Source organism: Rhodopseudomonas rhenobacensis, from assembly GCF_014203125.1.
In the GTDB taxonomy this organism is placed as follows: domain Bacteria; phylum Pseudomonadota; class Alphaproteobacteria; order Rhizobiales; family Xanthobacteraceae; genus Rhodopseudomonas_A; species Rhodopseudomonas_A rhenobacensis.
In genome coordinates this window covers 1-57,671 of sequence record NZ_JACHIH010000022.1, presented here as the reverse complement: position 1 = coordinate 57,671, position 57,671 = coordinate 1, and the positions used below count along the sequence as shown (strand labels likewise).

The 57,671-nt window shown below is 61.7% G+C and carries 45 protein-coding genes, 1 tRNA gene and 2 pseudogenes (1 of these 48 running past the window's edge); 14 read left to right on the top strand and 34 right to left on the bottom strand.

Annotated features, from left to right (window positions below):
• A protein-coding gene (locus HNR60_RS16370; RefSeq protein WP_184259366.1) for a hypothetical protein crosses the window boundary here: on the top strand, positions 1-164 show its final stretch. It extends 655 nt beyond the left edge of the window; 164 of the gene's 819 nt are visible here — the last part of the coding sequence; its start codon lies beyond the left edge, outside the window; it ends in the stop codon at positions 162-164.
• 11 nt (positions 165-175) lie between these two features.
• On the opposite strand, the gene HNR60_RS16365 is transcribed toward HNR60_RS16370, so the two are convergent.
• From HNR60_RS16365 to HNR60_RS16355, 3 genes are all read right to left on the bottom strand, one after another.
• On the bottom strand, positions 176-451 hold the full coding sequence (locus tag HNR60_RS16365) for a hypothetical protein (RefSeq protein ID WP_184259365.1): 276 nt from the start codon (positions 449-451) through the stop codon (positions 176-178).
• Positions 448-840, bottom strand: coding sequence for a hypothetical protein (locus HNR60_RS16360; protein WP_184259363.1), 393 nt, complete (start codon positions 838-840; stop codon positions 448-450). Before HNR60_RS16360 ends, HNR60_RS16365 begins: the two co-directional genes overlap by 4 nt.
• A gap of 73 nt (positions 841-913) precedes the next feature.
• Positions 914-2,812 carry a ParB/RepB/Spo0J family partition protein gene (locus tag HNR60_RS16355; RefSeq protein ID WP_184259361.1) on the bottom strand — a complete coding sequence of 633 codons (1,899 nt, stop codon included), beginning with the start codon at positions 2,810-2,812 and terminating at the stop codon, positions 914-916.
• 507 nt (positions 2,813-3,319) lie between these two features.
• On the opposite strand from HNR60_RS16355, the gene HNR60_RS16350 reads away from it, so the two are divergent.
• Complete coding sequence (locus tag HNR60_RS16350) at positions 3,320-4,600, top strand: hypothetical protein (RefSeq protein WP_184259359.1); 1,281 nt, start codon at positions 3,320-3,322, stop codon at positions 4,598-4,600.
• 121 nt (positions 4,601-4,721) lie between these two features.
• Here the strand turns inward: HNR60_RS16350 and HNR60_RS16345 are convergent, their stop codons facing one another.
• The 6 genes from HNR60_RS16345 to HNR60_RS16320 all read right to left on the bottom strand — a co-directional run bounded on the left by HNR60_RS16345 (position 4,722) and on the right by HNR60_RS16320 (position 11,954).
• Positions 4,722-6,506 carry a UvrD-helicase domain-containing protein gene (locus HNR60_RS16345; protein WP_184259357.1) on the bottom strand — a complete coding sequence of 595 codons (1,785 nt, stop codon included), beginning with the start codon at positions 6,504-6,506 and terminating at the stop codon, positions 4,722-4,724.
• The gene (locus HNR60_RS16340; RefSeq protein ID WP_184259355.1) at positions 6,503-8,251 is read right to left on the bottom strand and encodes an ATP-dependent nuclease; all 1,749 of its coding nucleotides are present in this window, start codon (positions 8,249-8,251) and stop codon (positions 6,503-6,505) included. Before HNR60_RS16340 ends, HNR60_RS16345 begins: the two co-directional genes overlap by 4 nt.
• 203 nt (positions 8,252-8,454) lie before the next feature.
• Positions 8,455-10,059 (bottom strand): DUF4407 domain-containing protein, encoded by a 1,605-nt coding sequence (locus tag HNR60_RS16335; RefSeq protein WP_184259353.1) that lies wholly within the window; start codon positions 10,057-10,059, stop codon positions 8,455-8,457.
• Positions 10,060-10,228: 169 nt separating this feature from the next.
• Positions 10,229-10,519, bottom strand: coding sequence for a hypothetical protein (locus HNR60_RS16330; protein WP_210313616.1), 291 nt, complete (start codon positions 10,517-10,519; stop codon positions 10,229-10,231).
• Positions 10,516-11,184 (bottom strand): hypothetical protein, encoded by a 669-nt coding sequence (locus HNR60_RS16325; RefSeq protein WP_184259349.1) that lies wholly within the window; start codon positions 11,182-11,184, stop codon positions 10,516-10,518. Before HNR60_RS16325 ends, HNR60_RS16330 begins: the two co-directional genes overlap by 4 nt.
• Before the next feature lie 155 nt (positions 11,185-11,339).
• A complete protein-coding gene (locus tag HNR60_RS16320; protein ID WP_184259347.1) occupies positions 11,340-11,954 on the bottom strand; it encodes a hypothetical protein in 615 nt (204 codons plus the stop codon).
• Between the two features lie 166 nt (positions 11,955-12,120).
• Here HNR60_RS16320 and HNR60_RS16315 point away from each other — a divergent pair, with 166 nt between their 5' ends.
• Entirely contained in the window at positions 12,121-16,956 is a 4,836-nt protein-coding gene (locus HNR60_RS16315) for a hypothetical protein (protein WP_184259345.1), read from the top strand.
• Between the two features lie 258 nt (positions 16,957-17,214).
• On the opposite strand, the gene HNR60_RS16310 is transcribed toward HNR60_RS16315, so the two are convergent.
• A complete protein-coding gene (locus HNR60_RS16310) occupies positions 17,215-17,700 on the bottom strand; it encodes a hypothetical protein (protein WP_184259343.1) in 486 nt (161 codons plus the stop codon).
• Positions 17,701-18,036: 336 nt separating this feature from the next.
• Between HNR60_RS16310 and HNR60_RS16305 the strand changes: the two genes are divergently transcribed.
• Positions 18,037-18,876: a hypothetical protein gene (locus HNR60_RS16305; RefSeq protein ID WP_184259341.1), complete on the top strand. Its 840-nt coding sequence runs from the start codon at positions 18,037-18,039 to the stop codon at positions 18,874-18,876.
• 211 nt (positions 18,877-19,087) lie between these two features.
• Here HNR60_RS16305 and HNR60_RS16300 read toward each other — a convergent pair whose 3' ends face one another.
• The 4 genes from HNR60_RS16300 to HNR60_RS16285 form a co-directional block, all read right to left on the bottom strand.
• The gene (locus tag HNR60_RS16300) at positions 19,088-20,026 is read right to left on the bottom strand and encodes a tetratricopeptide repeat protein (RefSeq protein WP_184259339.1); all 939 of its coding nucleotides are present in this window, start codon (positions 20,024-20,026) and stop codon (positions 19,088-19,090) included.
• A gap of 5 nt (positions 20,027-20,031) precedes the next feature.
• Positions 20,032-25,056 carry an AAA domain-containing protein gene (locus HNR60_RS16295; protein ID WP_184259337.1) on the bottom strand — a complete coding sequence of 1,675 codons (5,025 nt, stop codon included), beginning with the start codon at positions 25,054-25,056 and terminating at the stop codon, positions 20,032-20,034.
• Between the two features lie 199 nt (positions 25,057-25,255).
• Positions 25,256-25,519, bottom strand: coding sequence for a helix-turn-helix domain-containing protein (locus HNR60_RS16290; RefSeq protein ID WP_184259335.1), 264 nt, complete (start codon positions 25,517-25,519; stop codon positions 25,256-25,258).
• Positions 25,510-26,247, bottom strand: coding sequence for a tyrosine-type recombinase/integrase (locus tag HNR60_RS16285; protein WP_184259333.1), 738 nt, complete (start codon positions 26,245-26,247; stop codon positions 25,510-25,512). The genes HNR60_RS16290 and HNR60_RS16285 overlap by 10 nt, the downstream gene beginning before the upstream one ends.
• A gap of 143 nt (positions 26,248-26,390) precedes the next feature.
• Between HNR60_RS16285 and HNR60_RS16280 the strand changes: the two genes are divergently transcribed.
• Entirely contained in the window at positions 26,391-26,903 is a 513-nt protein-coding gene (locus HNR60_RS16280; RefSeq protein WP_184259331.1) for a hypothetical protein, read from the top strand.
• A gap of 8 nt (positions 26,904-26,911) precedes the next feature.
• On the opposite strand, the gene HNR60_RS16275 is transcribed toward HNR60_RS16280, so the two are convergent.
• Both HNR60_RS16275 and HNR60_RS16270 read right to left on the bottom strand, forming a co-directional pair.
• Positions 26,912-28,054 (bottom strand): hypothetical protein, encoded by a 1,143-nt coding sequence (locus HNR60_RS16275; protein WP_184259329.1) that lies wholly within the window; start codon positions 28,052-28,054, stop codon positions 26,912-26,914.
• Positions 28,047-29,636, bottom strand: a complete 1,590-nt coding sequence (locus tag HNR60_RS16270; protein ID WP_184259327.1) for a hypothetical protein — start codon at positions 29,634-29,636, stop codon at positions 28,047-28,049. Before HNR60_RS16270 ends, HNR60_RS16275 begins: the two co-directional genes overlap by 8 nt.
• Before the next feature lie 525 nt (positions 29,637-30,161).
• Here HNR60_RS16270 and HNR60_RS16265 point away from each other — a divergent pair.
• On the top strand, positions 30,162-30,677 hold the full coding sequence (locus HNR60_RS16265; protein WP_184259325.1) for a hypothetical protein: 516 nt from the start codon (positions 30,162-30,164) through the stop codon (positions 30,675-30,677).
• 558 nt (positions 30,678-31,235) lie between these two features.
• Here HNR60_RS16265 and HNR60_RS16260 read toward each other — a convergent pair.
• Positions 31,236-31,457: a hypothetical protein gene (locus HNR60_RS16260; protein ID WP_184259323.1), complete on the bottom strand. Its 222-nt coding sequence runs from the start codon at positions 31,455-31,457 to the stop codon at positions 31,236-31,238.
• A 228-nt stretch (positions 31,458-31,685) separates the two neighbouring features.
• Here HNR60_RS16260 and HNR60_RS16255 point away from each other — a divergent pair, with 228 nt between their 5' ends.
• Positions 31,686-32,783: a hypothetical protein gene (locus HNR60_RS16255; protein WP_184259322.1), complete on the top strand. Its 1,098-nt coding sequence runs from the start codon at positions 31,686-31,688 to the stop codon at positions 32,781-32,783.
• A gap of 77 nt (positions 32,784-32,860) precedes the next feature.
• On the opposite strand, the gene HNR60_RS16250 is transcribed toward HNR60_RS16255, so the two are convergent.
• The gene (locus HNR60_RS16250) at positions 32,861-33,106 is read right to left on the bottom strand and encodes a hypothetical protein (protein ID WP_184259320.1); all 246 of its coding nucleotides are present in this window, start codon (positions 33,104-33,106) and stop codon (positions 32,861-32,863) included.
• Positions 33,107-33,108: 2 nt separating this feature from the next.
• Positions 33,109-33,762: a hypothetical protein gene (locus tag HNR60_RS16245; protein WP_184259318.1), complete on the bottom strand. Its 654-nt coding sequence runs from the start codon at positions 33,760-33,762 to the stop codon at positions 33,109-33,111.
• Positions 33,763-34,178: 416 nt separating this feature from the next.
• Between HNR60_RS16245 and HNR60_RS24490 the strand changes: the two are divergent.
• A pseudogene (locus HNR60_RS24490) lies at positions 34,179-35,267 on the top strand (recombinase family protein); the annotation flags it as partial.
• Between the two features lie 537 nt (positions 35,268-35,804).
• On the opposite strand, the gene HNR60_RS16230 reads toward HNR60_RS24490, so the two are convergent.
• Positions 35,805-35,880: transfer RNA gene (locus HNR60_RS16230), tRNA-Ile, on the bottom strand.
• A gap of 209 nt (positions 35,881-36,089) precedes the next feature.
• Positions 36,090-37,325: an MFS transporter gene (locus HNR60_RS16225; RefSeq protein WP_184259316.1), complete on the bottom strand. Its 1,236-nt coding sequence runs from the start codon at positions 37,323-37,325 to the stop codon at positions 36,090-36,092.
• A gap of 281 nt (positions 37,326-37,606) precedes the next feature.
• Here HNR60_RS16225 and flhA point away from each other — a divergent pair, with 281 nt between their 5' ends.
• Both flhA and HNR60_RS16215 read left to right on the top strand, forming a co-directional pair.
• Complete coding sequence (gene flhA / locus HNR60_RS16220) at positions 37,607-39,742, top strand: flagellar biosynthesis protein FlhA (RefSeq protein ID WP_210313614.1); 2,136 nt, start codon at positions 37,607-37,609, stop codon at positions 39,740-39,742.
• A 301-nt stretch (positions 39,743-40,043) separates the two neighbouring features.
• On the top strand, positions 40,044-40,244 hold the full coding sequence (locus HNR60_RS16215; RefSeq protein ID WP_184259312.1) for a hypothetical protein: 201 nt from the start codon (positions 40,044-40,046) through the stop codon (positions 40,242-40,244).
• 189 nt (positions 40,245-40,433) lie between these two features.
• On the opposite strand, the gene HNR60_RS16210 is transcribed toward HNR60_RS16215, so the two are convergent.
• The 6 genes from HNR60_RS16210 to fliI all read right to left on the bottom strand — a co-directional run bounded on the left by HNR60_RS16210 (position 40,434) and on the right by fliI (position 47,718).
• Complete coding sequence (locus HNR60_RS16210; protein WP_184259420.1) at positions 40,434-41,336, bottom strand: anti-sigma factor; 903 nt, start codon at positions 41,334-41,336, stop codon at positions 40,434-40,436.
• On the bottom strand, positions 41,336-41,884 hold the full coding sequence (locus tag HNR60_RS16205; RefSeq protein WP_184259310.1) for a sigma-70 family RNA polymerase sigma factor: 549 nt from the start codon (positions 41,882-41,884) through the stop codon (positions 41,336-41,338). Before HNR60_RS16205 ends, HNR60_RS16210 begins: the two co-directional genes overlap by 1 nt.
• A gap of 261 nt (positions 41,885-42,145) precedes the next feature.
• Positions 42,146-44,452, bottom strand: a complete 2,307-nt coding sequence (locus HNR60_RS24350) for a YecA family protein (protein WP_283810650.1) — start codon at positions 44,450-44,452, stop codon at positions 42,146-42,148.
• A 189-nt stretch (positions 44,453-44,641) separates the two neighbouring features.
• Positions 44,642-45,673 (bottom strand): adenosine deaminase, encoded by a 1,032-nt coding sequence (locus HNR60_RS16195; RefSeq protein ID WP_184259308.1) that lies wholly within the window; start codon positions 45,671-45,673, stop codon positions 44,642-44,644.
• A gap of 190 nt (positions 45,674-45,863) precedes the next feature.
• Positions 45,864-46,283, bottom strand: coding sequence for a flagellar export protein FliJ (fliJ, locus tag HNR60_RS16190; protein ID WP_184259306.1), 420 nt, complete (start codon positions 46,281-46,283; stop codon positions 45,864-45,866).
• Positions 46,284-46,392: 109 nt separating this feature from the next.
• On the bottom strand, positions 46,393-47,718 hold the full coding sequence (gene fliI / locus HNR60_RS16185) for a flagellar protein export ATPase FliI (RefSeq protein ID WP_184259304.1): 1,326 nt from the start codon (positions 47,716-47,718) through the stop codon (positions 46,393-46,395).
• 369 nt (positions 47,719-48,087) lie between these two features.
• Between fliI and ctrA the strand changes: the two genes are divergently transcribed.
• Complete coding sequence (gene ctrA, locus HNR60_RS16180) at positions 48,088-48,789, top strand: response regulator transcription factor CtrA (RefSeq protein ID WP_011474638.1); 702 nt, start codon at positions 48,088-48,090, stop codon at positions 48,787-48,789.
• A gap of 172 nt (positions 48,790-48,961) precedes the next feature.
• Here ctrA and HNR60_RS16175 read toward each other — a convergent pair whose 3' ends face one another.
• From HNR60_RS16175 to HNR60_RS16165, 3 genes are all read right to left on the bottom strand, one after another.
• Complete coding sequence (locus HNR60_RS16175) at positions 48,962-50,374, bottom strand: mannose-1-phosphate guanylyltransferase/mannose-6-phosphate isomerase (protein ID WP_184259302.1); 1,413 nt, start codon at positions 50,372-50,374, stop codon at positions 48,962-48,964.
• Positions 50,375-50,522: 148 nt separating this feature from the next.
• Positions 50,523-50,969 carry a GtrA family protein gene (locus tag HNR60_RS16170; RefSeq protein ID WP_184259300.1) on the bottom strand — a complete coding sequence of 149 codons (447 nt, stop codon included), beginning with the start codon at positions 50,967-50,969 and terminating at the stop codon, positions 50,523-50,525.
• Between the two features lie 127 nt (positions 50,970-51,096).
• The gene (locus HNR60_RS16165) at positions 51,097-52,596 is read right to left on the bottom strand and encodes a phosphomannomutase/phosphoglucomutase (protein ID WP_184259298.1); all 1,500 of its coding nucleotides are present in this window, start codon (positions 52,594-52,596) and stop codon (positions 51,097-51,099) included.
• Between the two features lie 141 nt (positions 52,597-52,737).
• Here HNR60_RS16165 and HNR60_RS16160 point away from each other — a divergent pair, with 141 nt between their 5' ends.
• The 3 genes from HNR60_RS16160 (at position 52,738) to HNR60_RS16150 (ending at position 54,788) form a co-directional block, all read left to right on the top strand.
• Positions 52,738-53,889, top strand: coding sequence for an AGE family epimerase/isomerase (locus tag HNR60_RS16160; RefSeq protein WP_184259296.1), 1,152 nt, complete (start codon positions 52,738-52,740; stop codon positions 53,887-53,889).
• Between the two features lie 205 nt (positions 53,890-54,094).
• Positions 54,095-54,397, top strand: a complete 303-nt coding sequence (locus HNR60_RS16155; RefSeq protein WP_184259294.1) for a type II toxin-antitoxin system HigB family toxin — start codon at positions 54,095-54,097, stop codon at positions 54,395-54,397.
• Positions 54,398-54,410: 13 nt separating this feature from the next.
• On the top strand, positions 54,411-54,788 hold the full coding sequence (locus HNR60_RS16150; protein ID WP_184259292.1) for a helix-turn-helix domain-containing protein: 378 nt from the start codon (positions 54,411-54,413) through the stop codon (positions 54,786-54,788).
• Between the two features lie 220 nt (positions 54,789-55,008).
• On the opposite strand, the gene HNR60_RS16145 is transcribed toward HNR60_RS16150, so the two are convergent.
• From HNR60_RS16145 to HNR60_RS24205, 4 genes and pseudogenes are all read right to left on the bottom strand, one after another.
• On the bottom strand, positions 55,009-55,881 hold the full coding sequence (locus HNR60_RS16145; protein ID WP_184259290.1) for a CheR family methyltransferase: 873 nt from the start codon (positions 55,879-55,881) through the stop codon (positions 55,009-55,011).
• Positions 55,878-57,047: a protein-glutamate methylesterase/protein-glutamine glutaminase gene (locus HNR60_RS16140; RefSeq protein WP_184259289.1), complete on the bottom strand. Its 1,170-nt coding sequence runs from the start codon at positions 57,045-57,047 to the stop codon at positions 55,878-55,880. The genes HNR60_RS16145 and HNR60_RS16140 overlap by 4 nt, the downstream gene beginning before the upstream one ends.
• Before the next feature lie 73 nt (positions 57,048-57,120).
• Positions 57,121-57,486 (bottom strand): response regulator, encoded by a 366-nt coding sequence (locus tag HNR60_RS16135; RefSeq protein WP_011474650.1) that lies wholly within the window; start codon positions 57,484-57,486, stop codon positions 57,121-57,123.
• Positions 57,487-57,555: 69 nt separating this feature from the next.
• Positions 57,556-57,671, bottom strand: a pseudogene (locus tag HNR60_RS24205) (chemotaxis protein CheW); the annotation flags it as partial.

Sequence of the window (57,671 nt, the reverse complement as noted above, 5' to 3'; positions counted from 1 at the left end):
AGTGGACTCAAGACGGGAAGAATTATATCAACGGGCTATTCAAGATGCTCCATACAGATGGATCGCATCCCGGCCTGTCCGATGAGGATCACAGCACATTCCGCCTGCACATCATCCTCGTGACCGCGCGGGCCTTCTTGCGCCGTCTGCGGTATCAACAATAGGGACGACGGGGCTAGGCGTCGTCCCCGGCTTCGGCTCGCGGTGAAAAACCGTGCAAGCCTCCGCGCCGCCACAACTCGACCAGTTCCACGTTCTGCGAGAGCAGCGTTCTGGGAGCGCCCCATTGCTGCCAGCTCTCGTAGCAGGTTGCGGCGAATATCTTCACGCGCTGCCGGTCGTGAAGGCGGACGAACACGATCTCCGCGCCGTCGCGCGCCTCGCGCAGCGATGGACGGCGGATGGCGATGAGGGCGCTGCCCCCATCGCCTGAGTTTCTGCCCGCCGTCATGCTGCATCCCCCTGTGATTGCGCTTCCGCTGCGGCCCCATCGGGAAGCGGCTCTGCTTCCGCGATGGCCGCCGCCAGATTGCGCACGGCCTCCGCAAGATGGCCGCCTTCCCATGAGGCCACCACTTCGCGCGCGGCAATCAATAGGTCGGATGCCGCAAGGCGCAGGCGTAGAGCATCGCTCTGCCACGTACATTCGGGGTCTCCGTTGTCGTCCATGACGATGATCTCATCGATGTCCTGCCTTGTGTATGGCTCGAAATACAATTCGTCCGGGTCGGTCGCGGCGCGCTTTCGTGCCGCGGTGAGCGCGTGGGCGGGCGTGTCTCCGGCTACTTCATGAATGGCCGATCCCGCATCAGTGATGAATTTAACAAGGTAGTTGGTCATGGGATTTCTCCTTCTTGTTGTTGTGAATTGAAGGCGAGGCCGGAGCCGCCACCATGGCGGCTCCGGCACCCCGCTATTCGGCGGCCATGGCCATGGGCTCCGATGTTTCCGGCTCGGGCATGCGCAGGATCGGCGGCAACCAGCCCCGGCCTTGCAGGCGCTTCTCGGCCTGCTCGGCCATCGCCTGCTTTTTCATGCTGGCGAGGTTGTCGGCGGCTTCCTTGGAAACGCCTTCGCGCACGGCTTCAAGGATGCGTTCCTTGCTCACCCGCCCGAAATAGCTCTCTGCCGTGGGTGTCCATTGCGTCCGCATGTCGAGATGGACAGCCCTCGCCAGTTGGTCGGCATGGTCGAGCTTGGCGTCCTCGCTGCTGCGCGGCGTGCGGACCGCATCGACCGTAGCCGACACGCAATGTGCGAGCAGTTCAAGGAGCTGGCCGGATTCCAATTCGAGCACGAAGTCCCACAAAGTACCGGGTTCGTCCGGCAGATGCTTGGCCCATCTCTCGTGGCGCTGTTCGATGTCCTGCGCGGCGGCGGTCTCGTCGACGCCGGGCGCGTGCGAACCGAGATGGGCGCTGATCGCCCTGATCTCCAAGCAGGAGGCACGATCCGCATGGGAATAGAAGGTCACGCCCGCAAAGGCATGCACCACGGCCACCAGCGCGACGCCGGGGTTCTGCCCCAGCGCGTTGCGGATTGCCATCGTCCGGTGCGCGGTCAATTCCGCGATGAGCTTATCGGACAATGGCGCGGGGCCGTCCGTCGGCTGCCTCGGCCCCTTCTCCCTCGTTGCCTTGCGGTCTTCATCTTCACGGCGGACATAGCCGCGCGCGATATGGGCCTCGCCCTCGCGCGAGATCGACACGATCACGCCCGCGCGGCTGACCTCGGCAGGATCGAATACGTCCTCGCCCTCAAGATCGGCGATTTCTTGTTCAAGGCGGTTTAGCTCGGCCTCGGTTTCCTCGGACTCGCCGCGTTCGTCGCAAAGCGCGTCGTATTGCGACTGAAGCGCATCGATCTGGGCTTGCGCTTCTGCGGATGGTGTCGGCGCTCCGGCATAGATACGCCGCATGCCGGAAGTCATGCTGTGATCGAGGCGAGGCATGATTTCGACCCATTTCCAGCCCTCGGCCTTCACCGCATCGGCAATGCCCTGCAGCTTGGCTTCCGCAAGGCGGTGCAGCAACACGGGATCGGTAAGGAAGCCTTCGATCTCATCGTCGAACAGGTCGCGGAGGATTGCGCCGCCTGCCGCCTGATAGGCATCGAGGCCGACGAACACCGCGCGCGGGTCGGTGGCGGGAAGGTGCTCCTCGTTCAAGGCGGAGAGAATATCCTCGCGGTCGGCATCTTCGCCGAGCGCCTCGAACACCTGCTCCTGCTTGGCGTGATCGTCGGTGAAGGCGAAGGCTGTCAACTGGTCGAGGTTCAACTCCTCGTCGCGGTACGCCTTCATCAACACCGGGCTGATGACGGCAAGCTTGAGACGCTGCTTGACGACGGCAGGCGTAACGCCGAACCGCGCGGCGATGTCTTCGGCGTTCAATCCGTGGTCGCGGTGCAGTTCAAGGAACGCATCGAACTGGTCGGCGGGATGCATCTCGGAGCGAATAGCGTTTTCCGCAAGCGAGATTTCGAGGGCGTTATGCTCGGTATCGACGAGGCAACGGATCGGTTCGGACTTGGCGATCTCCTTGCGCTTGGCGCGAAGCAACTGCGCCTGACGGCGGCCTTCGCCGATGGTCACGAGGTAGAAGCCGGATGCCTTGCCCTCCGTCACTTCCGGCTCAACCACGGGCGCTTGCAGCATGCCGTTGCTGGCGATGCTGGCGGCGAGTCCTTCGATATCCGCCTTGGGATGCGGCGTCTTGCGGGCGTTGCGCGGGGATTTTTTGAGCTTGTTGAGCGGGATGAAAAGGACGCTGCCGTTTTCGGGGAAGGCTTGTTCGTTTTTTCTCTTGGTCATTTTAGTTCTCCGTTGTGTCAGGGGTTGTTGCGAAGCGAAGCGCCCCGCATAACCCCTGACCCTCTGGCGAAGAGCGGAGGTAGCAAGCGCAAGGAGGCTCCGAACGCGACACGCCGAGGCTCCGCCCGAGGGCTCCCGCGTGCGGGAGACGGGTGGATGCGGCGGGTCGTGTTGGGATGCCTTGCGCGCGCGAGAGGCAGAGCCTCTTAGCCCTTACCTAAAAGAAAATGGCCGTATGGTCCGGAGCGTAGCGCAGGCCATTCGGCAGCCGTGAGACCGGACTAAAAGGGCAGCCGCAGGAGCATCAGCATAGCGCCGGCGCCGCGCAGCGGCGGCGGGATGCGGGACCGACTGCCCCCGGCGAGCGGCACCTTATATCTGTCCTTGCGCGAGTGGGATCGAAGCCGAAGGCCGAGACGCGGCACGCGGCTCGGTTCACGAGAGCCCCGGTCCGTTTTAGCGGACGCGCCCTATGCAGGCGGGCTTGAATCATCAAGAATAGCGGTCATGAGTGAGCCGCAAACGAAATTGCCCGTCGACCCGGTCTGCCGTGAAGCGATTGAGCGCCTGCTTGCGTCGATGTCGAAAGCGAGGGGCGAAGACGGCCTCCGCGCTGCCTTCCTGTTCGGAAAGCCGGGCGCCCCGCTTTTCGCCCGGAACCTCGGCATCGAGATATTCTATAGCCGCAAGAAGATCCTTGCCGCCGTGCTCTACGTGCGCGCCAACGGGCCATCGCATCTGCGGCAGATGGCGGTGCAAGATATCCAGAGTATGCTGACGACGTTCGTCTCGGAGAACTTCGGGTATTTGGCCGACGAGACGATGTTCACTCAGGTCGAGGGGGCGTTTTCCGGCTGTGTTTCGCCGCAAACCAAGGACGTGCTGGCGGCGGCTCTTGCGGAATCCCTCATATTCAAGCCGCCGACGGAACTGACACTCTACCCGCTGGTGGCGGTACGGGTCGATCAGGATTTTGAATCCGGCACCTTCTGTTTCATACAACCTTCCGCGCTCACGCCTGCACGCCTTGGCATTCATCCGCGCAACACTCTTTTTCCGGACAAGTTCCCGCCATTCAACGAACGCGGCCGCAAGGAGGACGTCCTGTCCTGGCTCGGTGTCAGCGCGCCGACCTTTGCGATCGCTGAAAAGCGAAAAGCGGCGGTCCTGGGCGCGCTGGCACTTACCCTGCCGCGCCACGAACGTAAGATGTTCAGCGGCAGACACACCTATGGTGGCCGCTGCACGGTCTCGGCGCGCGGCGCCACGGAATCTTTCGGCGAAACCAATGTGCCGCCGCTGATGCACGATGCTGTGGTGGAAGCGCAGGATCATCCGTGGATGGCCGTGCTGGCCGCGAAGCTCCTGTCTGGCGACAACACCGACAAACGGCACTGCCGCGCGCTTGAATACTTTTACAGGGCATGGCCGCTCGACCCTAATGAGAGCTTCTCGCACCTATTCATGGGGATGGATTCGATCTTCGGAGATTCGAGCCAGGCCACCCAGGCGGTGATCGAGGCCGTCACCAAGCACGGGGGATTTGCGTTTCCCTATGAGCGGCTCAAACTGCTGCTCGGCCTGCGCGCCACGGTCATCCATGGTGGCGCCCCTGATGTGCATGACTCCGATAAGTATCACCGCTATTACGAGACCTATGGTGACGATCCGATCATTGACATCGAGTTGATCGCGGCGCGCTGCTTCCGCGCAGTTATCTTCGACGATCTGCTACCCGAACGGCCCGACCGCCGCGAGGAGATGCGCAGGTCCAAGAGCCGCGCCTAAGCCAACTGGTTCGTTCTCACGAAGAGAAACCGATCGACGGCTGCCGGACGTCTGGTCCAAGTCGATCGAAATCGACGACCAAGGAAGGCTGGATCTCGTCGGCTCTCAGTCGCAACGGACATCATAGAACACCGGCGCCCGCGGCAACGGAAAGATCATGAACCTCGAACGGGACCTCGCCGGCGCGCAGAATAGCTGCGATGCGCTCCAAGAATGGCGCGGGCACGGCGATTGCAAGGAGTTTCTCGGCGCGGGTTACGCCAACATAGATCACGCGCTTGGGCTCGAAATCCGTGCGGGTCTCCCACGCGGCGATCAGCTCTTCGGTATAGTCGCCGTTGGGGATGACGACACAAACACCGTTGTGTTCGCTGCCCTTGGCTTCGTGGATCGTCGCCCATGCAACGGCGGCTAGATCGGCGCGGGGCTGCAGAAACTGGCTCCATTCACCATTCGGCGGCCTACGGAAGTAATTTGTCACGGTGATGCCTTGGCCATAGGCAAGACCAAGGGCCGTGACAGCGGTTTGTAGCGCGAGCACCCAGCCGCTGCGGGCTTCATCGGAGTTTACGCAGGTTGGCGGAAGCTGGCTTATCAGGCGCAACGCCATTCGGCGTAGCCAGCGGCGATCAATCCCGTGCTGTTCGGCGAGACGCACGACGCTGCTTTGCTCCTCGAATTTTCCCATCAGGTCGAGCAACGCCTGCTCGGCGACGACGAGGCACGCCTCACGGGCGCGCCCGGACGTTGCCTTGGCATGATAGGTGCCGGTGGCTCGTGCCAACCGGGCCACTTTGGAATCGCCGCCTTCCGTATCCGCCCGAAGGCCGCAGGCGTTGCGTGCCGAGGTGCGGGCATGCGCAAGCACCATCCGTGCCGGTACAGCAATCTCAGCCTGTTGGCACAGGTTATTGAACTGTAGATGGATGGATGCCGGCGGCGCGTTGCCTTCGTATTTGAGGATATAGACCGGCAGCAGGATGTTGGCATTTTCACCAAGCGCCTCGTCGGGTTCGGCACGGCTGCGCAGCGTGGCCGCGCAGCGGCAGATCGCAGGGCTGCTGCGGAAGTTTCCGGAGAAGCCGAGATTATTGTCGGCACCGTAGGCTTGCGCGAACGTGGCCAAGGCGGTGGGATCGCCTTGACGGAATCCGTAGATGGCCTGGTCGGCATCGGAGACGGTGGTAACGCGTAGCCCGTGCCCACGCAGCCAGGTCAGGAGCTGGAGGTCGAGCGGGTTGCAGTCCTGCGCTTCGTCTACGATCACCTCGTGGAAGCGCGCCGCGATGGCGCGGCCAAGGCTTGCGGACCATTGGGGATTTTGCAGCCGGGCCAGGGCTTCGACCCGCGCATCGGCCGCGCTCAGGTATCCCTTTCGCCGGAACGCAGCCCGCGCCTGCTGGGCAATCTGCTGGTAAGCGGCACGGTTTGCCACAACATGCGCACGCAAGCCGTTATGTCCGATGAGCGCGGGATTGATCGTGTTGGTCGTCGGATCGAAGCGATCGAGGGACACGCCGGGCCCGCGAAAGGCGGCCCGCCCGCGCAGCCGGACTTCAACGCCGAGCGTGTTCCAGCTATCCACGACGGTGGGCCGGACGGCAACGCCTGCAAGGCCATAGGGCGATATGAAAAACTGGCGCAGGAACGCGTCGAAGGTGCCAACGAAATTCGGATGGCGCGCGATCGCATCAAGGCCAAGTGTCCGGCACTTGGCGAGAAATTCATCGATAGCCGAATTGGTGAACGACAGGACGGCGATGCCCTTTCGCGGCGGCAGGCCGGGGGCCAGCTTCTGCACGCGCTGAACGATGGTGCGTGTTTTTCCCCCGCCGGGACAGGCCTGCACGAACGCCTCGCATGGGTGTTCGGCGAAGGCGCGTTGTTCCGGAGTAGGCTCGCTCATCCTGCCACCGCAAGGATGGCATCGCGCAAATACGCCGGCACCGTGAAAGCCGAACCGGCGACGATGCGTTCGGCAAGCTGTTGGGCAAAGTCGCCCTTCCGCGTGGTGGTCCCTTTGAGAAGCTGCACGAATGCCGCGGGTCGCGCCTCAGCCGCAACGCCATCCACCTCCGCAACCCAGCGGGCTTCCGACAAGGGGTGCAGAGCGAGGAACACCTCGCGCAGTAAGGCGCCGTTGCCCGCGCTAAACAGCTCGTGTTCGAGCGTGACGGCATTGGTAAGAACGTTCAGCCGTTCGGCCACCCCCCATTCCGCCGCACGCGCATCGAGATCGGCCTTGCGGTTTCCCGGTGAGTGCGGATCGGTGTCGGTGACGACGACAACGCGGTCGGCAATCGTCGCGCCCTCGCAAGGATGAAGGAGGATATGGACATAAGGCGCGAAATCCACGCCGTCGATCGCCACTACCACCGCGCCGCGAAATCGCTGCAACGCGTGGGGATTGGTGTTGAGAACGCAATGCCGGGCGATGACCGGCATCAGAAGCGCTTCGGCGATCCCCTCGACGAGCAAGGCGCGGTTGCCGAACAGTAGCGCCGAGCGCGTGACATCGAGATAGCGGCTCACCTTCTGAACCATCCGGGGATCGAGACCCAAGCCGCTGATCGGGATGGAAACAGTCTGCATGACCGGCGGCGTCACGCCGGTCTCCTGAGCCGAACGTATGACCACGAGGTGCTCGGGCGAGACCCACGCTGTGAGATTGGGAGAGTGCGTAGTGACGATGACCTGGATGCGGCCTTCCGGTTGGCCGGGCGTGATCTCTTGCGTAAGCGATTTTTTTGCCTGATCGAGCAAGAAATCCAGCACCAGCATCTGCAATTGCGGATGAAGGTGCGCCTCTGGCTCCTCGACGAGGAAGAGCGTTAAGTCCGCCTCCCGTGCCTTGGCGAGTTCGACCACAACAGTCGCCATATAAAGGAGATTCGCATATCCCAAGCCCGACGATTTTATGTCCTCTGGAGGTAGGCCGAGGTCGGCGAGCCGGAAGCGAAGATCGCGCGCTACGTCCGTGAGCGCCTCGGCGGTGAAGGCAAGCGAGGCGGTCTGCGGCCGCGCGCCGCGTGTTAGATCACCGAGCGCGGTCTCGATATCCGTATTGATCGCCGTCAACACGCGATGCGGGGCGCCGGTGCGCTGGACGTGCGTAAGGAATTGCTGCTCCTCGCCGGTCTGCAAAAAGTGCTGCAGCAGCGCCGCAATGCGCGTCGCGCTGCCAGTGCCCAGCGCCTGCTTGGCATCGCGCAGGGGCGGCAAATAGACATGGCGAATAAGGTCGGTAGAACCGCTTTCGGGCTCGGCCGTCTCGAATTTCCCTGCCCAAGACGACGCGCGCCCCCGGAGCGTGCCGGCGATCCGCGTCTGGTAGCGCATTCCGAATACCGCCACGTCGGCGGTTGGGTCCGGCACGGCAGAGATAAGCAATCCCTTCATGGTGTCGCCCAGCCCGGCGAACCGGCCTTCGAGTGCATAGTGCGTATCGGCGCTGCCGCGCCGCAAATCATCGTCCTCCGGATAACGGTCCCGGCGGCCGCTGAGCGGCAGGATCAGGAGCCGCAGCGCGTCGACGATGTTTGATTTGCCGCCATTGTTCTCGCCGACAAGGACCGTCAGTTCGCGGTGAAAACGCACCGTGACATCCGCGCATGAGCGGAACCGTTGCAGGCGAAGGCAATCGATGTACATGGCCGCCTCGTGTCGCGACACCTTCCATTTCCGTGCCGACGGTGAGCGCCGGCATGCAGCAATGGATGCATAATAAAGGGGGGGGCAAAAGGAGTGAACGGACAATAATAGGAGAAGTTCGGGTGATTCGCAGTCCTATTGACAGCCGGAAAGGCCGCTTCACCCGGGCACTGCAGGCCTACGCCAAAGGCGTGAAGCCTGCCTCACGGCGGCGTTTTCTCGCCCTCGGCCGTTTCGGATGGAAGGTCTGCGGCGCGAGGGCGATTGGGAGAGCCCGGAGGCCGCCCCCGGCCACGCTTGGGCAGATCGGCTTCAGGCGGTTTGGTGCCGCCGTGCGCCGGACCGACACCGAGATCGGCTTCTTCCGCCGGTTTCGTCTCACCATTTTCGAGGGGGACGGGATTTTCCTTCCGATCCTCCTGGATGGCCGGCGATGGAGGCTCCTCTTTCTCGGGGGCCGCTTCGACATCGTTCAACGTCCTGGCGATCTCCTGCACGATTTTATGAGCGCCGACGACATGCGCATAGGCCAGCAACGTGGCATAGGTTGTCGGCGCTGCTAATGACTTCGAGAGAAGCACGGCGACCTCGATGAAGAACAATACAACATCGAACAGCAGCACGATCACGAACGCCGCACTGTCGGACTCCACGATGTTGCGCACGGCGTGGACGCGCGCCAGGATGCCGTCTTCCTTTTTCACATGGCCCGGATCGGCTTCAACTGCCTCGCGGATCAGGCGCTCGCGGTCGCCAATAAGCGTGCGCACGCGTTCGTCCAGTACCGCCGCCCGCTCGTCCAACGCATCCCGCTCGCGCGTGACTTCGGCGAGGCGCGTTTCCGCACCGCTGGATTTGCCCTGCGCGGACGCCGCCAGTCTCTCGCGCAGCGGCGCAAGGCGCGCTTCGGCTTCGCGCAAATCACTGGCCGCCGCTTCGACTTTTCGCCTGGCGTTCGCCACCGCTTCGTCGGCGGCGCGGCGGACCGGCCCGTAGCCCATTCGCCCACTATTGCCGGGCGCAGATTGCTTTCCCATTAACTCGTCGTTGGCAAACTGCTCCGCTGCGGCAAGCTCCTGATCCGCCGCGCCCTTGACGGACCGCAACTGCTCGACGCGCGCCAGCAGCGCCACGAGTTCTGGATCGCTGGTGGTCGGATCGATACTGGCCCGGCGCCAGCGCTCTTCCTCGGTCTTGAGGTCCGACAGTTGCGCATGAAGCTGGTCGAGTTCTTCGTTGTTTCGCCGTAACGTCTCGGTGTGCCGCGCATCCGCTTGCTCAAACAAGATGGCATTGCTCTGCCGATAGGCCTGGTCGAGGGCCGCGGTCGTGTCCTTTCCCAGCAGCGGCAGCGTGATTGCGATCGAACCTAACTGCGCGCAGGCGAGCGCAAAGGTGAGACGCAACGTGATCGCCATCGCCTTCTTCGCGCGGCGGCCCCATGGATTGGGCATCTCCAGCCCTGCTTGGGACAGCGTATGAATGCCGCTGCTCAAATACGATGGCGCGATAACAAGCGCAGCCTCAAGCACGCCGACGAGAATCGCAGGTAGGGCGGCAAGCAGGAAGAATTCCGGATGCAGCTTTCCAGGTTCGGCGAGAAGAACGTGGGCGAGACTGGCAAACACAACACATTGATATGCCGCGACCAGAATCAAAAGCCAGAAGCAACGCGAGCCCTCGTGCACGTCCCGCTCGGGCGAGCGCTCCAGCAGATCGGTATCCATACCGACCATTTTCGCCTGGAAGCGTTGCCATGCGGTGAGACGGTGCGTCGGGCGATCCAGCAATCCATCGAGCATGGACATGGCGGCTACCTCTTCAATTTGGCTGACTTTGCTGCGGCCACACGCGCGCTGAAGTAGCGCATGACACGCAACGCTCCACCCATGCGGAACGGTGCCGTCAGTTCCAGCCATTCCGCGCGCGACGGCGTCCGGCCTGTTCGACTTTTCACTCGTGATTTTCCCGAGCGCTTCATGACGGCGACTCTGGCAAGCGTTTGGCGCGCAACGCGAGGATCAACACCGTTCCGTTCAACGCCGCTGAGACGGCGCACATGATGGTGAGACTGGGCAAACCCTGCGCCGAACCGACGACGATCCACAGGAGGTTGGCCGCGACCAGCATCGCGTTACGCGTGGTATTCTCTCCGCGCGCGACCGCACTGCTCGCCATCGCCTCCCTGAGACGCGGCAGGCCTGAGAGCGCAGCCAGCGACCCCGCGAGAAAGCCAATGGCCTCGATGAGGAATGATGGGGTGATCATGGCAGCCATCCAGATTTCAGCACGACGGCGCGAACCCGCTCCCGCCAGCCGGAGGTGGTGCGCATGAGGCACGCACGGTAATGGCCTGGGTCGGCCTCTCCATCGTTAATGTCCGGATCATCGGCCGAGGACTTAAAGCGGTTGGTGTCACAATTGTCGAAGAGCAGCGAAAGGAAGGTCATATAGGCGCTTTGGTTCACACCATGGACCCCAACCCGCACATAGGCATCGAACACGACATCCGGTTCTTGCTCGCCCATAAGGTGCATTTCGAAGGCGAGAAAGGTACGCATGAGTCCGCGGTGACGAAACGCTGGATCGACCCCCATGCCGCGGATCATGATGTGTCCGCTGGCCTCGCGGGTCGTATAGAAGCCGGCGCGCGCGACAGCAAAACCACGGGATTCATCGCTGAGAATGCGGTCGACGCCCTGCAAAGCAACGATATTCTCGATGGTGCAGCGAAAGATATTCTTCCCGTCGTCCGTTTGCTTGATCCGGCCGATGAGATCAACATGGGCCGATTCGACGCTAAGGTGTCTCGTCGCCGCGCGTTCCACCGGGCCGCTGCGGCGCAGAGTGAGGCCGGCAAGTGAGAGATGCTGGAGGCGCGGGTTGTGCGGTGTCGCTGCGACTGGTAAAATTGGCTGTGTAGGGACATCCATCGTTACGCTCCATCGCGTCCGGAAGTGGACGATGGAGCGGTTATCCGAGCTGATCCTGTAACAGTAAAAGTGTCACAACACGCGGGGGAAGTGTAACAGCCGTTTCACCGGCATAATTTGGAAAATGTCCGAAGCCGGACCGCGTGACGCAGGCTTTAGCGCTTTGGATCGCTACTGGGGCCTGGATCGCGGCGACCCTTGGCGGGCCGAGCAGGAGCGGTAACAATCTCCCCTTCGACCCTGTATTCCTCCACAGTGACTTCGCCGGTGACATCGTCCCATTTCGTCACTGCAGGACCTTCCGCCGGATCTCTGTGCAGCTTGCCGTTGACGTAGTAACTGGCATTCGTGATGCGGCCTGTCAGGTCATTCCGATAGATTTCAGCGGGGCCGTCTGTCGGATCGCGGTGCAGGGCATTCTTGACATAATAGGCCTCGTCGACAACGGTGCCCGTTGCACCGTTTCGCTCGATCACCGCAGGGCCTTCGGCGGGATCGCGATGAAGCCTCCCCGACACATAATACTCTTCTCGTATAGCCTGCGTCCCACTCCGAAATCTGCCGACATACAATATAAAAGCGGGAGCGCCCACGCGGTGGAGCCGCCCATGCCAGCGATATTCCAGGAATATGACTGAACCATCGTATTCGTCACGCAACACAAACGCGGGCCCCTCGCTGGGGTCACGGTGAAGCCGCCCGTTCAAGCGGTAGGCGTCACGGACGGCAATGCCGTTGTCGAGATTGGTTTCGGTAGTACGGACGCGCACATAAACTCATCGGGGATGATCCAGTATCTAGATACCGTTAGCCGAAAACTACATTTTGACTTCGCGGCTCTGCAAGCCCGAAATTACTTTCATCGGAGTGGCGGCGTGGGACGGCGATCCAAAGTCGGAACCCATTAGCTGCGTTAAGCTGAAGGATGTAAAGGCAGTGAAGGGCGACCCCGAGCTGGCCGATCTAACGAAAAGCCTCATCGCCGCCCTTGTCGAGCGGGCAAGCGACAATGTTCCCGCAGCAGTGGATACCCTTAAGAGGCTGATTTCTCGGACAAGTCAGCCCGTGCCGCAAAGGATTGACCCTACCAAAAGCGCCGCTTGGCATCTGGCTCTAAACCTTGGGGGCGCGCGCCAACTCCTCGGTGTGCGCGGAAGAGTCACGCCGGACTGGCTCGAAGGCATGCTTCCTGCTCTTGTGCAGCTTGGCATCTGCTCCAAGGACGATTGGCCTAAGGACGCGAATACTTCGACGTGGAAGGCGTTTCTTGAACAGACGATTGTGCAAGCTTCCCTTCCGATAGACGAGACGGGGGGAGCTTTTCCGAAGAGTGAGGCTTTGCTCTCTGATCCAGAGTGGCGGATTGTTCGCCGCGATTCAGAAGTTGATGAGGTAATCGCACGGCTCAATCAAGTTAGTGCGGTAAGCATTTGCGGAATGTCAGGCAGCGGAAAGAGCCTGCTGCTCCGACAGGTCCTGGCGCAACTGCGAGATAGCGAACGGCGTGTGTTGGAAATCGACGCACGCCCGTTTCTTGAAGCAGCCGTGAGCCGAAACAGGTCGCTACAAACTAGCGACTATGTGGGATTATGCTCAACACTGATTTTTACACTTGCATCGCTTGCTATAGGAAACGGTCTCGGCGACAGCAAAAAACAGGCCGCGAGCGATCTTATCAAAGCGCATTTTGGACGCCGGAAATCTGAATACGCCGACGGAGTTGATCGTAATCGAGAGAGCTTCCTCAACAACTTCGCAGAAGACGTTAGCTGGGACTATTTCCTGTCGGTAGTGCAGAATTGCGGGCATTCGATTCCCGATATGCCCACCTTGTCGAGGGTCGCATCGATCCTTCGCTTTGGACTCTCCAACATCGTTATCGCCATCGACGACGTGCTGGACTTCCATCTTGCATTCGCCGTCATTGAACCGCTCTTCAAGCTGCTTCCGAACGAAATTCCTGCTGCGCGATCCAAGTTCATTATCACGTCGTCGCAAACGAATTCGCTGTCTTTTCTCGGCAAAGAACTCGACTATGAACTCGGCGGCAATGATCGGCCTTACAGCCCCTCATTGTGTCTCGACATTGTCGCTGCGTGGTCGGTTGACGCTTACGATGAGCTGACGTCTTCTGCGGCAGTTGAGGCGATCCAAAAATTTCGAGAGGACGAAATCGAAAAAGACGCCAAAGTAAAGTGCGCCATTGAGAAGGCCATTTCATTTCTCCAAGGTCATCCGCTTGCACTGGCTGCGGTTGCTTCGGCTTCTAGGCAGGACATCCGCAATCTCACGCGGTTCTGGGATCGCGCCACGGATACGATCGCCTCGCGTCCAACAGACATTCTATCTTTCGATCCTCAAGCCGACCTCACAACAGTCGTCCCGCATCGCCAACGCGATGTCCTGAACGCGCTCGCCTTTGCATGGTCCACGCTAACTTCCGAGCTACAGGAACGTTATCTAGACTTGGCGATTGCCCATCCTGGCGACTCTTTGGACGAGCAGGTCTTCGATGTCTTCTGGCAGTATGGCGAGCGGCCAAATTGCCCCCCACTACCAGCTGCGATGGCCGCTCATAAGCGGCCTTTTCACATTTTTGCGCGTAACTCCCTACTCAGGCCCACCAACGAGCCCGGCCGTTACACGCTTCACGATCTATATCGGATCCTGATCCGTGAACTTCTCGGTAAGAAGCTGGGCGGAGAGACGCTAGGCGATCGCCACCGCGAATTTCTGCGAGCAATGGGGCTGCTTACCGGATCGATTGATGGAGATTTGGACGGAAAAATTGAGTTTGTGGAAGAAGACGCCCGTCTTCGTTTGATTCCGAAATTGGAATGGTACGATAAAGATCCGGATGAACTGGGCCACCTCGGCGACTATTTGATCCGCCGCGCCACCTTCCATTTCGTTCGCATTTCAGATCAAGAGTTAGGAACGCGACTACTGTCACAATGGCTAAGTGATTTTAGGGTGCTTCGGGCTGCCCTCGACGTTCCGGACAAGCTCGAACGGCCAGAGCAAGGAAACGTTACTTTGTTCTGGAGCCAGCTTGTCGAGGCAGACGGACTGGTATCAGAGCCGTATCTAGGCCACCTCCGAAAAACGGTCGGTATTCTGTCGGTTGATCGCAGCCAGCTTGGTTTCCAGATTACAGCTCGCGCGCCGCCAGACAACGATGCAATGTGGGATCAACTCGTTTCATCGACGATCCGTCGTCAGGATCATGGCTACTTCTTCGCGCAATTTCCCTTCCTCCTGGAGAAATTCTCAAGCCTTCGTATTACATCCTTCCACCGGGCTTCGGTATCGGATGCAACACTCATCGCGTGCGAGAATGCGACACCCACTATTTTAAGCTGGGCGGAGGATGGCTCCGTGCAGCTTTGGGACGCATCGAGCGGATTGCCACTCATAGAGGCCATTACTCATCGCGGTTACGTCGGTGGGGCTGAGTGGATTGAACGCGCACCTCAAGGATCATCGATCTTAAGTTGGTCGCTTGATGGTACTGTTATGTTTTCAAGCGCGCAAACCGGCCACTTGCGCTTCGAGGCGCTGAAACACGCCGGTTCATTGCGCGGCGCGACGTTCATACACTCGCAAACCTCGGGCCCCGTTATCGTGAGTTGGAGCGCCGATTGGACGGTGCGTGTGTGGTCGGCGATCGACGGGAAACCCTTAGTCGAACCGCTGATCCACGATGGGCCAGTCCAGCATGCGGAGTGGATAGAAGGCGACACGGCTGAACCATTGATCCTCAGTTGGTCCGAAAGCCAACCCGAGTGGCGGAGACGCAGATCGAGGTCAATCAGTCAAGCCCACGGCCTCTTTGTCGACGAGGAATGGGCGGAACCACCCACGCCCCACCAGCCCGACGATGCGCGCAGTTCACTATTTCTCTGGCATGTAAAAGCAGGAGTGACGGCGTTCGATCCAGTCCACTACGAATGTGATGTCTCATTCGCCAAGTGGGTAAATGATCCAAAAGCCGGCCCGTCCATTTTTGCTCAATTTGGTGACTGCGTTACTGGAATCTGGCATCGCGACACGGGCAAGAGCCTTCGGATATTCTGCGTACCGGGCGGAATCACTCACGCGGAATGGGTTCACGATTATTGCGATCGGGCTGTAATCCTTGCTACAGCCAGCGCGGGTGAGCGGATCACCATTTTGGATGCGGAAACCGGCAAGTCCGTAAAGGCGTGGCAGCGATGCCAACCGCCGGTCTCGTATGCGTTGTGGATACGAGACACCCACGGAGAGCCACGACTCCTTGTGTGGTATCTGGATGGAACCATAACGCTCATCACCGTGAACACCGGTGAGGAGCTTACGATACATGATGAAGGTGGTGTCATATCCATCACACCAATCGAAAGTGCGGGGCATTGTTCTTCGTTCATTCTTTTTAATGTCGATGATGAAGTTTCGCTTCACGATGCAAAGGATGGCAAGATGCAATGGCATCTCGCCCCCCAGCATCACCATATCAGGAGGGCACGGTGGGCTCCTTTCGAACGCGGAACGCCCGCTATCATAACGAGCTCATCCGATGGTGGCGTTCGCGTCTTCGATGTAAAAGCCAAAGGCATTCAAGCGGTACCGCGGCATACGAAGCGCATAATCAAAGTCGATTGGGTAATCGGGCGCGATCACAGTGAGCCTTCAATTCTGATTCTATCGCGAGACTCAACGATGCGGCTTATGAATGCGAGCACTGGCGACCTGAGATTTTCCCCGATAGAGCATTCTGAAGGCTTGGTGGATGCAATTCCCACGACACACGGAATCCTGAGCTGGACCCATGGAGGATCGTGGTCCATCTGGGATGTTGGAACCGGCCGCGAAGTTATTCGACAAAACGCGCATGAGGGCGAGATTTGGTTCGCGTTGCCCGTTGAACTGATCGACGGGTCGTCTGGGGTCTTAACCGGAGGTAGCGACGGCTTAATTAAAGGATGGACTCTGAGCGGGCAGCAATTTTCTCAATCTCTTGAGTTTGATTCTTGGATTTGCTACGAAGGTCGTATCCACGATAGCGGACGGGGCAGCGGTTTAATCGTGCGTAGCGATCGAAGCGTAACCTGTTGTGGTGTGGAGGATTGTAGATACTGGTTTGAACCAATTCAGCACGATGACGACATCCGCGCCGTCAAATTGCTCGATAGCCCTGCTGGGTCGACGCTTGTGACATTTTCGCGCGACGGTGTGATCAAATTTAGCGATGCTCGGACCGGAATTCTCAAAGCGTCGCTATTCGAAACATACGATAGATCCGTGCTTGGTGTCTTGTGCAATGAGCGCGGTACAGCCAACCTTATGGCGTGCGGCAATGGCTTGATACGGGTATTCGACAGCCAAGCGAAAGAATACTATCGCGCGTCATCCACACTATTTGACGGTAAGGACCTCTCGGGCGTTAAGTGGTTGTCGCAGACGAGCCGTGTTTTTGGTTGGCGCCACGACGGAACGATATTTGTCTGGGATTTGTCCGTTAATCAACCCGCCTTTGACCCGATTGATCATGGTGCGTGGTTGATTGGCGCCATATGGATTGAGATTTCGGGAAGAGCGCCGGCGATTCTAAGCTACGGCGCTAACGGAACAATGAAGCTTTGGAGCGGCGTAACGGGTCGACTTATCCGGTCTGTCACGATCGAGGACACCCCAAGGTCAATCTCTTTGTGTCCGCAAACATCCGGCGCGGAGATGCTTTTTGCCGTTGGGGGCGAGTTGGGATCGGTTGGCGTCGTTGGCTTTCGATGGTAGGCGCCGTGTACCCTCTATCACCATCCACCAAACTGCCCTATCCAACTCCCTGTTGAAATCCAGCATCTCATACGCTTTCAAGGCACGATCCATGGCCGCGCGTTCTCGCGCAGAAAACGGGTCCGGCCGGGCGCAGGTTTGCGGGCGCCGAGGGGCGTGCGCCACGCCTCCCCCGACGCCGGGAAGGTTCGCCTTGGTCGGCGGCCCTCCCGGCTGGTTTGGCGTCTCTGCGGGTTGAACAGGCTCGCAGAGCAACCATCAGGATTGTGTCAACGACGGCTTGAGGCGACTGGTTTGACGGGCGCGGCGTGGCCGCGTGCCATTGCCACGTCCGGGCGGCAGTCTGGCGGCAGGCCCGTCCCCCATGACCGCGGATAAGACCGCGTCCGGAGAAGTAACGAGTAATTTGCTCTGATCGTTGCCGTCGAGATCCCGCCATCGCAGCCGGGTGACATACGGCTTGGTCGGCGTGAATCCGCTCACCGGCGCGAACGTCTCGACGTTGAATCGGACGACCGGATTGAACGCCACGCGGTCGCCATCGAGCATGCGAAATCCGCTCGCTTGTGCGAACAGTTCCGGTGCTTCTTCCAGGAGCACACTGTCCCGATTGATCATGATGACGCGCGACTGAAAAGTGCGCGTTGTCTGCAAGGTGGTTGTCTCGCTTGGCGCATAGCTCTCCACGAGCGCGATTTGCTCGCGTGGCAAGAGCCGTTTTCCAACAATAATGAAACTGGACATGGTGGTTCTCCTTTTCGTTTGGAGGCAAAGAACATCACAGGTTCCGGTGGCCGCGTAAGGCCGCATTTTGGTTGAAAAGAAATTCTCGAACTGACGCGCATCGACGTAGCCGCGCCAGGCATCATGTTGCTCTGCGGCTAGGTGCATCTTTGCGCGCTAGGCCGCGCATGTCCCGGCGAACGATGTGTTAAGCGGTGCGCACGTGCACGATGAAATATACCACCCATGCATTCGTAATAATGATGAATAAGGCATGGCAAGGAACGCCAATGCGTAGGTTTGCGGGCAGGACGCGCAAGCATTCTAGTGAGGCCTTGAATGCAACAAGGTGCTCGCATGCTTCGTTTACTTCTATCCATCGCCGCTATCGTGCTGGCAACCAACGGCGCAGCGTTCGGCCTCTCCATGAAATTGCAGACCGATCCACAGCAAGGCCTCGCTTACGTCAGTCTCTGGGGTCACATCGATGAAGGCGACGCGCAGAAATTCCGGCGGCTCGTCACGCCGGCCCTGCGCGCTGGGCTTGTGCTATATCGCGTGACGATCTCCTCGCCCGGTGGCGCGGTCGACGACGCGGTCGATATCGGCGAACAGATCTATGTGTTGCGGGCGCAGGTGCGCAGTCCGACGCTTCCGCAGGGCGGCAGCGCGCCCATATGCGGGTTCACCCAGGTGTCACGCGACATCGTTCAGCCGGGCGCCGGGGCCGACACCACCGATCCTGACGGCGACGAATGCACCTGTGCAAGCGCCTGCTTCTTCATCTGGGTCAGCGGGTTCACGCGTGATGGCAACACAATTGGCATTCATCGCTTTACCTATGTGGATGCCCGCGGCGTGCCTTATTCTGTTTCGCAAACGAATAGCCAATATCTGCGTGACCAGCGAAAGTTATCTGAATTCTTGTGGCGCAAGGGTGTCGCGCCGTTCATCATCAACCGCATGTTCGCCACCGATCCGGACGACATGTATTTCCTCAACTCCTCTGAGATCGCGCTGCTCCAACGCACGCCAGGCGTCACGGATTACGTCAAAGCCCGATGTAGCGAACCGGGATATCCCCCGCGTTACGCGCGCAGTTCAAGTGGCTTCAACGACACCGCCGGGCAGTTTTGCCGCCGGAACAGTCTGCTCGAATTCATGCGGGTGGGCGTCGCCCGCTATCTTAACGGCTGAGGCGGCGAGGGGAATAATCATGTTCGGCCGGCGCACAGCAGTCTGCATTATCCAACGCCTGCCGCGCGGAACGCTGACCCTACAAACAATGAATATAAGCTCCTCCCCCCTGATATAAATAGGGGAAGCAGGTCGGTATTCATGCCGACGAGTAAATGTTCGGCTGGCGTAAGCCGCGAGCGACTTGTTCGCCTTGAAGTCACACCGCGTCTTACGGAACGACCTTCCTGAGCTGGTCGGCCTTTCGTTTGACGCCGACCTTGGGATCGAGCGCGAGGGCTTGATCGTAAGCGACCAGCGCTTGTCCCACCTCCGCGATGGCCTCAAGGCATAAGCCGCGAAGTTTGAACGCAATCGCCCGCCATTTTGGAGTGTTATAGGTGGACGATGCGAGCGCAACGTCAATGCCGCCGAGAAGCTGCTCGACGAGAGCGAGCGTCGGTTGGTTGTTGGTTTCCGCGAGCAACGTCTGCACGATGCCGAGGTCGCCAACCTGCAGGCCTACGGCCAGCCACCTCATACGATCGATGAAAGTGCCATCGACGCCATAGGCGAACGCGCCACGGTCGCGGTAGACGAGCCGGATGGTCTGGCCGTCCTCCGGAAATTCATAGGAGTTGGCCCAACCGGATTCCGGATACCAGGAAGCGATCTGCGCGCCAGCCGCAAGGTCGAACACAAACAGCTTACCTCCGTCCTCATGCGGCGCGTTCGCCATTTGGCAGACTGCAAGGCGCCCGTCATTCGAGAGGCCGTTGTTGAAGAGGTTGGCGTGGAGGGATCGTCTGAAACGCACGGTGCCGTCCGGATCGAACGCCGTAAAGGTCCCGCTCAGCGTTTCAATCGAACCCCAGTCGTTGAGGATGAAGACGCCGCTATCGACGATGTGACCACCGTTCGGACGCGGCATGCCGCCCTCGACGACGATGCGTCCGCGGTCGAGGAGGAAATAACGCCCCTTGCGCGACTGGTCGGGCCCGCCGTCACACCATGCAAGGGTGTAGCGCCCGTTGGGCGATTTGGCGAAAGGCCCGAAGAAGTCACGCGACGGAATGTTGATGAAGTCGGAAAGAAAGCTACCGTCGGCGGCATCCGACGCGGCCTCTGCACCGGCGTCCTTTTTCCCGAAGAGTGAACCGAAGAGGCCCATGGCAATCAGGCGGCTTGCGCGGAGGCCGATTCCAGCGAGACAAAAAGGAATGCGCGCTCCTTCCCGGCCTCAAGGAATGTGAGTTCGTCCCCGGCGCTTCCCGCGGCGAGCGCCTGTCCAAGCGGGGATGTTACAAGCAGAAACCCGTTGATCCGGTCATCATGCGTATTGCTGATCGTGTAAAATTCGGGCCGCGACGGCTCGACGTCCAGGTAGCGAATGACAACGCGGTCGCCTTCTCGGAGCTGGGTCTCCGGCTCCTGCGCTTCCGCATCTTCTTGATCGCCCGGCAATACCAACGGTGCAATGACGTCGCTGCCGGATGAGGATGTGCCGGGAGACGCTTCGGCGGGTTTGGCCCTCTCGGTGCGGTGTTCGGAGAAGCCACGCCCCACGGCTTCATGTTCGACCGGAGTGATCTTCATCCGCTCAAGCGTGGCGAAAAGGTCTTGGAGCACCCCCTCGGGATCGAGGCTAAAATTCGATCCGAAGCAGCGCCAGAACGTCCAGCCCACCCGCTCCAGAATTCGCTGACGGCGCATGTCGTCGGCCCACCGATCCGGACCGTGATAGCGGTCGCCGTCGCACTCGATCGCAAGCCGCCTTCCGCCCTCTCCTTCCACGACCATGTCGATCGAAAAGCCGACGGACCCGACTTGCGGCGTCACGTAGTAGCCCCGCTCGACGAGCGGCCGGAAGATCGCTTTTTCGAATTCCGACTGACAAAGATCGATCAGCTCGGCGGTTGGGCTTTCCGTCTTCGGCATCGGGGCGCGGAAATGAGCAATGACCCTCGCCTTGAGATCCTTGGGGTTTAAATCCTCCTCGCGGACCGAGCGCACCAGGACCATGCGGTCGCGCGCGCGCGAGAGGGCCACGTTGAAGCGCTGCTGGTACTGGATCGAGGTCTGCGACTGTTTGCGCGTGCGGTCTGCGACCATCGAAACAAATACGATGTCGCGCTCGTCGCCCTGCAAGGTCGCGCTGTCGCCGCATACGACACGGTGCCGCACCATGGCGGCTTCGCCGATGCGCTCCATGAGCAGTTTCTGAATGTGGAGGGCCTGGTCGGCCCCGATCAGCGAGATGACGCCGATCGATCGAGCGGGCGGCGAGACTCCGTCGGCCGCGGGCGGCGTTGCCTCGACGATCTTCTCGATTTCGGAAACGATGACCTCGGCTTCGGCCGGATTGACCTTAGACTTGCCGCGGCGCTGCCCGTCTTCGACATAGATGTCGATCAGGGGTGGATCGAGCCTTTCGCTCGGCTTGGGCACGCGGAGCGGAATCAGATTTTCGTTATAGAACTGCATCGAGAAGCGGATGATCGGCTCGACGCAGCGGAAGTGTTCTTTCAACATCACAAACTTTGCGGGGAACATGACGCGCGCAAGGTCATAGATGGACGCACCCGGCTCGACCTCCGCCCTGAATGGGAATTCGCTGAGGAAGTTGTGGCGCAACCGCGCGATATTGGCGATCGAGAGGAATGCTGAGCTTGGGCTCACCTGCCGGTCGTCACCGACGACGAGGATCTTCTTGCCGCGAAGCAAGGCGGGCAGCTCCCGGGCGTCCGATTGCGAAGCTTCGTCCAGAATCACGAGATCGAAGCTGCCGAGCTTTGCCGGAAGCTGCTCCGAGACTCGCCAAGCGGGCATGATCCAGCAGGGCACGGCGTCATAGCATCCCTGCATCGCCTGCCGTGCATTCTGCCGGTGCAGAACGGCGCGCTGTCCGGTACCAGTGCCGGGGCCAAGCCTACGAATGATGTTGGCAAAGCCCTGCAACGCAGATTTGGCGGAGCCCTTCATGGTGGCGGCAAGATTGTAGAAGGTCCGCTCCTTGACGAGCGTGGCAAAGCTCTCGCGTAAAGCTTTCTCCGTTTCGATACGCTCGCGGTGAAGATGGGCGAGATCAGCCGTGGCGCCGATCCTCTCAAGATAGGTGAGCTGGGTGGCCCATTCCCACGCGTCCGCCCAGTCCGCCGGTGCCGCCGGATCGCCGTCGTCCTGGGCGGCTTCGGTACGGAGACGCTCGGCCCAGACCGGCGCGCCGGCCAGCGCGATCGCGCGCGTCGTCGCCGTGATGCGGTCGTAGAGCGGCTCCAACGATCGTACATGCGCGAGCCGGGCACGCAGGCTATGCCAGACCTGCGTCAGTTGCCCGGCGTCGAGTGTAGGCGTTCCAATCAATTCGTTGAGAATTTGTTTGGCGTAGCCGGCAATGTCGCTTCCGCTGTCGTCAAACTGCGCAGCCGTTTCCGCGACGTTCCGGGTCACGGCGGAAAGCCGCACCGAGGATACGTGCCGCGATAAGCCATCCGCAAACGAAGTGATCGCCGCGGGGTGTTGCAGGACCGCGTTCGCTTCCGCGTCGTTGGCGAGCGCTACCGCGAGTTGCCGTGAGAGATTCTTGAGTTCCGTTGGGACGGCAATAAGTGCTGCGTTCAGCGTATCGGCGAGATGCGCGAGCGATGAAAGGGCCGGAAGCCCGAACGTGATCTCGGCGGGAGCCGACAATTCGGGGCGCAAGGCATCCCAGCGTGCCGAAAGGCTCTCCACCTCGGTGCAGAAGCCAATAAACACGCGCACATGCTGCCAATCATGCGGCACGGCCGCCCTGACCCCCGCCACCCGGATGGCCTCAAAGGTAGGCTGATGGGCTTTCGTTGCGAATGCCAACATCCCGAACGGGTTCTTGCCTGCAATGAGGGTATCCAGAATTTGCGCGAGCTGCTTTTCCGGTGGCAATTCCTTCGGCAGCTCAACCGGCCGCGCGAGAAAAGCCGCGCGCCGCGCAATCAAGTCTTGCGCATCGGCAAGAAATGACCGTGCGAGCGGGTCAAGGCGATGCGCCGCCGCGGCATCGGCCCTGAGATCTTCCGCCAACTCCCATGCCCATGCGTGGCGCTTGAGCGCCTCCATCCGGGAGGCGAGGCCCTTGAGGCCGCTTGCAAGCTTATCAGCCCCCTCAAGGCCGAGTTTCGCAATCGCGCGCCGGGTCAGGGGTTCCAGCGCTTCCGTGTCCGCCGTGAGGTCTTTGGCCGCGATCAGGTCCTGGTGCCAGCCGCGCACGGTCTCGGGATCAGGCAGATTGGCAGGACTGGGCAAGCGTTCGCCAAGGTACTTAAGACAATCCTTGACGGACTTGCGCGCGCCGAAAAGCGCGTCCATGTCGGCGCGGCTCACACCCCCATCGCTAGGCGGCCGGCTGGGCCGGTCCGTGAACCACGCATGACGGTCGCGGTTTTCCACGAGGCGCTTGGCGGCCTCATAAGGGGACTGCTTGGAGCCCGGCACGGAAGACATGTGCGGTGCGGCGAGCGCGGCGAGTTGCTCATCAATCTCGGCGAGCCGTTTCCGGTTGGCGGCGATACCGGATTCAAGATCGCGGATTAGTTTGACCTGACGGCTGCGGTTCGTGTCGATCGTGTTGACGATCCCGAGCATGAGCCCGATCGCCTTCTCGACCTGCTTTAGACCCTCACGTTCGGATGTCGTGACGCTGATCGCAAGATCGCGCACACCTTCCGGAAGCTGCTCCTGAATGACGCGCAGCGCGGTCTCGCCGTGGGAGACCACCAGCACGCGGCGTCCGGTCGCAAGCATGTGGCTGATGATATTGGCGATGGTATGCGTTTTTCCGGTGCCGGGTGGCCCCTGCACCACAAGGCCTTCGGACTTTTCCAGGCGGCGGATGATCTCGACCTGCTCGTCGTTGAAGGCCTTGGGGAAGAAGAGATCGCCGTGATCGGCATCCACCGGCTCCTCGTCGCTATCGACCGGCAGCCCATCGGCAGCGCCGAGCCGGTCGCCGAGCGGTGCGAACGTGTCATCGATGCCGTCCGACGGGCCCAGGACGAGCGTCCGGGTCGAGCCTTCTATCTTGGCGGGCTCCTCCCCTTCAGCGGCAACCGCGTCCTTCAACTGATCGATGTCGCGGAGAACTGAGTTGCTGGAACGTCTGCGGGCATAGAGGACGTAGCGGTCACTGACGTTAAGGAATTCTCCTTCGGCTTCCGGGACGGGATCGGCCGCCGGGAGCGACTTGTGGTCGGGAAGGTAACGGCCTTCCGGATCAAGCTGGTTGCCGCAGGTCTTCAAGATCGGCTCAAAGCTCTCCTGCCGGAACGGGGAAATGCCCTCGCTATCCGGGCCTTCAAGCAAGCGGATACAACGCCGTGCGGCGTCTTCTGCGAGCACAAATCGCGGGCCCGCGAGCTTTTCGAAAGGCCGGAGTTCGACGCGGGATACCCCGCTGCGCGGCCGCACTGTGATTTCCGCGTTGCCGGTCTCGGCGATCTCAATTTCGACGCCGCATTCGATCATCGGCAGGTCGATAAGCTCACCCGCCCGGTTCCAGCGGGATAGCCCGATGCCCCAGACAAGTTCGGTCGACTCCGCTCCCCCGGATTGGAGCAAACGCTGCGCGATTTCAAAGAGACGCTGGTAAATGGCGATCGAGCGCCGCCGCGGCTTCTCCTGTTCGGACCAGCGCGCCCACGGCCCTGCGCAATAGGATTCCAGCGTCGCCCGTAACTCCGGCCGGTCTTCGAGCCGTAACATCACATCAAAAAAAATCTCGTGCTGTGGATCGGACTTGGCGATCTTCAGCGAGCGGATGCAGTCCTCCGCGCGCGCCTTGCCTTCCGCCACAAGACGCTGCTGCTCCGCTTCGGGAAGCCGGTGATGCACGGTTTCGCGGATTTCCGGCGCTCGGGTGGGATCGTTGGAAATATCGATCCATTCGGCGCAGTCTTGTCCGACTTCGGGCGGCGTGGAGCGCTGGAGCCGCTGAACGCGCAGCCAGATCGGCCCATCGTTGTCGGCAAAGTCGCTCTTGATGCCCGGCAGGCCGGCGAGTTCGTGTTGGTGGAGTATGAATTGCGAGCCGTCGGCCAATTTGTGCTGCGATAGCCTCGTGGCGACGCGCTCGTCGAGCTTAACGAGCGCCTCGACATAGTCGAGGAGGCCCGTAAGCCGCTGTGCCGCCAAGCGATCTTGGGCAGTATCGTCGTCAGTGATGGTCAAAGGCGATCCAAGAAGAAGTTCCCAGCCGCCACGATGGTCGCGGATTTTGGAGGGTTGTTCAACTGGAATGATCCCCCGCAAAGCTTGTTATATTTGCGGTAGTTAACCGCAACCGCCCCGTACCCGGCATAGCCCACGAGCACGCTTCGTCCGTCACCCGGCGGCCACCGGGAAGGCGCCTTGGCCGAGGGGGGTGAATTTAAGTAGACGACCGGGCCCGCCGTGCATTGAGCGCGGGAGCCTGAAAGAACATGTCGAAGGTCAGGCCGAGCACTTGCGCGATATCATACAGACGGCTGGCCGAGACGCGGTTCTTGCCGATCTCGTATTTTTCGATCTGCTGGGCGCTCGTTCCAACCGCTTGGCCAAGAGCCTGCCGCGACAACCGGCGCCTCAGCCGGTGAAACTGAATATTCGCGCCGATGACGAGATCGACGGGTGAGGCTTTGCGCATCATGCGCATGGCTGAGGCCGCAGGGTTGGTGGTGCCGGCTTGGATGCTGGAATACTGCGCCAGAACTGACGGGCGAAGGCTAACTCCTCTGGCCCGCACGCGGCGGCATAGATGGCGGTGGTTGTCAGGCGCGCGTGCCCGAGCCAGCGCTGGATGAGATTCAACGGCACGCCGGACTGAAGCGTGCCGACACCGAACCCGTGGCGCAGGCCGCGCGGGCACGCACCGCGCCCGGTCACCTGCGCCAGCGCCATCACCTTCTTGATCAGCCGCCATGCCGTCACGCGGCACCATGGCCAAAGCCGTTGCACGACCACGCCCGATTGCTGCATGCGCCGGAGCGCGAAGACGCGTTCCAGCTTCGCCATGAGGCTGGGCGGGATGGGCACTTCACGAATACTCGGCTTGCGCCGCTTGAGCGTGACGATCGTCACCACGCTGCTGTCGAGCTGGAAAGATGCCGGGGTGAGCGCGAGCACTTCACTCACACGGGCTCCCGTCCATGCCAGCACGAGAGCGAACAGCGATTTGGCGGGATCGAGCGTGTCCATGACGTTGAGGACACGGGCGCGCTCATCGCGGTTGAGATATTTCCGCTCACCCTTTGGATCGTAGAGCGCGGCCTCGCTGGAGGCCCATCGCGCCGCCTTCGCTTTGCATGAAACCTTCTGGCCCAGATTGTTACAGGGCGATCGGGAAGAAGATTCAAAGACTTCTGGCAGAGCGTCGCTGGTCATCCGGCAAAGTTAACCCTGCGCACCCCCGCTTTTACAGCAAAAAATGCAGGAGTGCAACGTTATGGGCCAGAGTGTTGCAGTGAAAGTAAAGTAACTAAACCCGCCTAGCCAGTTTTGTGTTATATAAAAACACGGACTAAACCATGCTCTACAGACCATCATCTTTCCGTAAGACTGCCTTCGCGCTCACCGCCGCTGCGATGGTCGGCCTCTCGTTTGCGCCCCGCACGAGCGCCGCGCAGGAAATCACCGCAAACACCGACTGCACCCAATTCACCCACGATAAAATTCAAAAGGGCGAAAATGTCGGTCTCGGCACGAAGGCAATGTGTCTTGTCCAGGTAAATGAGATGCTTGGAAAACAATTGGGAATTAAAAACGCTTTCGTGGATGTGCCGCTGAAAAAGGAAGGGGACATGTTTCCGCTTGTTGAGGCACTCGAACAACGGAACACGCTTCTTCGCGAGCAGCTCAAAGGGCTAGGGTTGAAGAAGCAAGAGCAGGTGTTGGATCGTCAAATCCAAGGCGATGCTAGCGCAGGCAAGTGCATGGACGCGGTTACACAGGAAATAAACGCCGCGAAGGCCAAGGGACCGCTCTCGCCCGCCATGAAAGAGGCCTTCAAGGCTCGTATCGCGCAGTGCGACCGCGCTTAAGCATATCACTAGTCCAGCGCCGCTAAGGCAGCCGCTTTCTTCTTCTGCACCTGCGCCTGCGTTGCCGCGGCAATCTTCGACTTGTCCTCAACGCGTGCAGCAGTCTTGGCATTTTCCTGCTTCTCATGCGTATTCCGATCTTGCGGCGCTGTACTCTCAGAGCTCTTATTGTTCTTGATTGCTGTCACCTGCGCTTCGTCATGGTCATGACGCGTTAGCTCACGCATGATTTTCGGATTGTCCTTGTACTTCTCCTTCATCGCGTCGAACTTCTTTTGAATCTCCGGATTTGCCGGATGGTTTTCGTGTTCGCGATAGACCTTCTTGAACTCATCGGCCTCGGCTTTCGGCATGCCCTTCGTTGCGCTATCAATCCGTTTCGCCTGCGCTTCTTCCCAATTCTTGATGAATTGCTCGGCGCGCTGTTTCTTCTGTGGATCGGGTTCCTGCGCCGCGATGCTCCGGGCGCGCGCAATGTCGCCGTCGTGCAATGCACCCGCCACGTCCTTGAACTCGGCGGCGTAAGCAAGGTTCTGGCGACCGCGCAGACCCATATCCTGAATCTGCTGCGTGGCGAGCGCCACGGCGTCATGGCCGAAGCGCTTCTCAAGGCCTTCCACGTCGCGTGCTGAAACGCCAATCTTCTCGGTGTAGGCTGTTCCTGAAAGCTCGCGCGTATAACCGGCGGACGATACGCGTTCGCCCGAGCCGCCTGTCCCATTCGCATTTCCCCTTCCATCCGCGATGCGGCTAAGCCCCAGTGCCGCACGCGTTGCCTCCGACAGCGGCGCGCCGGAAACATTCGCCCGTGCTAGCTCGGCCTTTGCGGCGGCCATGGCCGCTGCCGGGTCTTTCTCCGCCAAGGCAAGCAGCGGCACCTTCTCCGTGACCAGAGCCGTGAACGCGCTATTGCCCGTGAGATTGCCTCCCGGCGCAAAGTCCTTGTTGGCGGGATTGTTGACATAAACCGATAGGACGCCAGCCATGTTTAGTGCTGTCGTCCGATCGACGTCCTTACGAAGAATGCTGCTCGCGATGCTCATCAGAGCCTCGGCGACCTGCGATTGGGTATATTTTTCCACGGGCGGCGCGCCTGCCAAAACGCCCCGCGGGACAGTACCGGAAGAATATGCCTGCGGCGTTTCAGCCATGGGCGGGCTCTCCATCACCTACGGGCGAGGCGCGCATGGTGTCGCCCATCGTGCGCGTTACCGCCTCCTTGCGGGTGTCGACGGTGTCGCCCTGCGCCACGACTGCGCGGACCCGCTTGAGCGGCGGGACCTGCATGCCTTCAATCCAGTACTGCCTCTCGATGATGCGGCCTTCGACGTCGTGCCTGATAACCGCGGCGCCCTCGACGGGATCGCGATGACACCAACCTTCGCAAAACCAGCTTTGGAGGAGCATCGCGCCATTCTCGGCGTACTCGATCGCAGCCGGGCCATGACTGCGATGCGCTTTGCCGCAGAAATAATATTCGTCGCGCAGCACGCAGCCCGTCGCGGCATCACGCGTAATGAAAGCCGGGCCAGCGTTCTCGTCGCGATGCCACCACCCATTCTCGGCGTAAGTCCAATGCTCCTTGCCGCCGTCGCGCGTGTAATAGGCTGGCCCCTCGGACGCCTCGCGATGATAAAATCCATATTCCATGTAGACTTCATGAACGAGGCGGCCGGAAAGATCGATATGGGTGACAGCGGGTCCCTCGCCTGAGGGACGGTGCTGCTGTCCATCGACGTAATACTCCCAGCGCTGAGCGACGAAATCGCGCCTATAGAGAGCAGGGCCCACCCCGGGATCACGATGCATCCGGCCGCGCTCGATGTAGGCTTCAAGAACGCGTTCGCCTTCCGCATTGGTTTCAATTTGCGCTGGGCCTTCGCTGGCTGGGCGGTGTAGTTCGCCATCGGCATAGTAATGCTCGGCGGCGATGCCGCGAGCAGCATCACGGTCGATCACGGCGGGGCCCTCGGCATGAGGGCGATGCAGCCGCCCGTCCACGCGGTATTCGGACCGCTCGCGACCCGCGCCTTTGAGACGCCAGGCGGGGCCTTCTGTGGGATCACGGTGCAACATGCCGTTATACCAGTAGCTGGTGATGACCGTGCCGTCGTTCAGCGTTTCAATCACTGGGCCATAAGCGGTGTCGCGCCTGGAGGTGGGGATCATGGCGTCGGGCGGGATCAGACGCCAAAGGTGCGGCCAGGAAGGCGCGGCGGCGATACCGGATTGAAGCGCCGCGCGGTCGAGAAAATAGCTTGTGCGTGCGCGACCTTGAGGCAGTGTGATGCAGATGGGGCGCGACCAACGTGCCGCGTCGTAGCGCTCGACGATATCCGCAAGCCGTGCGGGCCAGCGATGGCGGCGCTGTCCTTCGTCGTTCGCGGGCGGGCACCCGACAAAGGCCTCGATCCGGTACTGGTCGTTGTTCCAATAGCCGAAGCCGACACCCGCCTTGGCGTTCATGAGGAGCATCACGTCTGTCGCGGCGCAGAGATCGAGCGCGCGATCAATCGCCTTCGCTGCCAAGATAGTGGCGGCGGGATCGTTTTTCCGAACGCGTTGCAGCGCCTGAGGGCCGAGTGATTCAACAGCGACGTTGCACACGGCCTGCGCGCCGATCGTGTCGGTGAGCTGCACGTTCTTTTCCTGCGCCATCTTGGCCGTCATGGCGACAAGGTCGGCGTAAAGGGTCTCGTCAACGTTCGGTGGACGTAGCGAATGCGTCGTCATCAGATGGCTCGCGCAATAATTTCATTGTCAAAACGCAGGCGCCGCTCAAACAGGCCCGCCAATATCCCTTCGAGAATACCGGGTGAAAGGTGAAGAACGCTTAATGACGGTGAGGACCGTTCCGGATCGCGGGGTTAGCTGGTTAAAATTCGTAAATGCAGTGTGGGGCCTGCCACGCTTCAATCGGAAGGTAAGGTCTATCGCCCGGCCTGCGATGGCTGTTCAGCCGCCCAACATGCCGCTTCCTGCCCGACGATCCAGGCGAGCAAGACGGATTTTCGCGCGCAGATGATCGTGCCGATGCGGAATGCGCTTGCCCACGGCGAGATGATAGATGGTGCGACAGGTCACGCTTGGTCGAATTCGGGATTTGTAGTATGCCTCCGCGTCGAAGCCGCTCGACGATCACAGAATCGGCCGCCGGATAACGTTCTTCGAGAAGGTTCGCGGTTCCCCGGCGTCTATGAAAAGGATTGCGCAAGCACTTCCGATGATTCAGACTCCGCCATGCTGGAGGATGCTCGCATGGCCCCGGAATTCTCTCGCCGCGCCCTGATTCAAAGCACCGTCGCCGTCGCTGCCACAGCGGCGCTGCCGGGCAGTACATCGGCAACGCCACCTCCCGCGCTCGATCTTGAAGCGTTCTTCGGACCGGAGGCGATGGCATTGATCCGGGCGCGGTATCGAGACGGGCACTACTGCCAGGGTGTCGGCGACCCGCGCCATGTGCCGGGATTTATCACCGCTGACGGCCGTTTTGGCATGTCGACGCCAGCGCGCTACGCCTTGGCAAAGTTTCTGACCGACGGCCAGGACGTGATCTTTTCGTGTCCAAAGGAAGCGATCAACCGCGACCAACTGGCGTTACATCTCTTCCGGAAACACGTCTGCCAACTGCCCTATCCCTTGTATTCCCTCTATGGCCCGTTGCGAGCGCCGCCTCACGACGACGCGATCATGCTCACCAAGGAGGAGCACCTCTATTGGGCGCGCGTGAACCCCGAGGGCGTGCCGCAGTTTCTGCACTGCAAGCCGGTCTGAGGATTTATCGCTGCGGCGCAACCACCAGAAGGCCGCGGCGATAGCCGTTACCGGCTCCGACTAAGAGTTTGTTGAACAAGGCCGTGTTGAAGCGATTGCGCACGTATTCACGCGCGCTTCCTCCGTGAAATAATTTCTTTATAACAAACCGTTTTGTTGTGAATTCATTTGAGCTGCGCTTTTCTCAGCGTTCCCATTTTCGCTTTAAAGGAGATCGCTGGTGACAAATATTACATGGAGGGACCATCGCGGAAACGACCGAGGCAAGCTGCTTCTATGCGCACCGGAAGACGTGCTTGCGGAAATGAATGGCGAGGCCACCACACCCCCGCATGCTGAGCGCAAAAGCGCCTCCGTGCACAGCCGCGGCCTGTGCTTGGGCCGGGCAAGACGGCTGGCGCGCGACCTCTAATGCAACGCCGTTCACAAAAACCTTCCGGAAAGGGAAGCAGCAAACCGGCCGGGGAGGTCCGCCATACGGGGCGGACTCGGCATGCGGGGAGGCGTGCAGCGCTGGCGCCCTCGCGCCCGCAGGAGTGCACCCGGCCGGACCACTGGTCAGCCGAAGAACGTACCGCAATGGATCGCGCTTTGCGGGCCTATGAGGTGATGGATCTCAGCCGGGCGCTCGACCGCGAGGTGCGAAAGCTGCTGCTGGCCGCCGAGCGGAAGGCTTCGCGGCGACGAGCCCGCGGGAGCCGAAAGCGCGGCCGCTGCGGCCATAGATAGATAAAGGCCGTTGTGTTCTCCCGGAGGCGGTATGATGATCGGATTCGTCATGCCTTCGGGGGGGCTACAGTGACATTGGTGGCATCGGCGCCGGTTCTCTGGCGCGCTGAAAAGACGGTCTTCCTTTCGGGACACAGCCTGCATCCGCAAAGGCCTAGTCCCGTGTCACCAGGGTTCGTGGCACCTACGATAGCGAGGAGCCTTCGGTTTCTGCCGATCGCGTTAGCTGCATCAATCGCACGCACCGTCACATTGAGAACCGCGCCAAACGAGCTGCTTGTGCATTGGGCGCGCAGCGCACTCGTCGAGATCGAATTCTTGGTGGCCGATGGGGTCGCCTTCTCGCTCACACAATTCATCACGGCGCTGGCTGACGCGGAGCGAACTGCGTTTGCTGGGCGCGCGGGCGCGGGCATAACCGATATAGTAATGTGTGCTCTCGGCTACACATGGCGTGACAACGCTTCGTCTGTGCTGAGCCCCACCATCTCCCACGCGGACTTCATTTATGGCGGTGGCGCGGTTGCCGCACATGGTGTCGTTTTGGCAGAGGCGCACGGCTCGTTTGCGCAAAGCGTCAACGGTACCCGGATGAGCGGCGAGGCTCGCCACAAGTACGTGCGACAGGTAAAGCCTCATATCGCAACTACTTGCGAGCATGGCGACGTGATCCATGGGTATTCGGTCGCGTTTGGCTCGAACCCGTCGAGCCTCGACACCTATCTTCATGTCGCGGAGACGAGAATTTCCAAGGACAAAGGAAAGCCAAACCCTCTGGCCCCTCAAGCGGAGCCGCGAGGCGCCGGCGCTGTTCCGACCTCACTTGCACTGGCAGCGCATCGGTCGAATTTCCTGCTGATGGGGGCAACGCAAGTCGTGGCTTGGATCGATTGGCTGCGTGGAACTGGCGATCAACCCGCCGAAGATTACGTGACAACCTTCTTCACCATCGAGGTTTCGGGCCGCCGGTTTCTGGCCGCTGCAGAGCACTTCTTTCCCTATGCCCGCTCACGTTTTCTCTTCGAAGAACTGGAATTTCCGCGTGTGCCATGGCCATGGGAGGAATTCGAACGGTGGCGACATCGGCTGCGGGGTGGTTTGGCTAACGTCTTTGCGATGGACGAATGGGCGGCCAAGTCTTTCCTTCTCGCCTTATCGGCCATGATACGCGGCGGCAGGGACCAGGTTCCTTTGGCGCTCGATTTACCGGACATCGAACCATTTGGATTTTCGCCGGACCTGGACCGAGGATATCGTGACGAAGACGCGCGTTATCCTGTTGCACAGTTTCGGGATGGGTTGGCATTGCTCAGCAGGCTGCCACGATCTCCCGCGCCGGATGCACGCCACTGGTCGCCGCAGCGCGGATTCATCTGAAGGCGTCCGCTACCCTACCTGCGACCCGGCTCAAGAAGACTAATTGGAACAGGGCGTCGATTCATTGGAATGGTCGTCTATTTCGTCTTTCGTTTCTCTTTTTCCAGAATCCACGCGACAATCGCTGACTTACGCGCGGTGATTGGGCCATTGTTCAATTTAATCAAGGGTGCGTCCGTGTTCTTGCGAACCATCCCGTATATCCGGGTGCGCAATTCGGGTTTCCCCCAGATGAAGTCCGCGATCTGAGCGGCGTCACCCAGCCATTCGTCGTTGCGGCTGGAGCTCTCGTCGAGAAGCGCCCGCAGCTCCGCAACGGTCATGCTTAGGAGGCCGCCAGCGCGCGGCCGATCGCCCATACCGTCCGTTCGGACACTTTCCGAAACTGCTCCAGATCGCTTTGGGTTCGAACTTTGATGCGTGATTGCCATGCTGTCATCTCCTTCCGTGATGCCTTTGAGTTCGAAGAAAATGGATTCAAGAGCGCGTACCGGATTTCGGCACTCTTTCCGTGGCCGTCGGACACCCGCACATTGCCTACGGTACCGGGCGTCAGGGCCGCGAGTTCGATGAGCGGAGCCTTCGCTGCTGGTTCGGCACGGCCCTTCTGCTGTGACTGGGCCGCTGCCCGCAAAGATCCATTGGTGGCGGCTGTGATGATTGCCTCCAAGGCATCAATGAAGCTGTGGCTGTCCGGAAGAGACGCCAATTCATCAAACCGCAGTGGCTTGAACCCTCGTTTACTTGAGGTTTCTGAATGAGGCACTGTTTGCGCATAGCGCTGAACCGTCGCTACAGCGTCCTTGACCTGCCCGCCGCCTAATATGGCCACGAGGAGATGTGCGGCGTCCCGGGCTGTAACTTGCACAGCGCTTTTGCCTCGCCCGCCCTTCGTCCGAAGCCCCGCATCGGCCAGATAGCGGTCGTACCCCACGACGCTTGCCACGGACATCCCGAGACACTCGCCGACTACTTCCATCAGTTGTCCAGGGGTCGCCATTGCGCGCCTTATGCTCCGTTCGATTTCATCATTTGTTATTATAACGAATGACACTGGCGAGGCAAGCACCATTTGCGATAATAACGAATGACAGGGGTGGCGCACAAAGGAACCCATCCGTCCCTCTGGCGGAGCAACGATGCCTTCGAAAAGCGACAAGCTCGACAAGCGGCAACCTAGTCGGCGGCGGGATGGGGCACATCCACTGCCGTTTCGACCTCGGCCAGACCTCTTTGGGGATGACTTCCTCGATGAGACAATCTCCGTTTGGCAGCCGCTTACGACCCGACCGTTAACGCGGGAAGACGCGCGTGAGATCATCGAGAACATGACGGGGTTTTTCACGGTGTTACGCGAATTATCAGAGGCGAAACGGCGCGCTGCTCTTTCTGGTGATGCACATTGCCTTGGCGCGAAGAATTCTGTTGAACTGGAGTCGCAAGCCCAGCAGACTCAGGGGGACTAGATTGCCCCGAGAATTTGCCGTGGACCGCAAACGCCAGAAACGCCGAGAAGTACCCGTAACCACTAAGGCGGTGGCGTACGCCCGCGTGTCCTCAAAAGAACAGGACAATGAGGGGTTCTCGATACCAGCCCAACAAAAGCTTCTGCGCAACTATGCGGCGAGCGAGGGATTAAATATCGTCCAGGAGTTCGTTGATGTGGAAACGGCAAAGGTGGCCGGGCGCACAAACTTCGTAGCGATGGTGCGCTACCTCAAGGCACACCCGGACGTTCGGGCGATCCTCGTCGAAAAGACTGATCGTCTTTACCGCAACATCAAGGACTGGGTTACGCTTAGCGAGTTGGACGTCGACCTCCACTTTCCGAAAGAGGGGGAAGTGTTGTCGCGCGGGTCGTCCTCATCGGCCAAGTTCATGCACGGAATCCGCGTGCTGATGGCCAAAAACTACATCGACAATCTCTCCGAGGAAGCCCGCAAGGGCATGCAGGAAAAGGCAGAGCAAGGTATTTGGCCTTCCTCAGCTCCCCTCGGATATCTCAACGTTGCAGGCCCTCACGGGAAACGCGTTATCGAGATTGATCCGGTGCTTGGTCCGATAGTCTCGCAAATGTTCGGCTGGTACGCCGCCGGCGATCTCTCATTGTTGGAACTGGCCGATCGAGCGAAAGCCGCCGGGCTCGTCAATCGGTTGAGTGGGGGTCCTATCGGTCGGAGCGCGATAGCCCACATTCTTCACAATCCGATTTACATGGGAGAGTTTGTGTGGACGGGCCACGTCTACAAAGGAACCCATCAGCCGCTTGTCTCGCACGAACTATGGATACGCGTGCAAGAGATGCTCGAAAGCCGAAATGAAAGAAGAATTCGTCGCTCAAAGCACGACTTTACGTTCTCCGGCATTATCAAGTGCGGTCATTGCGGATGTGCGATGGTCGCCGAGCTGAAAAAGGGCCGCTACGTCTACTATCACTGCACCGGCTTCAAGGGAAAATGTAACGAGCGCTACGTTCGGGAAGAGGTGATTGCCGAAGAGCTTTCATTAGCCATGGGGCGGCTGCGCCTAGGGGACAGGCTCCTAAGCTGGCTTACGGATGCACTTCGCATAGTGACCGTGGATCACACGAAAGAGCACGCTGCGGCAGTCGCTCGACTGCAAGCCGAGTACGACCGCATCCAGGGCCGTTTGCAGGCGATGTATGTCGACAAGCTGGACGGACGAATCGACGCTGCGTTCTTTGATCTGACGGCTGCGAAGTGGCGTGAGGAACAAGACGACTATCTGCGGGAGATTCACTTTCACAAAACCGCTGATGGCTCGTATCTCGAAGACGGAATCTCTTTGCTTCGTCTCGTTAACGAAGCCGCCTCGACATTTAAAGAAACCGAACAAAACGGCAAAAGACGGCTCATGAATTTCGCACTATCGAACTGCTCGTGGAAGAATGGGCAGCTAACGGTAGAGTTTCGGCAACCGTTTGAAATGATTGCTACAATTGGCTCCGCACCAAGTCCGGGTGGCGGGTGCGGAGGCGTAAATTCGCCTCCGCATCCAATATGGTGGGCCCGGCAGGACTCGAACCTGCAACCAGACCGTTATGAGCGGTCGGCTCTAACCATTGAGCTACAGGCCCCCGTGGGCGGCGCGGCCGACGGTGCCGATACCCCTTACAATGCCCATCCGGTCGCGGCAATTGCCACGTGCGACTGAGCGGCCCGCGGGCCGCGTGCGATTGAGCGGCCCGCGCGTCAACGGGCCTGCGCGGCGCTCGGCGTTCGTTTCGCCAGGCCCTACGGCTTTGGACCCTCCGGCGTTCGCGCTCAGGCCACCGAGCCTGTCCGCTCAGGCCAGCGCGGACCTCTGCCGCGCCCGCAGCAGCAACGCCACCATGATCGAGACATTGAGCGCATTCCAGCCCATGCCGTTGAGGAAGGCGGCGGCGTAGGAGCCGGTGGCGTCGAAGATCGCGCCGGAGATCCAGCCGCCCAGCGACATCCCGACCACCGAGGCGAGGATCACCAAGCCGACCCGGGTGGCGGCCTCGCGCGCCGGCATCGCCTCGCGCACGATGATCGCGTAACTCGGCACGATGCCGCCCTGGAACAGGCCGAACATCGCCGAGATGACGTACAGCGAGCCGAGGCTGTCGAAGAACAGGTAGAACAGCAGCGCAAAGCCCTGCGCCACCGAGCCGAGCAGCAAAGTGCGGATGCCGCCGATCTTGTCGGCGAGGAAGCCGGAGCCGATCCGGCTGATAATGCCGAAGCCGAGCATCAGCGACAGCATCTCGGCGCCGCGCGCAGGCCCATAGCCGAGGTCGCCGCAATACGCGACGATATGCACCTGCGGCATCGCCATCGCCACGCAGCAGGCGACGCTGGCGACGCAGAGCAGCGCCGTCAGCGTGTTGGTCGGCAACCGCAGATCGATCCGCGGCGGCGGCGCGTTGAGGTGGCGGTGCGCCTCGTGCCGCCCCATCCGCGCCCGCAGCAGCCATGTCAGCGCGGTCATCGTCAGCACGCAGAACAGCCCGATGGCGATATGGGTCGGCCGCCAGCCGAACGATTGGGTGCCCCAGTTCACCAGCGGCGGCCAGATCGTGCCGGCGATATAGTTGCCGCTGGCGGCGATCGCGACCGCGAGACCGCGGTAACGCTCGAACCAGTGCGAGGCTTCCGCCATCAACGGCCCGAAGGTCGCCGAGGCGCCCACCCCGATCACCAGATGCAACAGCACGAATTGCCACAGGCTGGTGGAGAGCCCTGCCCCGAGATAGCCCAGCCCTAACGCGAGGATGCCAAGACCGATCGCCGGCACGATGCCGAAGCGGTCGGTCAGCTTGCCGGTCAGCACGCCGCCGAGCCCAAATCCCAGCATTGCCAAGGTGAAGGCGAGCGACGCGGCGCCCCGGCTGGTGTGGTATTCGGCCTGCACCACCGGCAGCACCACCACCACCGACCACATGCCGACGCTGCCGATCGAGCCGATCGCCAGCGCAACGGCCAACCTGATCCAGGCTTGGCGTGAATCGGGGGCGAATTTCGCCGGGTGTCCGGCTCTTTTTGAAGGCGTTTCCACGCTGCAACTTCCCTGCCCTGCCAGCGGGCGTCAAGAGACGTTCGCAAAAGTCCGCAGGCCGACCAGGGCCCCCCAGAACCACAGCCGACGCGACCAACGTTAACCCTTTCCTAACCATGCACAGGGCAAAAATTGCCTAGTGAACTGAGTGTCGTCGGTCGCGTGATCCGGGGTTGCCCGTGGACGCTGGTGCGGTGCCTCACCTTCAAGGCGGCGGCCCTTCGGCCGTCGCGCAGGCGTTTGGCACCCGCGGGCGACAATCGCGGGGGGAAGCGGCAACGATGTCGGATGTAGCGGCGGGTCAGGGCGGCGGCGCCAAGGGGATGCAGATCCCGAGCCTCGGCGAACTCGGCACCATGCTGAAGCGCGGCGATCTGGCACTGGCGTTCGGCGTCTTGACCATCCTGGTCGTGCTGATCATGCCGCTGCCGGCGATCGTGCTCGACCTGTTTCTGGCGATCTCGATCACGCTGTCGATCCTGATCCTGATGACCGCGCTGTTCATCCAGGCGCCGCTGGAATTCTCCTCGTTTCCGACCATCCTGCTGATTTCCACGATGTTGCGGCTGTCGCTCAACATGGCGTCGACACGGCTGATCCTGTCGCACGGCCATGAAGGCACCGCCGCCGCCGGCCACGTCATCGAGGCGTTCGGCAATTTCGTGATGGGCGGCAATTTCGTCATCGGCATCATCGTGTTCGCGATCCTGGTGATCGTGAATTTCGTGGTCATCACCAAGGGTTCGGGCCGTATCGCCGAAGTCGCCGCGCGCTTCCAATTGGATTCGATGCCCGGCAAGCAGATGGCGATCGACGCCGATCTGTCGGCCGGCTTGATTGACGAAAAGACCGCCAAGGCACGACGCAAGGACCTCGAAGACGAAAGCGGCTTCTTCGGTGCGATGGACGGCGCCTCCAAATTCGTCCGCGGCGACGCCGTCGCCGGCCTCTTGGTGGTGTTCATCAACGTCATCGGCGGCATCATCATCGGCGTCGCCCAGCAGGGCCTCTCCTTCAGCGAAGCCGCGCGCACCTACACGCTATTGACCGTCGGCGACGGCCTGGTCACCCAGGTGCCGGCGCTGATCGTCTCGACCGCGGCCGGCCTGTTGGTGTCGAAGGCCGGCGTCTCCGGCGCCGCCGACAAGGCTCTGATGAAGCAATTGTCCGGCTATCCGCAGGCGCTCGGCATGTCGGCCGGCGTGATGCTGGTGCTGGCGACGCTGCCCGGCATTCCGATGCTGCCGTTCCTGATGCTCGGCGGCGGCGCGGCGTGGCTCGCGGTGTCGGCCGGCAAGCGCAACCGCGCTACCAAAGTCGCCGAAGAACGCGAAGCCAGCGCGCCCGCCGTGGCGGCCGCAGCCGCCAGCGCCGCGGAGGAAGAGCCGATCCAGGCATCGCTGAAGATCGACGACCTCAAGATCGAACTCGGCTACGCGCTGCTGCCGCTGGTCAACGGCCCGGACGGCACCGATCGCCTCACCGAGCAGATCAAGGCGCTGCGCCGCTCGCTGGCGGTGGAGATGGGTTTCGTGATGCCGTCGGTGCGGATCCTCGACAACGTGCAGCTCGAGGCCAACAGCTACGTCATCAAGATCAAGGAGGTCGACGCCGGCACCGGCCGGATCTGGCCGAACCAGTACATGGTCATGGATCCCGCCGGCAACCAGGTCGCGGTGCCCGGCATCCACACCACCGAGCCGACCTTCGGGCTGCCGGCGACCTGGGTCGACGCCAGCCTCAAGGAAGAGGCGACGATGAAGGGCTACACCGTGGTCGACGCCGCCACCGTGCTCTCGACCCATCTGACCGAGCTGTTGAAGAACAACATGTCCGACCTGTTGTCCTATGGCGAAACCCAGAAGCTGTTGAAGGAACTTCCGAAAGAACAGGGCGAACTGGTCAAGGACATCGTGCCGGGACAGATCACCGTGTCGGGCATCCAGCGCGTGCTGCAGCTGCTGTTGGCGGAGCGGATCTCGATCCGCGACCTCTCGACCATTCTCGAAGGCATCGCCGATGCGCTCGGCATCTCGCGCAACCCGTCGACCATCGTCGAGCACGTCCGCGCCCGGCTGGCGCGGCAGATCTGCGCGCAGAACACCTCGTACAACGGCTATCTGCCGCTGATCGCGCTGTCGGCGAAGTGGGAGCAGGCGTTCGCCGAATCCATCATCGGCCAGGGCGAGGATCGCAGCCTGGCGATGCAGCCGTCGAAACTCTCGGAGTTCATGACCGTGGTGCGCGACAAGTTCGAGCAAGCCGCGCGCGAGGGCGAGTCCCCGGTGCTGGTCACTTCGGCGTCGATCCGGCCGTTCGTGCGCTCGCTGGTCGAGCGCTTCCGGGCGCAGACCACGGTGCTGTCGCAGGCGGAAATCCATCCGCGCGCCCGGCTGAAGACCGTCGGCAGCGTGTAAGCGGCGCGGCATTTCCGCCACAGCCAAGCGCTTTCGCCGCAAACGCCGGCTTGACCCTGGTCGCCGCCCCGTCCAGGGGGCGGCGGTCGGATCAAATCAATCCATTGAATCGATGAGATAATTTACGGTGACGGCGCGTCGGCTACGCCGCCCGATCGCGGCCGATCAACAGTTTTCACCGCCTTGTGATTGCCTCTTCGGAACGAAACGCAGGAATCTTACGTTTCTACCGCGAGACGTTGAACCGACCTTTTGATGGCCAAGACACATCGGAAAGGCGGAGAAGACGCAGGAGGCTCACATGAATCATTCGATTTACAGCGCCGATCGGACCACTCATCTGAAGATCGTGGTGGTCGCGCTTGTGGCCGGCATCGCGGTGGCGGGATTTGGCATCTCGGCGCGCGTCAATTCGGATGAATCGTACAGCCAGACCGCGCGCGTGATCAAGGCCGGGCAGCCGGTGACGGTGACCAGTTCGGGCACCTCGGTGGTTCGCTAAGGATTGATCTTATTGGAGTTTTTGGAATTCACGCGGAGCTTTCCAGCCCCAGGCGCCGTGTGATGTCTAGGAAAATCCACTCCCCCAAGTGGACCTCAGACGGAAAACGCCCGCGCCCCACGGGCGTTTTCTTTTGAGTCCAGCAAGCGAAAACCACCTCAAAAAATCTTGCGGCAAACTTCAGGCAGCCTAATGGGCCGGCGCGGCCGGCGGCACGGTCTCGATCAGCTTGCCGGTGAACACGATCGGCCCGGTGGCGACGCCGGTCGGCGAGCCGCCCTCCGGCTCCACGGTCACCGCATAGGTCGCCTTGTTGACGGTGTCGCTGTCGAACGCCGCGAGCGCCGCGCGGATGGTGAACTCGTCGCCGCCGATCACGCCGAGCGAGCGCGGCCGCTGCAATTTGTCGGACACCAGCCACAATTCGTAGCTCTTGCCGGGCTCCTGCTCGGCGCCGACCTTGCGCACGGTGAAGTCTTTGGTCGCGGCATTCACCGTGAGAATGAACGCCGGCGAATTGGCGTCCTTCTGCAGCAAGGCAACGTATTGCGCCGGGATCGGCGGCGGCGGGCCTGCGACCTGCACCACCTGGGTGCGGACCGCGGGCCGCAACTCGTTCGGCAGGATGTCCGGATAGGCCAGTTGCGCGACGATGATCGCGAACAGCGAGGCCGCGATCGCGCCGACGCCCATCGCGCCCCACTGCCACATCTTGGCGCGGAAGGCGAAATGCACCACGCGCTTGGATTCCGGGCTGAGCCCGGTGGGGGCCGGCGGTTCAGCCGTCGCGGCCGCCGGTTCGGCGTGCGCCGGCGCCGCGGTGGCCGCCATCGGCAACGGCGGAATTTGCAACGCCTGCTGCGCGCCGGACAGGCCGGCGGCCAGCTTGATGCGATCCCACAATTCCGCCGGCGGCTCGACCGCGTCGACCATCTGGTTGAGCGCGCCGAGCCGGCGCTCCCAGGCCTCGACCATCGCGGCGAAGTCCTTGTCCACCGCCATCATCGACTGCACCTGGGCGCGCTCCTCGGCATCGAGGGTGCCCAGCGCGTATTCCGCTGCGAGCGCGATATGGTCTTCGCTGTACTCCATCATGCCAATCCCAGACACTCGCGGACGTCCAACAGGCTGCGGCGCAGCCAGGTCTTCACCGTGTTCACCGGCGTCTCGAACTTCGCCGCCAATTGGTCCCGGCTCCAGCCGTTGTAATAGGCCAATAGCACCAGCTTCTGCCGGTCCGGCTCCAGCCGGCCGACGCATTCCAACAGCCGCGTCAACTCCTCGGTCATCTCGCGGCGCGCCAACGGATCCGGCGTATCGGCCGCCACATCCAGCGCCGCCGGCTCCTCCTCGATCGAGACCTCGCCGCGCTTGCGCACCACGTCGATCGCCCGGTTGCGCGCGATCGAGACCATCCAGGTGATGGGGGACGCGACGGCGGGGTTGAACTGCCCGGCGCTGTTCCAGATCTTGACGTAGGCTTCCTGAATGACCTCTTCCGCGAGGTCCTGACGCCGCAAGATACGCAGCACCACGCCGAACAGTTTCGCGCGCGTCGCCGCATAGAGCCGCTCGAAGGCGAGTTCGTCGCCCTTGGACACAGCGGCAAGCAGCCAGACCAACTCAGCCGGCGTCAGCATTCAACGTCCCCCACGGCGATACCCCATCGCCCTCTGCACGCCGATCGGCGGCGCCGCTTCTTATCATAAACTGCGACCCTGGCATCCACCAACCATCGGGGGAGAAGGGGTGTGGATAGGCGGAGTTGCAGAGCCCCGGGGCTTGGGCGGCGGCCTTCCGCTGAGCACCGCCAAGACATATTCGGCGCGCCGAGAGCGCAGGCTTGCAGGAAACGCCGATCACCGTACCCGATTTCAGACGCTCGGCTCGGACCGCCTGGATCATCCAGCCGGTGGCCACCCGCCCATGGACAGATGACACCTCTTGTATTTCTTGCCGCTACCGCATGGGCACTGATCATTGCGGCCCGGCTTCGGTCGCTTTATCCTACCGCGTCTTATGAATGCCTGCAGGGCCTTGATCGGCTGCGGGGGAGCCATATGTGCCGTAGCGGCGTCCATCTCGGCGTCCTTTTTCCACGGGAAATCTATTAGGCCCGCAAAACGTAAAGCCCCGGTCCCCGGCTCTACGACTAGCCCAGCCCACTTCGTCGCCTTCACACTGTATTTGCGCAGTTCGCAGTGCCATCGAAGCTTTGGGCCAGCAACGCTCTCGGCCAGTCTGTTGCAATGAACGGTGAGCCCACTTGCGGCTTTGGAGCTCGCAACGGTGATATCATGAGGCTTGCCGTCTTTTGCGGCCGTAGCAACGATCGCATCAATTCCACGGCTTAGATTATCGGCACTTTCTCCACTCAACTTGAGCAATTCGAGACCGACACCGATGGCACCAGCTTCCGACCGTCGCTCGATTTGTTCGATGATGCGGCCAACCGCGGTTCCTTTGAGGGCCGTCAAAATACCATGTGGTACTTTTTCGCCTGGCACACCATCGCGGCGAGCAGCCATCGCAATGTCGACATCAACGCCAAGATCATCTCCCAGCAAAAGGAGGTCATTTTCGTTGAGCCACAGATTGCCTTTAAGATGGTAGCCAAGCGCCGTAGTCTCGTGAGAGAGCAAGATGTTTTCGCCAGCTCGCGCACGCAATTCGAGATAACTCAGAAAACGCAAGGGCGTGTCGAGAAATTCGGTCACGACATCGATGAAAAATACGTCGCAGACGAGCGGCGCATTGATGAAATCCGTTGCCTTAAACTCAAGGAACTGTCGCGCTTGAAAACTTAAAGCGGGATAATGGTCCGTGCCCACGCAGATAGGGTAAACCTGTTTAACTGAAGGAATAGCAATTTCGTTTCCGGTGGCATCAGTGAAGGTCGCAGACCTATTGAGCAGATTCTCGCTGCATAGCATTGCCTGGTCGCAGGCGTCCTGCACCGCGCCCTTGAAGTCAGCCTGCAACTGAAGATCGTTTCCTTTGCGTGCCGCTAGCGTCAGCTTCTTCGACTTCGCCTGCACCGCAATGGCGCGATCTCCGAAAAGCACGAGGGTGTCAATCTCGCTGATCGTCTTCTTGCGTGCCTTCGTCTCCCACAAGTCAACGTTCCGAAAGACATTGGCGACTCCGAATACCTTGGTCATCCGATCAGCCACAAATTCCTCGGCAAAGAGACCGCGATTTGCCATCGCCGTCGCCTCATAAGCTTCATCGGCGCCCATCCAGTAGAACGGCGTTTCGTAGAGCGCTTCGGTCAGACTTGCATAGAGAAAAAGGATGTACTTCTGGTCCTCTCCCTTGAGGATAGGAAAGGCGTTGGCAGCATTAAACTCATGAAGCGCGGTGAAGGTGGGGTTGCCGTTATCAGGAAAACTGAAGGCAGTGACCACTGCGTTGACCTTGTCGACACTCAGGCCGGATTTGGTCACGATGTCCGCGACCGAAAATTCGAAGCCACCAAGCATCGTCCGCTGCGTGGGCGGCACCCCCTTTAGGTTCTTGAGCGTCGTAACCATGTTTTCATTGAGGAAATCACAGATTGCAGCCACCACTCTCTTGGCTTCCGCAACGGAGAATCCCTTGTTCTTCGTCAACCAAGCATCATCTCGGCCATACTTCAGTACAGACAGATCGCGGTACTGGGACGTATAAGCAGATTCCGCGCCATAGAAGATTGGCTCGCGCAGCATCGCCGCACTAGTAAAAGGATTGGCTGATCTCGTCGGATCAGCCATCGCCGCCGTCAGTGTCGCCTTACCGAGCTCATTCAACGCTGCATGCATTTCCTTAAGGAGCGCTTCTGTGCGTTCAATGTACTGCGCAAGCAGCTTCTGGTCCGGCAGCGTAATGTCGCGAGGAGCTCTTAGCATCAAGCCGATGAGCGTCGCGATTTCAGTACGGATGAGCCGATCGAAGGAGAACAGCTTCGCGTAATCCTCCCCCTGTAGCTCGTCGCCGAAGCCGACAACGTGATCTCGAAAGCAAAAATGAGCGATTGCGTGGATGTAGCCGGCGCTTGAACACAATGAGACGAGATCATTAAAGATGTCGTGCTCGAGGCGAGGCGCGGACGTAGGCGGCAAGGGGACCATGCTAGGAACCAATGAAAAACGATTTGGGGATGTCTGGTAGATGGGCAGGATACAAGAACCGACGAACTCAGCGCCAAGTCTTTGCACAAAAGACGTCATCTCTTAAATCCAGCTCTGAACTGTACTTTGGGCCGCTAGCGACAGCAAGCGTAGGGTGGGCAAAGCCGCTCCCGGCGCCGTGCCCACCTCGTCTCAATCGCGACGCCGCTTCACGCCATGATGGTGGGCACGCTTCGCCGTCGCTCTTCCAGCGACGTCGCGCGCTTTGCCCACCCTACGCCACCGCTGCTACGACATTGATGCCCCGGCATGCCGTGCAAGATAGTCATCCAACTGTCCGAGCAGCATTTCGCGCTCCTCCGTGGTCACGAAGGCGGCCTCCAGCCCGTTGCGGACGAGGCGGACGATCTCTTGCAGCGACAGGTCGAGAGCGTCGCGGCAGGCCAACAGGTTCTCGGTCACGTAGCCGCCGAAGTAAGGCGGGTCGTCGGAGTTGACGGTGACGTGCAGGCCCTGCGCCATCATGGTCTTCAGCGGATGCCGCGCCATCTCCGTCACCCCCTGCAGCCGCAGATTGGAGAGCGGACAGACGGTCAGCGGGATACGTCGCATGGCCAGTTCTCGTACCAGATCGGGATCGGCGAGGCAGGCGTTGCCGTGGTCGATGCGATCGACCTGCAGCAGGTCCAGCGCCTCACGCACGTAGGCGGCGGGGCCTTCCTCCCCGGCATGGACGGTGGTGCGGAAGCCGCGGTCGCGGGCAGCTTTGAAGAAGCGGGCGAACTTGGCGGGCGGGTTGCCGATCTCGGCGCCGCCCATGCCGATGGCGATGATCTGGTCTTTCCAGGGCATGATCTGATCCAGCATGACCATCGCGTCCGCCTCGGTGCGGTGGCGGTGGACGCTGATCATCAGGCCGACGCTTAGTCCGTGCTCGCGGCGAGCCTCCTGCATCGCGCCGAGCACGCCGGACATCAGCGCCTCGAGTGGAGTGCCACGTTCAATGAAGCTCTGCGGGCCGATGAAGAGTTCGGCGCGGACCACGCCGTCCTCATGGGCCCGGCGCAGGTAGGCGCGGGTCACGTCGCGGAAGTCGCCCTCGGTGACCAGCACCTTACAACCCTCGAAGTAGAGATCGAGGAAGGACTGCAGGTTATCGAACTGGTAGGCCCCGCGTAGCGCCTCGGCGGTGTCCCAGCGGAGCTTCATGCCATTGCGGGCGGCGAGGTCCAGCATCAGCTGCGGCTCGATGCTGCCCTCGATGTGCATGTGGAGATCCGTCTTGGGCAGGCCGCGGATGAAGGATTCGATGTCGGTCATGTGGGGTCCTTAGAACGGTCGAGGGCGAAGCACGCGTAGGGTGGGCACGCTTCGCCGTCGCTCGATGAGCGACGGCGAAGCGTGTCATCTCCCATCCCCCCAACGCAAACACCCGGGCCTTGCGACCCGGGTGCTTGGTTTGCGTTTCTGCGAAGTGCGATCGTCCGGCGATGCTGCGCCGGAGAAACAATCAGGCGACGACGCCGAGCCGGGCGCGCATCAGGCCGATGCTGTCGAGGTCGGCCTGTTCGCGGGCGCTTTCCTCGGCGCGTTCGCGGGCCTGGTCGCGCTCGTCCAACAGTTCGACCTTCTTCAGTTCGTCGAAGGCTTCGTTGAGCTGGCTTCTCGCGTCCTCGAGCTGGATGCGCAGTTCGTCGGCCGAGCGGGTCAGATTTTCGCGGCGCTGGATCGCGGCCTTGGCATAGGTCGGATAGGCGAAATGCGTCGGGTCGTTGATCCCGGCGCGGTCCTGTTCGGACTGGATCTCACGTTCGAGATCGACCGACATGCGCTGGAAATCGGCGATCATGCCTTCGATCTGCGCGACCCTTCGGCGCTTCTCGTCGACCTGAAATTTCTTCAGGCGGATCAGGGTTTCGCGTGACTTCATCGACTGAATACTCCCCAGAAGTCCCAAGCTGACGCGGGACGAGCCGGCATTCCCGAAACGGGCCTCACCGGCAACGCAAGTGCTTCTTCAGCATGATGGCGTGACAAAGTTAGCGTTCCGTTTCTAAATTGCCGAGGATTTGCTCCAATTGGGCGTAACCCGCATGCAGCGCGGTGGCCTCCTCCTTGCCCTGGCGCAGGAAGTCCTCGAGCGGCTGGTGCAGCCGGATCGCCTCGTCAACTTCGGGGCTGGAGCCGGGGCGATAGGCGCCGAGCCGGATCAGCTCTTCCATGTCCGCATAGGTGCCCATGATCTGCCGCGCCCGGCGGATCATCGGCAGATAGGCCGGATCGGCGGATTTCGGCATGGTGCGCGACACCGATTTCAGAATGTTGATCGCCGGATAGCGGCCGCGCTCGGCGATCGCGCGCTCCATCACGATGTGACCGTCGAGAATGCCGCGCACCGCGTCGGCGACCGGCTCGTTATGGTCGTCGCCGTCGACCAGAACGGTGAAGATCCCGGTGATGGTGCCTTCGTTGAGCCCCGGGCCGGCGCGTTCCAGCAGTTTCGGCAGCTCGGTGAACACGGTCGGCGTATAGCCCTTGGCGGTCGGCGGCTCGCCGGCCGACAGCCCGATTTCGCGCTGCGCCATCGCAAAGCGCGTCACCGAATCCATCATGCACATGACGTCCTTGCCCTCGTCGCGGAAATATTCCGCGATCGCCAGCGTCAGGTAGGCGGCCTGCCGCCGCATCAGGGCCGGCTCGTCGGAGGTCGCCACCACCACCACCGAGCGGGCGAGACCTTCGTCGCCGAGGTCGTCCTGCAGAAACTCCTGCACCTCGCGGCCGCGTTCGCCGACCAGACCGATCACCGAGACGTCGGCGTCGACGTTGCGCGCCAGCATCGACAGCAGCACCGACTTGCCGACGCCGGAACCGGCGAAGATGCCGAGCCGTTGGCCGCGGCAGCAGGTCAGAAAGGTGTTGAGCGCGCGGACGCCGAGGTCGAGCGGCGCGCCGACCCGTTTGCGGGAATGCGCCGGCGGCGGCGAATTGCGGAACGTCATCGGCGAGGTGCCCTGGTCGAGCGGCCCCTTGCCGTCGATCGGCTCGCCCATCGCATTGAGCACCCGGCCGAGCCAGGACGGCGACGGCCGCACTTGCGCGGCGGCATTGGCGATCACCGCGCGGCAGCCGCGGCGCACGCCTTCCAGCCCGGCGAACGGCATCACCACCGCGTTGTTGCCGTTGAAGCCGATCACCTCGCAAGGAATGAACCGGCTGCCACCAGTTTCCACCACGATGCGGGCGCCGACCGACATGGCGTGGATCGGACCGGCGATCTCCACCATCAGACCGCGGACGCCGACCACCCGGCCGTACATCAAGACGGCGTCGAGATCGCCGATCTGCTCCGCCAGTGCCTTCATTGCGAAAGCCTTAAGTTTCCGCGGATCGCAGCCGGATCCTTAACCTGCTGTTTACCCGCATCGTTAATCATTAGCACACTGTCTTTGGCTGGCTGAAGGCGCTCGTCCGGCAGAACGAAGGACGAATCGCGAGAGTCGGTTACACCCGGCTCTTAATGTGGAACTTGAACTGGTACGGATACAAAAAACTGCTTGCTCACAAGATCTTACGTCGATTCGATAAAAATTGCACGGATAGAGCTTGCGAACACGAATCAGGTTTTGTTAACCATATGACGTCAGGATCCGAATCAGTTGTTCAAAGGCGTTTCCAGTGCCGCAGGTAGTGCGGACGCCTGACGCCCGTTGCGGCGCTTAAAGGGGACTGGCATGCGCGTATTGCTGATTGAAGATGACAGCGCGACTGCGCAGTCGATCGAACTGATGCTCAAATCCGAGAGCTTCAATGTCTATACAACCGATCTCGGGGAAGAAGGCGTCGATCTCGGCAAGCTCTACGATTACGACATCATCCTGCTTGATCTGAACCTGCCGGACATGTCCGGATACGACGTTCTCAAGCAGCTGCGTGTCTCCAAGATCAAGACGCCGATTCTCATTCTTTCCGGCCTCGCCGGCATCGAAGACAAGGTCAAGGGTCTCGGCGTCGGCGCCGACGACTACATGACCAAGCCGTTCCACAAGGACGAGCTGGTCGCCCGCATCCATGCCATCGTCCGCCGCTCCAAGGGCCACGCCCAATCGGTGATCCAGACCGGCGACCTCGTCGTCAATCTCGACACCAAGACCGTCGAAGTCGGCGGCCAGCGCGTGCATCTGACCGGCAAGGAATATCAGATGCTGGAGCTGCTCTCGCTCCGCAAGGGCACCACGCTGACCAAGGAAATGTTCCTCAACCATCTCTATGGCGGCATGGACGAACCCGAATTGAAGATCATCGACGTCTTCATCTGCAAGCTGCGCAAGAAGCTCGCCAACGCCTCCGACGGCCGCAACTTCATCGAAACCGTGTGGGGCCGCGGCTACGTGCTGCGCGAGCCGCACGAAGAAGAAGCCCGCATCCCGGCCTGAGCCGGTTTCAAGCTGCAACGATTTCAAGAGAGCTGGCTCAGCTCTCGCCATTTACAAAACCCCGCCCGCAAGGACGGGGTTTTTGTTTGGGCATTGAATGGGCGGCCCGGGGCCTGCCTGCAGAAGCCGTGACGCGGCCGACGGATCGCTGCGGAAGCCCAACGAGAACGGATCAGTTCCGCTTGTAGTCGTCCTCGAGGCGGACGATGTCGTCCTCGCCGAGATAGCTGCCGGTCTGCACCTCGATCAATTCCAGCGGAATCTTGCCGGGATTTTCCAGCCGGTGGGTGGCGCCGATCGGGATGTAGATCGACTCGTTTTCGTGCACGATCTTGATCAGGTCGTTGATGGTGACCCGCGCGGTGCCGCGCACCACGATCCAGTGCTCGGAGCGATGGTGGTGCAGTTGCAGCGACAGCCGGCCGCCGGACTTCACCACGATACGCTTGACCTGGTGGCGATCGCCATTGTCCAGCGACTGGTAGGAGCCCCACGGCCGGTGCACGTTGATATGGTCTTCGGTGACCCGCGGCGCTTCGGTTTTCAGGCGCGCCACCAGCCGCTTCAGGCCGTTGGGGTCCTTCTGCCGCGACACCAGGATGGCGTCCTGCGTCGCCACCACCACGAGATCGTCGACGCCTTCCAGCGCCACCAGCGTCTTGTCGGTGGCCACGTTGCAGTTGCGGGAATCCTCGAACACCGCCTGGCCCTGCGCGGCATTGCCCTGCGCGTCCTTGCTGGAGAGCTCCCAGACCGCGTGCCAGGAGCCGACATCGGACCAGCCGCAGGACACCGGCACCACCGCGGCGCGGCTGGTCTTTTCCATCACCGCGTAGTCGATCGAGATCGGTTTCGCCGCCGCGAATGACGAAGGATCGAGCGTGACAAAGCCGAGATCGCGCCCGGCCTTGCTCACCGCATCGACGACGGTCTGCACGCTGTCGGCGTCGACCAGACGATATTCGTCGAGCAGCACGGCGGCGCGGAACATGAAGTTGCCGCTGTTCCACAGATAGCCGTCCTGGACGTAGGCCTGCGCGGTCGCCTGGTCCGGCTTCTCGACGAAGCTCTGCACGGCGCGGACCGCACCGGCCACGATGTCGCCCGGGCGGATATAGCCGTATTCGGTGGCGGCGCGGCTCGGCGCCACACCAAAGGTCACGATGCTGCCGGCCTCGGCGGCCACCAAGCCTTCCCGGCAGGCGGCAACGAAGGCAGGCTTATCGGTCACCACATGGTCGGCCGCCAATGCCAGCACGACGGCGTCGGGGTCGCGGATCTGGGCGAAGGCGGCGCCCGCGGCGATCGCCGGGCCGGAATCCCGTCGCGCCGGCTCCAGCAGGACGTCGGCCTCGAGCCCGATCTCAGCCAATTGTTCGAGCACCATGAAGCGGTAGGCGAGATTGGTGATGACGATGGCGCGCCCGAACAGCGAAGCATCGGACACCCGCAGCAATGTGTCCTGGAACGTCGAGCGCGGCCCGAACAGCGGCAGAAACTGCTTCGGACGCACCTCGCGCGACGCCGGCCACAATCGGGTCCCGGCGCCACCGCACATGATGAGGGGAATGATCAGGTTGGGCATCAGATCGAACTAACCTTCCGGTTGAGCAGAGGCCGCCGCTTTTGTGTCCCACCCGCGGAACCATTGCAAGAGCCCGCGGCTTTTGATCGTTTTGTTCGAGCGCGATGTTGTCGGAAAACGGGATCGATGTCTCAGAATGATGGGCAATCTAGCCAGCGACGTCGTGGTCCCGCGCGCGGCGGAACACCACGAAATGCGACAGCGAGAAATTCACCACGAAGCTGACCAGGATCGACAGCAGCTTGGCGCTCAGCACCGGCAGATACAGCGACAGCAGCAGCAGCGTCGCGGTCGCGGCGATCACGCCGGCGATCCCGGACGCCACGAAGGTCAGGTAATCGCGCAGCCGAAGCTGGTGCCCGGATTCCGGGCCGAACGTCGTGAAGCTGTTCATGGCGTAGGAAAACGACACCGCGATCGCCCAGGCGAGCACGTTGCAGGCCACCAGCGGCAGCCCGAACCAATGGTAGAACGCCAGGAACGCGCCGAGATCGATCAGCGTATTGACCACGCCGACCAGCGCGAAGCTGATCGCCTTCAACCGCATGTCGCGGCGATGCCAGGCGGCAACCAGGCGATCCAGCAATGACTTCATGGCAGAACTCGGTTCGAACGGGTTGCGGTGACGCCTCGAACGCGAGCACACGCCCATTCGAAGAACGCCGCAAGGATAACCCAGATGGCGGGGCCGGGCCAGAGCGGGCCGGTTCCGCCGATGTCCGCTAGATGGTCTGGTTGTAGGCGCCGACCTCTGCGTGGGTGCCGAGCACGGCGTTGATCGCGGCGAACATGTCGTGCATCCGCTGCTCCGACACCGGGCTTTCGACCACCACCACCAGTTCCGGCTTGTTCGACGAGGCCCGCACCAGGCCCCAGCTGCCGTCCTCGCAGGTAACGCGGACGCCGTTGACGGTGACGAGATCGCGGATCGGCTGGCCGGCGACCTTGTCGCCGTTGGTCTGCGCCGCCTCGAAATGCGCGATCACCGCGGCGACCACGCCGTATTTGGCCTCATCCGCGCAGTGCGGCGACATCGTCGGCGACGACCAGGTTTTCGGCAGCGCGTTTTTCAGATCCGCCATCGACTTGTCCGGCGCGCGGTCCAGCATCTCGCAGATCGCGATCGCCGAGATCAGCCCGTCGTCATAGCCGCGGCCGAGCGGCGCGTTGAAGAAGAAATGGCCGGATTTCTCGAAGCCGGCCAGCGCCTGCAATTCATGGGTGCGCCGCTTCATGTAGGAATGCCCGGTCTTCCAATATTCGGTCCTGGCGCCGTGCGCCTGCAGCACCGGATCGGTCGCGAAAAGCCCGGTCGATTTGACGTCGACCACAAACTGCGCGTTCGGCGTGATCGCCGACATGTCGCGCGCGAGCATCACGCCGACCTTGTCGGCGAAGATCTCCTCGCCGGTGTTGTCGACCACGCCGCAGCGGTCGCCGTCGCCGTCGAAGCCGAAGCCGAGATCGGCGTCGTGCTCGAGCACTGCGTCGCGGATCGCGTGCAGCATCTCCATGTCTTCCGGATTCGGATTGTATTTCGGGAAGGTGTAGTCGAGTTCGGTGTCGAGCGGGATCACCTCGCAGCCGATCGCCTGCATCACCTGCGGCGCAAACGCGCCGGCGGTGCCGTTGCCGCAGGCCACCACCACCTTCAATTTGCGCTTCAGCTTCGCCCGCCTGGTGAGGTCGGCGATGTAGCGCGCCGGAAAATTTTCGTGGAAATGATAGCAGCCGCCGACCTTGTTGTTGAAATCGGCGTTCAGCACGATCTCCTTCAGCCGCGTCATCTCGTCAGGCCCGAACGTCAGCGGCCGGTTGGCGCCCATCTTGACGCCGGTCCAGCCATTGTCGTTATGCGAGGCGGTGACCATTGCGACGCACGGCACGTCGAGCTCGAACTGCGCGAAGTAAGCCATCGGCGTCATGCACAGCCCGATGTCGTGCACCTTGCAGCCCGCGGCCTGCAATCCGGAGATCAGCGCGTATTTGATCGACGCCGAATAGCTGCGGAAATCGTGCCCGGTGACGATTTCCTGGGGCTGCCCGAGTTCGGCGATCAGACAGCCCAGCCCCATGCCCAGCGCCTGCACTCCCATCAGGTTGATCTCGGAGCCGAACAGCCAGCGCGCGTCATATTCGCGAAACCCGGTCGGCTTCACCATCGGCTCGGATTCGAATTCGTAGCTGTTCGGGCGCAGCAGCGGCTTCGGGGTCGGAAACATTGATGGCCTCGCGGGGAACGATCTCGGCAGGGCGGCAGCCTTAGCGGATGTGCCCGACCGAGAAAAGCCCACAGCGGATCGCCGCGATGGATCGCGGCGGCGGCTTGCGATAAGAGGAGCGGCGAAGCGCGGGACATTGCATTGCCGGACCTCCTCCAAGCCGAACTCGGGTCGGCCAAAGCCTGGATCACCCAAGCGGCGCTGCCGTTCTGGTCCGGCCCGGGCTTCGACCGCGATCTCGATCTGTTCGTCGAGCGGGTCGATTTCTCCGGCCGCCCGCTCGAGGTGCCGCGCCGGCTGATGGTGCAGGCCCGGCAGATCGCGGTGTTTTCGCAAGCCACCCTGCTCGGCTGGTTCGACGGCCGCGACCTCGTCGACCGCGCGCTGCGCTCCACCTTGGCGAAATTTGCCAACGGGCAGCCGCGCGCGCCGTGGGCGTTCTCGGTCGATCCCGACGGCAGCATCGGCGACGCCACCGCCGACAGCTACGGCTATGCGTTTCTGCTGTTCGCTCTGGCCTGGGCGCGCCGGCTGTTGGGACCGCGGGTCGATGCGGCGAGCGTGGCACAGCTGATCGCGGTCTTGCGCAACGATCTGGCGCATGGCTCCGGGCTCGGCGTGGTCGACGCGGCACCGCGCCGCGACGGCTTCTCGCGGCAGAACCCGCAGATGCATCTGTTGGAAGCGGCGCTGGAAGCCGCCGGCGCCTTCGCCGACGCCGAGGCGCGGCAGCTCTGCGACGACATCGTCACGCTGTTCGAGACCCGGTTGTTCTCGCACCGCCACCTCGCACTCGCCGAACTCTACGACGACAATTGGCAGATCGCCGACCTGCCCCACGCCGTTTTCGAGCCGGGCCACCATTTCGAATGGATCTGGCTGCTCGACCGCGTCTCGCGGGCGACCGGACGGCCGACCGCAGCGCTTATCGGCAAGTTGCAGCAGCGGGCGTTCGCCGAGGGCATCGGCGGCGGCGGCGCGATCGTGGAATCGATTGCGATCGAAGGACCTGCGCGGGCGGAAAGCCGCCGCTGCTGGGCGACCTGCGAGGCGCTGAAGGCGGTCGCCAGCGATTACGAATCCGGCCGCGACCCTGCGCTCGCGACAAGCCGCGCCACCGCGCTGCTGCGGGCCTTGCGCATATGTTTCCTGTCGGGGCCGTTCGACGGCGGTTGGATCGACCGCATCGACGGCGACGGCCGGCCGCTGCTGGACTACGTGCCGGCGTCGACGCTGTACCATGTGGTGTTTGCCGTCGCCGAAGCCGACCGGGTGTTCGGCGGCGAGCGCTGAATAGATGGGATGAGAGCGTGCCCCGGACGCGGCGCAGCGCGCCGCGCTTGCGGCGTGGTGCACTGCAGATCCGGGGCCGTTACGGAACGTTGCGCTTGGAACGGTCCCGGCTCGCCTCGCATCGCCAGGGCGCTGCTCTGCGTCCGGGACACGGCTTTGCGCAGCGCCGGTTGACTTGTTCCCAATATGGGAACATACTCTAACCATGCGGATAATCGCCTGGAGCACGCTCGCAGCCTACGCGGAAAGCCATCCGGAGACCGCGGTGCCGCTGATGCGGTGGAGAACTTTGCTCAGGGCCGCGCATTGGGCGTCAATGGATGACGTCCGACGCGCGGCGCCGAGCGCGACGATCCTCAACGCCGAACGCGTGAAGTTCGAGATCGCCGGCGGAAACTATCGACTGATCGTCGCCATCGATTTCGGCCGGCAGATCGCTTTCGTGAAATTCATCGGCACCCACGGCGACTACGACAAGATCAACGCCCTGACAGTTTCGCGTTTCTGAGGGAGTGCACACCATGAACATCCGCCCGATCCGAAACGACGACGATCATGCCGCGGCACTCGCCGAGATCGAAAGGCTGTGGGGCGCGCCGGCCGGCAGCGATGACGGCGACAAGCTCGACATCCTTGCGACCCTGGTCGAGAAGTACGAGGAGTCCCGCTGGCCGATGCTCGATACCGCTGATCCGATCGATCTCTTGCACTTCGCGATTTCAGACCTCGGGCACACCCAGGCTGAACTTGCAGAACTGCTCGGCTCGCGGCCGCGCGCCTCCGAGGTCCTGAACCGGCGGCGAGCGCTGACGGTGGAGATGATCCGCGCGATCAGTGAGGGCTGGAAAATCCCCGCCGAGCTCCTTGTGCGGCCGAGCGCGACCAAACAGCCGGCATGACACCAACATGAGCGTGCCGCGGACGCGGCGCAGCGCGCCGCTGTTGCGGCGTGGTGCGCTGCAGATCCGGGGCCGTTACGGATGCTGTCTTTGGTACGGTCCCGGCTCGCCTCGCAGCGCAATGGCGCTGCTCGACGTCCGGGACACGGATGTGGCAGATCCTCGAAACGGGCTTCGCGCCGATCGCGATCCGCGATGTTGAGACAACGGGCAGCGCGTACTATCTCGCCGCGACCAGCCTCAGCGCCGGCATCGCGCTCGGCACGATCGACGGCGCGCGGCGGTCGGCGTTCGGCCGATAGATGCCGCGGCGGGTGGCGTGCGGCTTGAACGCGTCGGTCAACCCCACCACCGTCTCGGCGGCGCCGAGCGCCAGATAGCCGTCGGGCTCCAGCATCTTGGCGATGCGGTTGAAGATCGAGATCTTGGTGTCCTGATCGAAATAGATCAGCACGTTGCGGCAGAACACCACGTCGAACGTGCCGAGGTGGGAGAAGTCGTGCAACAGATTGAGCTGGCGGTGCTGCACCATGGCGCGGATCGCGGGATCGAGCTGCCACATCTCGCCGGTCTGCTTGAAGTACTTCACCAACAGCTGGATCGGCAGGCCGCGTTGCACCTCGAACTGGCTGTACAGCCCGGACTTCGACTTCTCCAGCACCGCCTGGTTGAGATCGGTGGCGACGATCTCGACCCGCCAGCCGGAGAGTGCTGCGCCCATCTCCTTCAGCACCATCGCGATCGAATACGGCTCCTGGCCGGTGGAGCCCGCGGCGCACCAGATCCGCAAGGCGCGGCGGCCGGCGCGGGCCTGCAGCAGCGCCGGAATAATCTCTTCGCCAAGATGATCGAACGGCAGCTTGTCGCGGAAGAAGAACGTCTCGTTGGTGGTCATCGCCTCGACCACTTCGGCGGTGATCGCCTCGGCGCCGGCGCGGATTTTTTGCACCAGTTCGCTGATGCCCGGCAGATCGTGGCGCCGCGCCAGCGGCAGCAGGCGGCTTTCGACCAGGTAGCGCTTGTCGGCCGACAGATCGAGCCCGGAGCGCTCCTTCAAGAGTTTGCAGAGAAACTCATAATCCAACGGGGTCACGAGCGGTCCCCCGCGAACACGCGGACCAGTTTCTGGCCGATCTGGTTGAGCGGCAGGATCGCCGCGCAGATCCCCGCATTGGCCGCGGCGCCGGGCATCCCCCACACCACGCTGGAAGCTTCGTCCTGGGCGATCACGCTGCCGCCGGCGGCGACCACATCCTTGCCGCCGCGCATGCCGTCGGAGCCCATGCCGGTCAGGATCACCGCCATGATGGCGCTTTGCCAGACCTCGATCGCCGAGATGAACAACGGATCGACCGCGGGCTTGCAGAAATTCACCGCCGGGCCGTCGTCGAGCGCGATCACCGTGTTGGCGCCCTGCCGCGCCACCCGCATGTGCTTGCCGCCCGGCGCCAGATAGATCTGGCCGGGCTTGATGATCTCGCCGTCGATGCCCTCATGGGCGGGACGGCGGCTGGCGCGGCCGAGATGCTCGGCGAGAATCGTGGTGAAGGTCGGCGGCATGTGCTGGGTGATCAGGACCGGGAAGCGGTCGATCACCGGGCCGATCTCGGCGACCAGCGTCATCAGCGCCTGCGGGCCGCCGGTCGAGGAGCCGATCAGCAGCACGCGCGGCGCGGTGAGGCCGAGCGCGCGGCGCAGCAACGGCGTCGCGGGCGCGTGACTTGGCACGATGGAGGGCGCCGGCTCGCGGGCGCGCACGACTGCGGGCGCCGCGACTGCGCCCGGCGCGGTCTGCACTCTGCGGCGGACCCGGGCGCCGAGGCTACGCACCTTTTGCAACAGGTCGTGACGGAAAATTTCGGCGGCGGAGGCTTCGCGGGTGCTCTCCGGCTTCGGGATGTAGTCGGCGGCGCCGAGCGACAGCGCCTTGAAGCTGATCTCGGCGTTGCGGCGGGTCAGCGTCGAAGCCATGATGATGATCAGGTTGCGCTGCTTGGCGAGCAGTTGCGGCAGCGCCGAAATGCCGTCGAGCTCCGGCATTTCGATATCCAGCAAGGCGACGTCGGGCTTGACGCGCTCGACCTGGTTGACCGCGTCGAGCCCGGTGCGCAGCGACGCCGCCACCACCATGTCGGGTTCGGCGTCGATCCAGCGCGAAATCAGTCCGCGGATCACCACCGAATCGTCAACCACCATCACCCGCAGCGGTTCGTACCGCACCGGGTCCGGACTCGAAGCACTCGCCACTGCGATACTCATGACACTACCAGACTGAACACGTACAAGGGCAAGCGCGGCAGCCGCCGGGGATCGCCCCGCGGCGGCGCCCGGATTAGATCAGGCCGACTTCGTGAAATTTCGCCATCACGATGTCCTTGTCGAACGGCTTCATGATGTACTCGTTGGCGCCGGCGTGCAGCGCGCGCGCGATGTGGGCGACGTCGTTCTCGGTGGTGCAGAACACCACCTTGGGCTGGTCGCCGCCCGGCATCCTTCGCAGATTGCGCAGGAATTCGTAGCCGTCCATCACCGGCATGTTCCAGTCGAGCAGCACCGCTTCGGGCAGGCTGCGCTTGCAGATTTCCAGGGCCTTCTCGCCGTCCTCGGCTTCGACGATCTGAAAATCGAGACCTTCCAGAATCCGGCGCGCGACCTTGCGAATAACGCTTGAATCATCGACGACCAAACATGTTTTCATTTCAGCCTCTGTGTTCTCTCTGGCGCCCGGATGGGCATTTTCAACTCATCAAGGCACGCAACTCGCAACTTACGCGGCGATTCGGTCGGGACCGATTTCGAGGACGCGGTCGACGTCGAGGACGACCATCAGCTGGCCGTTGAGGCGGTGGACGCCGCAGGCCATTTTGGCCATGCGGGGGTCGA

What these genes read in the sequence shown, in the direction of transcription:
- HNR60_RS16175 (WP_184259302.1), bottom strand. Translation starts at nt 50,374, where the DNA reads ATGCCCAACCTGATCATTCCCCTCATCATGTGCGGTGGCGCCGGGACC.
- HNR60_RS16345 (WP_184259357.1), bottom strand. Translation starts at nt 6,506, where the DNA reads ATGAGCGAGCCTACTCCGGAACAACGCGCCTTCGCCGAACACCCATGC.
- HNR60_RS16275 (WP_184259329.1), bottom strand. Translation starts at nt 28,054, where the DNA reads ATGGCTGAAACGCCGCAGGCATATTCTTCCGGTACTGTCCCGCGGGGC.
- HNR60_RS24350 (WP_283810650.1), bottom strand. Translation starts at nt 44,452, where the DNA reads ATGACGTCTTTTGTGCAAAGACTTGGCGCTGAGTTCGTCGGTTCTTGT.
- HNR60_RS16195 (WP_184259308.1), bottom strand. Translation starts at nt 45,673, where the DNA reads ATGACCGACATCGAATCCTTCATCCGCGGCCTGCCCAAGACGGATCTC.
- HNR60_RS16270 (WP_184259327.1), bottom strand. Translation starts at nt 29,636, where the DNA reads ATGACGACGCATTCGCTACGTCCACCGAACGTTGACGAGACCCTTTAC.
- HNR60_RS16350 (WP_184259359.1), top strand. Translation starts at nt 3,320, where the DNA reads ATGAGTGAGCCGCAAACGAAATTGCCCGTCGACCCGGTCTGCCGTGAA.
- HNR60_RS16155 (WP_184259294.1), top strand. Translation starts at nt 54,095, where the DNA reads ATGCGGATAATCGCCTGGAGCACGCTCGCAGCCTACGCGGAAAGCCAT.
- HNR60_RS16360 (WP_184259363.1), bottom strand. Translation starts at nt 840, where the DNA reads ATGACCAACTACCTTGTTAAATTCATCACTGATGCGGGATCGGCCATT.
- HNR60_RS16150 (WP_184259292.1), top strand. Translation starts at nt 54,411, where the DNA reads ATGAACATCCGCCCGATCCGAAACGACGACGATCATGCCGCGGCACTC.
- HNR60_RS16135 (WP_011474650.1), bottom strand. Translation starts at nt 57,486, where the DNA reads ATGAAAACATGTTTGGTCGTCGATGATTCAAGCGTTATTCGCAAGGTC.
- fliI (WP_184259304.1), bottom strand. Translation starts at nt 47,718, where the DNA reads ATGAAGGCACTGGCGGAGCAGATCGGCGATCTCGACGCCGTCTTGATG.
- HNR60_RS16260 (WP_184259323.1), bottom strand. Translation starts at nt 31,457, where the DNA reads ATGACGAATCCGATCATCATACCGCCTCCGGGAGAACACAACGGCCTT.
- fliJ (WP_184259306.1), bottom strand. Translation starts at nt 46,283, where the DNA reads ATGAAGTCACGCGAAACCCTGATCCGCCTGAAGAAATTTCAGGTCGAC.
- HNR60_RS16140 (WP_184259289.1), bottom strand. Translation starts at nt 57,047, where the DNA reads ATGAGTATCGCAGTGGCGAGTGCTTCGAGTCCGGACCCGGTGCGGTAC.
- HNR60_RS16265 (WP_184259325.1), top strand. Translation starts at nt 30,162, where the DNA reads ATGGCCCCGGAATTCTCTCGCCGCGCCCTGATTCAAAGCACCGTCGCC.
- HNR60_RS16290 (WP_184259335.1), bottom strand. Translation starts at nt 25,519, where the DNA reads ATGCGCATGATGCGCAAAGCCTCACCCGTCGATCTCGTCATCGGCGCG.
- HNR60_RS16165 (WP_184259298.1), bottom strand. Translation starts at nt 52,596, where the DNA reads ATGTTTCCGACCCCGAAGCCGCTGCTGCGCCCGAACAGCTACGAATTC.
- HNR60_RS16245 (WP_184259318.1), bottom strand. Translation starts at nt 33,762, where the DNA reads ATGGAAGTAGTCGGCGAGTGTCTCGGGATGTCCGTGGCAAGCGTCGTG.
- HNR60_RS16365 (WP_184259365.1), bottom strand. Translation starts at nt 451, where the DNA reads ATGACGGCGGGCAGAAACTCAGGCGATGGGGGCAGCGCCCTCATCGCC.
- HNR60_RS16170 (WP_184259300.1), bottom strand. Translation starts at nt 50,969, where the DNA reads ATGAAGTCATTGCTGGATCGCCTGGTTGCCGCCTGGCATCGCCGCGAC.
- HNR60_RS16340 (WP_184259355.1), bottom strand. Translation starts at nt 8,251, where the DNA reads ATGTACATCGATTGCCTTCGCCTGCAACGGTTCCGCTCATGCGCGGAT.
- HNR60_RS16355 (WP_184259361.1), bottom strand. Translation starts at nt 2,812, where the DNA reads ATGACCAAGAGAAAAAACGAACAAGCCTTCCCCGAAAACGGCAGCGTC.
- HNR60_RS16335 (WP_184259353.1), bottom strand. Translation starts at nt 10,059, where the DNA reads ATGTCCATGCTCGATGGATTGCTGGATCGCCCGACGCACCGTCTCACC.
- HNR60_RS16280 (WP_184259331.1), top strand. Translation starts at nt 26,391, where the DNA reads ATGCTCTACAGACCATCATCTTTCCGTAAGACTGCCTTCGCGCTCACC.
- HNR60_RS16330 (WP_210313616.1), bottom strand. Translation starts at nt 10,519, where the DNA reads ATGATCACCCCATCATTCCTCATCGAGGCCATTGGCTTTCTCGCGGGG.
- ctrA (WP_011474638.1), top strand. Translation starts at nt 48,088, where the DNA reads ATGCGCGTATTGCTGATTGAAGATGACAGCGCGACTGCGCAGTCGATC.
- HNR60_RS16285 (WP_184259333.1), bottom strand. Translation starts at nt 26,247, where the DNA reads ATGACCAGCGACGCTCTGCCAGAAGTCTTTGAATCTTCTTCCCGATCG.
- HNR60_RS16210 (WP_184259420.1), bottom strand. Translation starts at nt 41,336, where the DNA reads ATGGAGTACAGCGAAGACCATATCGCGCTCGCAGCGGAATACGCGCTG.
- HNR60_RS16325 (WP_184259349.1), bottom strand. Translation starts at nt 11,184, where the DNA reads ATGGATGTCCCTACACAGCCAATTTTACCAGTCGCAGCGACACCGCAC.
- HNR60_RS16310 (WP_184259343.1), bottom strand. Translation starts at nt 17,700, where the DNA reads ATGTCCAGTTTCATTATTGTTGGAAAACGGCTCTTGCCACGCGAGCAA.
- flhA (WP_210313614.1), top strand. Translation starts at nt 37,607, where the DNA reads ATGTCGGATGTAGCGGCGGGTCAGGGCGGCGGCGCCAAGGGGATGCAG.
- HNR60_RS16305 (WP_184259341.1), top strand. Translation starts at nt 18,037, where the DNA reads ATGCTTCGTTTACTTCTATCCATCGCCGCTATCGTGCTGGCAACCAAC.
- HNR60_RS16215 (WP_184259312.1), top strand. Translation starts at nt 40,044, where the DNA reads ATGAATCATTCGATTTACAGCGCCGATCGGACCACTCATCTGAAGATC.
- HNR60_RS16250 (WP_184259320.1), bottom strand. Translation starts at nt 33,106, where the DNA reads ATGACCGTTGCGGAGCTGCGGGCGCTTCTCGACGAGAGCTCCAGCCGC.
- HNR60_RS16205 (WP_184259310.1), bottom strand. Translation starts at nt 41,884, where the DNA reads ATGCTGACGCCGGCTGAGTTGGTCTGGCTGCTTGCCGCTGTGTCCAAG.
- HNR60_RS16300 (WP_184259339.1), bottom strand. Translation starts at nt 20,026, where the DNA reads ATGGGCCTCTTCGGTTCACTCTTCGGGAAAAAGGACGCCGGTGCAGAG.